This window comes from Veillonella sp. AF36-20BH, from assembly GCF_003602765.1.
Classification (GTDB): domain Bacteria; phylum Bacillota; class Negativicutes; order Veillonellales; family Veillonellaceae; genus Veillonella; species Veillonella hominis.
Map to the genome: position 1 here is coordinate 230687 of NZ_QTLR01000003.1, position 57671 is coordinate 288357.

Genomic DNA, 57671 nt, shown 5'->3' on the forward strand with positions numbered 1-57671 from the left:
TTTATCTTTTATGTAAAAAGGTGCCAATCACGAATGTAATCAGCACCCCCACTGTCATATACAGTCTGATACTGTATATATTCGACATTTATTTAATTTTATCCTCTATAACCTTGCCCTCTCTTAATGGACCACTCTGTTCTTTAAGACGCGCCAACATGACAGAGGATATAAACATAGCAATACCAGCTCCTACTGTTGCTATGGATAAGCTTTCACCAAAGATCAAGAACCCATAGAAGGAACTAATAAATACGCCAACGTATTGCAAGAATTGAGCCACTACAGCATTGGTCGTAACAAAGGCGCCAGTCAAGAAAAACTGAGCCACTACACTAATACCACCGATAGCGAAGATAATGAGCCAATCTGTACCTTGAGGCATAACGAGCTTATCAGTAGTGACGAGGCCCGCAATCATGCCAGTAATCATGAAATAGGCCATGATTTCAAAATTACTATGTTTTCCGCGTTTACTAATAGTTCGTATCGTCGTATAGGCCGCCGCAGCTAAAGCAGCACCTAAAATTGCTACCAATGCATACCAAGAAAATGATTCATAACTAAAAGGATTTACCATTACTAAGACAGCAATCAAAATGACTCCAAGCCATTTGCCAGCCCCTTTAGGTATCGATTCCTTCAGAAACAGAGCACTAAAGATAAAAACAAATATTCCTGTCGTCTGAAATAGAATTGTTGCATCAGATAATTTTATGTGTACCAATGCTATGAAATTACATACCATACCAAAACCGCCGTATAAGCCACGCATGACGAGGAGCCCCCGATCCTCTTTTGAAAAACGGATGCCCTTCACATACATAATAATGAGCACCGCAACAGTCCCAAAGAACCCACGGGCAAAAGCGATCTCCCCAGGTGGAATATTTGTCCCTAACAGTTTTACAAATACATTCATCGTACTAAATAAAAGTGCGGATAACAATGCATATATAAGGCCCTTTTTAGCCATAGCCCCTCCTATAATTATATTTCTCTATATAATTATAAACCCATATTTCTATAAATAATGAATACATCAATACATACTAACAAAATTCCATATCATATGATGAATGTTAATTTAATGAGAAAATGAATTTAATTGGTTAATCAATAAAAAATGATTACTCAATAAAAAACATATAGATATGCCGCCCTTCTAAGGAAAGGCGGCATTGTATTATTTAGAGAATGTATCTACAAAATCTAAGATTTCTTGTTTCATATTCTCTTTGTCGATTGCTTTTGTAAAGCGCAATGGTTTGGATTGTAAGGCTTCCAATTGTTTAGGGAAGGCAACACCCGTTACAGCAGAGATATTATCTAAGCTTTCATAAGGAGTCTCGCCCACCTTGATATCCAATGCCTCACAGATTGGTGTAGGAAATTTAAATGGATGTGCTGTAGATGCAATCACTGTATGACGAGCGCCATCTTCAGGATGCTTCTCCAACTCCTTCATATACGCCCCCATAGCAACTGCCGTATGAGGATCCATTACATAACCGTAAGAATTATATACTTGTTCAATGATTGCTTTTGTTTCTTCATCATCAACGTAGGCACCAGCAAAATCAGTCTTAACACGTTTGAACTCTTCTTCATTAACAGTTAATTTGCCTGTTGTTTTAAGATCTTTCATCCATCCTACTGTACGTTCGCTATCTTCACCAGAAATATAATATAAGAATCGTTCAAAGTTAGAGGATTCAAGAATATCCATAGATGGAGAAATCGTCGTATAGAATGGGCGGTTCATATCGTAGGTACCGTTTTCAAAGAAGTCAGTAAGTACGTTATTTTGATTAGATGCACAAATCAATTTGCCGATAGGAATCCCCATTTTTTTAGCATAGTAAGCAGCCAAGATATTACCGAAGTTACCTGTTGGAACTACAACGTTGAAAGCTTCATCTTCATGGATTGCACCTTGTGCAACCAGTTCAGCATAGGCATTTACATAGTAAACTACTTGTGGAGCTAAACGACCAATATTGATAGAGTTCGCACTGGAGAACATAATCCCTTTTTCAGCAACCTCTTCAGCAGTCGCTTTATCAACAAAGAGGCGTTTCAAGAATTGTTGAGCATCGTCAAAATTGCCATGAATAGCCGTAACATTAACATTCTCCCCTTCTTGTTTTTGCATTTGTTCCGCTTGCATAGGACTAACGCCATCAGTCGGGTAGAATACTTGAATATGAGTTCCCGGTACATCCTTGAAGCCCTCAAGAGCTGCTTTACCAGTATCACCAGAGGTAGCCGTTAAGATAAGAACCTCTTTTTTCTCACCTTCCGCCTCTTTAGCTGCCACTAACAAATATGGGAATAAGGACAAGGCCATATCTTTGAAAGCTTGTGTGCGGCCATGGAATAATTCCAATACGGAAACCTTTTCCAATAAAGAGTGTAATGGTGCAATATCACGGGTGCTGAAGTTAGCATCGCAATAAGCAGAATTAATCATTTCATTTAAATGAGCTTCGGAAAAGCATGGAAACAACTTTGCTAAAACAACGGCTGCTACTTCTTGGTAGTTTTTATCTTTCACATCATTGTAAGTTAAGCAGTTTGTAGGAAATAAAGATGGTACATATAGGCCACCATCCTCTGCTAAGCCGTGCAACAATGCATATGTTTCATTTACCGCAACGGTACCTCGGGTGCTAGTATAATTCATGGAATACCTCATTCATGACTACAATGGATTTTTACGAGTTTAATAGATTTATTATAGCATAAAAGCGCCCACTTGGGGCGCTTTCTATAGAATTATATAATAAATTTTTAATCTAATAGATAAAACCAAATATTACTAACTAATTAAGTGAATATACAGCTTTCCAATATTAATCAGAATTCGGTTATAGTTCACCTTCCGCAATAGCATCCAATGTATCAAGAGATGGGATGAAGAATAACATGCCAGTAATAGGTTTGGAGTAATCAAGCAATTTATCGTTTTGCGTAAACATATTGGTAAGCATTGTTTTAGTTACATCCCAGTAACGAGCATAACCGATGAAAAATGTACCACGTACGCCATGTCCTGGTTGAGCAAATGGAACATTCATACGAACGATTTTGTGTTCTTCGTCATCACGATTATCTTGAGCCACTACATTGTGAGCTGCCGGATCTTTTTCATCATCCTCTAATTCAATATCGCTAAATTTACGACGACCAATGAATTTTTCTTGCATTTCTGTAGGAAGTGCACGCCATGCATCAAGATCATGTTCATATTTCTGTGCAAATGCATAAGAGCCATTAGTAAATTCAGGATCTTCATCTCCAATAACGCCCCACTCTACAGTCTCTTGGCCAACAGGGTTTTCCGTACCATCAACGAAATCAATAATCGCACGACCTTGTTCGTAGTGGAAGCCATGGGTTTCATCTACAACAGATGTAATAGGGCGTAAGAACTCCATAATTTGATCTACTACAGTATACGTAACAGATTCATCATTAGAGCGGACATGCAAAAATAAGTCAGCTGCTACAGCTGGTACATCTTGTTTATCACCTTTTATGCCTTGAAAGTCTTCTAACTCTTTTGGTACCGGTGCATTAGGGAACAAATAATCCCATGCCTTACGGCTAAAGCCAAAGGCAATGCCCAAACCTTCCCCATTAGCGCGAATACTAACAGAACGTTTAATGGCTTGAATACGATCTGCCATATCTTGAATCACTTCAAGCTCTGCCTCATGATCTTTACGGTTTAATAACAAAGTGGTGAAGTTGACACTTTGGCCAGCATCTTTATACACATCTTGTGTTCTAGAAACATCTACTGCCATTTGGTACCTCCTAATGAGAAAAACTATTATAAAACCATCATAAGCTATTATAGTTTTACTGTCTATAAAATATATTATATTGTATCAATACTATATTCCATTAATGTTAAAGTTTATAAACTTAATTGAATCAATGACTACTTGTTTGAGAAAAATAGGATTAAACCACAACGTATTTTAACCATGTAAATAACTATATAAAGGCTAAAAAGATATCTAAAAAGCTAAAAGAAAAATATTTACACAAAAAAAGAACTCACACAAAATGTGAGTTCTTTACTCTGGTGGACCACCAGGGGTTCGAACCCTGGACACCCTGATTAAGAGTCAGGTGCTCTGCCAGCTGAGCTAGTGGTCCATGACATGAATAATTATATGCTTATTTTATAGGAATGTAAAGAAAATTTATTACACTCCTATAAAATATCAACATTCATATTATTAATATTGTAATACCCAATCCTTCATAATATTACAGGCCTCAGTAGGGAGTAAATCACTAGTCCCTACGCAGTTTTCACCACTATATAGTTGAAGCACACTATGAGTGCGGCTTACTTCTTTAACAATAATATTCGTTAAATTAGACTTAGGAACGCTAAACTGTAACCCATAACGACCAAAATAGGTAAAAACAGACTCTTGTGTATCGTATTCTATATGGACTTGAAGCATCTTGCCTCCAGGCCAGCATGATTCAATATTTTCCTTTGATCTAGGCTTTAAAAAATCAAAAAATCCCATACTACCCTCCGATTCGCCACATTGGTCGTTCTGGTTGCTCCATGCCTATACCATCATGTCGTTCTTGTTTTCGTTGCAAAGCACGTTCGATATGCTTGGCTAAAGCCTCTTCTGAGGCACCATTGCGCACGAGCGATACAAGATCAGCCTCATCATCTCGCAACAAGCACAATCGCATTTGACCATCAGATGTAAGGCGCACACGATTGCATGTATCACAATAACTATGAGACATAGAAAAAATAAAGCCTACAGCCTTACCACTAGGTAGTGCCAAATATGTAGCTGGACCAAAGCCATAAACAGAATGAACCTCTGTGAGAGATCCGCCACTAACGCGTTCTAATTGTTCCTTCCATTCATCAAAGGTAGGCCCATGAAAGGCATCACCTTGGAACGGCATGTATTCAATAAACCGCCAAACAACAGGCCATTTTTCAACATATTGTAATAAAGATTTAACTTCATCATCGGACCAATAACGAGATAAAACCGTATTAATCTTAACGGATTTAAAGTTAGCATTAATAGCACTACGTATACCGTCGAGAACAGACTCCAACTGTCCCGTTTTACCAACACAGGTAGCAAAAGCTTCAGTTTCAAGAGAGTCCAAACTAATATTCACACGATTCAAGCCAAATTTTTTTAACCGTTGCGCTCGTGAAGCTAATAAACTACCATTGGTAGTCATAGAGATATCTTCAAACCAACCTGATTCTTTAATGCGACCTAGTAGTTCTTCAATATGTGGATAGAGCAAAGGCTCACCACCTGTGAGGCGTACTGCCTTCACACCAATATGATGGAAAGCTCCTAAAATGGTCATCCATTCATCAACAGACAATAGTTGCGTTTGACTTTGAGGCGTAATTTCTGCAGGCCGGCAGTAGGGACAACAAAAATTACACGCATCTGTCAGCGACAGACGTACATATTCAATTGTACGGCCCCATGCGTCTTTCATAATACACCTCGTTTACCAACTCAAAATTATTTAATAATAGATACTTCATCACCTACGCGAATCGTACCGTTTTTAAGAACCTTACCAAAGATACCTTGTGTAGGCATAATGCAAGAACCAACTTGTTTCATGATTTCGCAACCTTGATGACATTCCTTGCCAATTTGAGTAATTTCAAGAATAACATCAGCCCCTACTTGTAAGTGAGTCCCTACAGCTAATTCATAAAGAACCATACCTTCTACTGTAATGTTTTCAGCAAAATCACCAGGTTTTACATCTGCCCCTTGTGCCCGCATATGTTCAATACTCGCAATGCCAAGCAAGCTGATTTGGCGGTGCCAATTGCCTGCATGTGCATCGCCTTCCATCCCATGATCTACAATGAGATTGGCGGATTCAATATTATGTTTTTTTTGCCCTTTTTTCTCACTAATGGAGATAGCAATAATCTTTCCGTCTGCCACGTGCCCCTTCCCTTCTTATGGGAACATTCCATATACATAACTTTTTATAAACACTTAATTGTAAATCCAGACTGTATTCCTATTTTATGAAAGTATCACAAAATAGTTCTACAATTATCTATATATTATAGCATAGTATTCATACATTTTCCCTGTGAATTTAATCACTAAAAAGAACTCTATTCTATAGGAATAGAGTTCTCGTATGTATTATTTAGCGACGACCCATTTCTTGAATTTCATCGCCATGATTAACACCATTGAGTAATAAGTTAAGCAAGATTGCCGTAGTACTACCAAAGGTAATGCCAGATTTTAATATAATTTGTGCCCAATCAGGGAAATTAGCATAAAAGTTCGGCGCCGCAATAGGGATCATAGCCACTCCAATACTAATCGCCACAAGCATCAAGTTATGATTACCATCAAAGCTAACCTTGCCAAGAGAGCGGATACCACTGGCAACAATCATGCCAAACATAGCAATGCCAGCACCACCGAGTACTGCATTTGGTATACTAGCAACAATAGCAGCTAATTTAGGGAATAAACCTAACAAAATTAAGATTACTCCAGATGCAGCTACTACAAAGCGACTTTTAACACCTGTAACCGCAATAAGTCCTACATTTTGAGCAAAGGCTGTATATGGGAAACTATTAAGAATTCCCCCTATTAAAGTAGAAATACCATCGGCACGAATAACAGAAGCCAATTCTTTTCGACCTATTGGCTTATCCACAATTTCACCAATAGCAATACTATCACCTGTCGTCTCTACCATGACAACGAGCATGACGATAATCATAGATAGTACAGAAGCCCAGTCAAAGGTTGGCAAACCAAAATAGAATGGTTCAATGAAAGCAACCCATTGAGATCGACCAACTTCATCAAAATTAGCAACACCCATTGCAAAGGCAATTGCTGTGCCTGCGATCAAGCCTATTAATACAGAAAGATTACTTAAGAAGCCTTTAGCAAACTTGTATACAAAAACAACAATTAAGAACGTAAGAAATCCAAGTCCTATGTTCGTATAACTTCCAAATTCTGGATTTCCTACACCGCCCCCCATCCAATTAATGGCAACTGGCATCAAATTAATCCCAATAAGAGTAATTATTGTTCCCGTTACAACAGGGGGAAACAGCCGAATTAGACGGCTAAAGAATGGAGCTACTATAAAAGTAAATAGACCTGCTACAATAATGGCACCGTAAATGGCAGTCATACCATGCTGTGCCCCAATCATAGTCATAGGTCCGACAGATGCAAAGGTAACACCTTGAATCATAGGGATACGCCCACCTATATTACCAAAGCCTAATGTTTGGATTAAGGTCGCAATGCCACAGGTAAACAAGTCGGCTGTAATAAGGCGAATCAAATCCTCTACCGGTAAATTCATCGCCTGTGCCACGATAATCGGTACCGCAACAGCTCCAGCATACATGGCAAGTACATGCTGTAAACCAAAGGCAAAGAGCTGTGGTATAGGCAACATACTATCGACTGTATTTATTGGGTTCTGATCTGTCATAATGTCTCCTACATAAAACCTCGAAATATTACCCGTTTATTTTACACTATCGTTCGGATTTTAACAATACAAAAAAAAGAGTCTATTATTTTATATGTATTAATAGGCTCTCTTTATATTATTTCCCGAACTTTTATAGTTTGCTCGGTTATATTATTCGATTTATATTATAATCTCTTATTATTCATATAACCCTATGATAGACGACTCTTTAACATCAAGATCTTTTTCAATGGCATACATCTTAGATGTTAGTTCTGCTACAAAACTTTCATCTTTAATACCAGATAAATTAATACGCACATTCAAAAAAGCCGATTTCACTGCAGCACGCGCATTAATAGCCGCAATAATACCATCTGTAATAAGGTTTTGATTCCCCTTACGAGAGGCTAATTCTGCTAAATCAAATATTTGATTCGCTAATTCTCCAATTTCAAAAGGTACCATAGCAGCATCTTTGTATGCTTGTTGAATAGCAGCTGTACGCGCAGCCTTTTCTTCATCTGTATTCTTTGGCAATCCTAAGGCGTTCATAAAGATATTAAATACATCTGCATCAGCTTGAGATAATTCGAGCATGCGCTTGCGAATCGCTTCTGCTTTAGCTTGAAGCTCCTCCATTTCGGTCTGAACCGCTTCATAACCTTTTTTACCAAATGTAAGGTTTGCTACCATTTCTGCTAAAGCCGCCCCCGTTGCGGCAGTCAATGCCGCAATAGCACCACCACCTGGCGTTGGCGCTTTAGAGGCAGTAGCAGCCACAAAATCTATTACTCGTTGTTCTACTAATTTCATAACATAGCCTCATGTAAAAACACTTTCTATTAGAACAAGCCTTTAATTGTGCCGTCTGCTTCGATATCCATATTAAGAGCAGCAGGACGTTTAGGAAGGCCCGGCATGACCATTACGTCACCTGTACGACACACGATAAAGCCTGCCCCATTAGCAACACGAATATCGGATACAGTAATTGTAAAGCCTGTTGGAGCTCCTAAGAGTGCTGGATTATCGGATAAGGAGTATTGCGTTTTCGCCATACATACAGGCAAACGATCAAGGCCCCAATCTGCTAATTGTTTAATTTGCTTTTTCGCTTTGTCCGTAAAGATAACACCATCGCCACCATAAATAGTTTTAACGATTTTATTAACTTTGTCCTCTAAACTATCTTCTAACTCATATACGAATTTAGGTGTTGGCTTAGGGCCTTCAAGTAACTCTACAACTTTTTTCGCCATATCAGTGCCGCCTTCGCCACCCTTTTCCCAACATTCATTAAGCTCTACAGGCACGCCAAACTCATCACATAGGCGAGTCAACTCAGCAATTTCTGCATCTGTATCGCTAGCAAATTTATTGATTGCCACTAATACAGGCACATTGAAATAACGCATGTTTTCAATTGCTTTTTGTAAGTTGCTGAAACCTTTAGTCACGGCTTCAACATTTTCTGTATTCAACTCTTGTTTTGGTACACCACCATGCATTTTAAGAGCTCGTAATGTAGCTACGATGACGATTGCATCAGGGAAAATATCGCCGTATCGGCATTTAATATCAAGGAACTTTTCAGCACCCAAGTCAGCGCCAAAGCCGGCTTCAGTAACTACGATATCACCAAGTTTAAGTCCTAGTTTTGTAGCTACAATGGAGTTACAACCATGAGCAATATTTGCAAATGGACCGCCGTGAACGATAGCCGGTGTATGTTCTAATGTTTGTACAAGATTTGGTTTAATAGCATCTTTCATAAGAAGTGCCATCGCACCTTGGCATCCAAGTTGATGAACATAAATAGGATCACCTGCTAAGTTACAACCGATAACGATGCGACCAAACCGTGCTTTCAAATCTTCTAAGTCCTTAGCTAAGCAAAGAATAGCCATGATTTCAGAAGCTACAGTAATCATGAAGTGATCTTCTCTAGGGAACCCACATACTTTACCACCGAGTGCAACTGTCACATTGCGAAGAGCACGGTCATTCATATCTAGAACACGAGTCCATGATAATTGACGCAAATCGATTTGCAATTCATTTCCTTGATGGATATGGTTATCGATCATAGCGGATAATAAATTGTTAGCCGCTGTAATAGCATGCATATCACCTGTAAAATGAAGATTGATGTCATCCATAGGTACAACTTGAGCATAACCGCCACCTGCTGCACCACCTTTAATCCCAAAAACAGGTCCTAAGGATGGCTCACGTAATGTAGCAATTGCATTTTTACCGATTTTTTGTAAGCCTTGTACGAGACCAATGCTCGTTGTAGACTTACCTTCCCCTGCTGGTGTTGGCGTAATCGCTGTGACTAGCACCAATTTGCCATCTGGTTTAGATTCTAAACGACGAATAGCATCAAAAGAAATTTTAGCTTTATAATGACCATATTGTTCAATGTCATCAGGTGTTAACCCACATTTATTGGCAATAACCTGAATCTTTTCCATTCTATTCTGTTGGGCAATCTCAATATCGCTTAACATAAAGCCTCCTCGGCACCATGGCCACATAAACCTATATAACAACTATTAGATAGACGTATACGTTTTGTAATATATGTCTACTGTGAATGTATATTTGTACACTTACATTACTCTATTATATGTGAAAGTTTCTCTAATGTCTAATACTTATGTCTAACAAATTTAGTAATCTATCTAATATATAACAAAACAAGCACAATATATGCAGGTAAGCAAGAAAAGGCCCTGACGTAAATATACATCAGGGCTTTCAATATATACCAAATACTTATCTTATTAGAATGGGAATAGGATTGGAAGTAAAATAAGTGCTACGATACTAGATACAACGATAAGTGGTAAACCAGCTTTCACATAATCCATGAAGCTATAGCCAGCTATGTTGTATACCATAGTGTTGGCAGGCATACCAATTGGTGTTGCATATGCCAAGGAGCTTGCAATTACGATAGCTGCAAGAACTGCTTTAGGATCGAAGCCAAGTTGAGAAGCTAGGCTAAGACCGATTGGAACTAGTAAAGCACAAGTAGCTGTATTAGACATAAAGTTTGTCATAAACACACCAAGCACAAAGATTACTACTAACACAACGATTGGAGATGGGCTTGCTCCAAGACTATTAACAATAATGTCAGCAATTACACTACCAGTACCAGTTTTTACCATTGCATCACCGAGAGCCATAGAACCAGCAAATAGCATAATTGTTTTCATGTCGATAGATTTAACAGCTGCCGTTTCGCTAATAACATTAGTAGCTACTAAAACAAGCGCACCTATCCAAGCACTTACATAAAGTTTTACACCTAATTGTTTTTCAAAAATCATAGCAACGACTGTCAGAATCAATATAATCGCAGCAGTCCATTTCTTCCAAGATGGCACATGACTATAATCATCATTACCTTCAAAAGCACCATCTGGTTGGTGGCTTGGAGCATCTGGTAAGAAACGTTTACCAATTGTAGCATAGAATATAGTACCTACGATAAGGATTGGTAAGCCTACTAAACCATAATCAAAGAAATTAAAAGAACCTAAGCCTGCTTGTTGTAATCCTGCTTGAGCAATCATGTTACCAGGAGCACCGATAAGTGAGATATTACCACCCATGGCTGCCGCAAATACGAGAGGCATCAATAACTTAGTTTGTTTAAAACCACTCTTTTTACAAATACCGATAATTACAGGAATCAGTACAGCAGCTGTACCAGTATTAGATAAGAAGCCAGATAAAACACCTGTAATCATCATAACTGCAACGAGCAAGGATGTTTCAGTTTTAGCAAACTTATGAACTACATTACCTACACCTACAGCGACACCTGTTGCAAAGAAAGCTTCACCAATTACAAACATGCCCATAAATAGTAAGACGTTTGGATCCACAAAACCTGCGAACGCTTCTTTAGCGGATAATACCCCACTTAAGTGTAGGCCTACTGCTACAACCATAGCGGTAATAGACAAAGGGATTTTCTCCCACGCAAACATGACGATGGCAAATACCAAGAAGCCAAGAGTTATCATTACACTCGTATCCATATATACCTCCCAATACGTGTAATATACCTAAAAAAGGGTACAAAAAAGGAGGATTGTACAAAATCCGTATAATCCCCCTATTAAGTTAAGCTCACAATGAGATTATTTAATGAAGCTTACGTGTTTATAAATCGCTTCTAACACTTCTTCTTTCTTCGCATTGTATTCTACTTTTTTATTTTCAAAGTAGTTATTACCGTCTGCATCAATAGATACGATGAGCGGACCAAATTCTTTAACCTTAAAAGTCCACAAAGTCTCACACATACCTAATTCACGCCAATTAGCAGATTCTACTTTTTCGACTTCTGTAGCTGCAAGTACGGCATTGCCTGCAGGGAATACACAGTGTAGTGCACCAAAATCTTTGCAGGCACGTGCTGTTTCAGGACCCATACCGCCTTTACCTACAATGAGACGTACCCCCGTCTTTTTAACAAATTCATATTCGAATTTTTCCATACGCATAGATGTAGTAGGACCTACAGATACAACTTCAAATTCATTATCGCTTATAGTGCGAATAATTGGTCCTGCATGAAGTATAGCCCCATCTTTAACATCAACTGGTAGCGTTTTACCTTCTTCTACCACACGACGATGGCCCATATCACGACTAGTTATAATATGCCCAGTCAAATAAATCACATCACCTGGCTTAATGCCTTCTAAATCAGATTTTTGAATTGGTGTAGTTAATATTTTCTTAGCCATTATAATGTCACTCCTTTATGAGATTTAACTGTGCAATTACCATCCTTGTCAAAGACGAGATCGCCGCGGCGATGATTCCAACAACCTACACTAACAGCACAAGAAATAACAGATGGATGACGTGTACCATGTTCAATATTCACACCTAATACAGTTTTATCCCCACCCATACCTTGAGGTCCAATACCAATTTTATTTATGCCATCCTCTAATAATTGTTCCATGTAAGCCGCTTTTTCATTAGGTGCTTTTGAAGATACAGGACGCATTAATGCCTTTTTAGATAATCCCGCAGCGGTATCAATAGTTGTAGCAATCCCTACACCTACCAATAGTGGAGGACACGCATTCAAGCCATAGCTTGTCATCAAATCAAGAACAAACTTAGCAACACCTTCATAGCCTTCGCCTGGCATCAATGTTTTACCGGATCCTGGCAAGGAACAACCGCCACCAGCCATATAAGGGAAGATTTCTACATCATCGCGACCAGGAATGATATCCCAGTGAATATAAGGTGCAGTGAGGCCAATATTTTTACCAGTATTAAACTCATCAAAAGTTTCTACACAGTTCAATCGTAATGGAGCCTCTTGTGTAGCCTTATAAGTTGCTTCTCTTAGAATATCTTCTAATTCTCCTAGTAAGGGATAATTAGATCCAACCTTTACCCAAAATTGTAATACACCAGTATCTTGACAAGAAGGACGATTAAGCTGAGCTGCTAAATCCATATTGTGTTGCATTGTTTCATAAATAGATTTGGCCATAGGATTTTTTTCATCCTGTGCCAATTCATGAATTTTTTCTTGTACATCATCAGGCAATACCTTTGCCATACAAGAAATGAAATTAGCTATCTTATTTGTCATTTCTTGTACTTGTTGTTCCTTCGTACTCATCGTAAACCTCCAAATGGACTTCATTATTTAAGACGTGATTATTTATGTTTCGAAACCTTAGCTCCTTTCGATGATTTCATTGTACTCTTTTTTTAGGATATAACTATCCAATTTACAAGTTCATTTTCAATGGTAAAAGTCTGTTAAACACATACAAAATTTCCTTAATTATTCTCTTTTAACCCATTAAAAAAATACAATTTCACCTATATGATTGTACAAAAAAAGAGCACTACCATCGGATCGTAGTGCTCTTTCACCATATATTTTAATAGGATTAACAAATATACAAAATCACCTAAACCTAATGATTGTATATCCGCTCAAATTTAATCTCAAAAATATGCAACTATAATCAGTTACAATGGTATATAACAATACCAGTTAATCTTGTAATTTTTTTACAACCATCTCAAGTTGTTCTCTAACGTCATTTAACTTTTGATTAGCCACTTCTAATCTAATCTTATTAGTAGAATCATCTTGATATGGTAAACAAGATTGTAGTATCTCTATAATATCCTGTTCTTGTGTTGATATAATTTCCTTCCAATCATGTAATTTTGTTTTACGTCCTATTTCGTTTGCTTGCTTACGATATTCAGATGGCGTGGTATGGAAATGTTTTTTAAAAGCTACATTAAAAGCTTTAATATCCGCAAAACCACAGCTACTTGCAATATGTGCAACTGCATCATTAGAATTAACTAAACGAACTGTAGCCTCCCTCAATCTTAATCGTAATACATATTCAAGGAAGGAGACACCTAATTGGCGTTTAAAAAATTGTGATGTATAGTTCACATTATAGCCACCTATCTTTGCAAGATTTTCTAATTCAATTTTTTGCTGATAATTCTCATCTATATAAGCAATCATTTTATCGAAGGTGGCTACTGTTATATCGACAGGCTTTGTATGTACATGAATAGATTTAACCTTATTAATTTCTTTATATATATCGCTAACTAAAGATAAATAATGATACTCCACATCTAATCGATTAGTAGGACTTTCACCATTCACCATCAATAACATCATCATAGCCGCATGATGACGCAATGTGGTAAAGAAAGAGTTGTACCGATTACTTTCATCAGAACGTAATACAAATTGATACATTCCAAAGTTAGGATCAAACTGCTGAAAGAAATCCTTTCCGACATGAATAACAAGAGCTGTCGTATCTTCTTCCAACGCCAACGTAGCATGACCTACTTGAGGTGAAATGATAATTGTATCAAGCGGTTCCATTGTGAAAACCTCACTATTACAACTCATATCGATTCTGCCTTTTAGCAAAATCAAGATTTCTACACCACTATGCCAGTTGTAATGATATGTACTAACCTTGTATATATCACTATTGAAATCTATATGATTGTGTTTATAGGTATAGTGAAAGTAATCCATGACAACGTAACACCCCTCATAAAATCAAACAAATACCTCTCAATTATTTACATAAAAAATGCACCCCTTATTAATCAAAGGGATGCATTCATTATGATATATATAATTAGCAACGGTCAACAGTAATCTTATTTTACATGTCAATAATTTATAGTTTTATGTTTCTATAGCATTATATATCTATTCTTAAAATTACATAACCGCTGTAATAGCTGCTGCTAAGCCAAAGAAGATACCTGGTGCATTGGCTAATGCTACTGGAATATCTCTATGTTCTTTAAACAAACCATACGCTACCCATAATGTACAGTTGATTGCAGCTACAAGTGGTTGAATCCAATCGCCAGTACCTGGATGAGCTAGGTTATGCATGATTTGTGGGAAGTAAGATACATACATAGCTACAGCAGTAACAGTTGCAACTTTACCTACGTTTTCCATAAATTTTACTTGATTCATATATCCTCCAAAATTATAATTTACTAATTTTTTACTCCTGATGAAATATATTCTACTCAGTTTAGTGAATATAACTATCCAAATTAAAAGGTAATTTTTATAGTAAAATCAACGGAAAAAATAGATTTCTCTCGATTTATTGTATTTTCAGGGTGAATTTATATATAAATCCACCTAGAAAGCACATATAAAAAAGCACTACTTATCAACAGTAGTGCTTTTTCAATAACTTTATAGGGTTTCTTGATATAGAAATTTACCCAATTCTAATCTTTCTATATGTGTCATAAATTCATCAAAATAATTTGCTTCCCAAACTCTTATCATAAGAATATAGTCACAATAAAAATATAGTTATCATAAAACCCAATTATAAATCCTTTACTACATCGGCTAACTTTTCTTTCAAAGATTCCAATTTTTTGCTCATAAATTCCAATTCGCTCTTAGCTCGGGAATCATCTTCATACGACAAGAATGAATTCAATACATCAAGAACATCTTGATTGTCTACAGAAATAATTTCTTTCCAATCTTGTAAGACGGTTTTACGCCCAATGCTTTTGACTTGCTTACGATATTCTGTGGGGGTCATATTAAAGTGTTTTTTAAAAGCCACATTAAAGGCTTTCACATCTGCAAATCCACAATCGCTTGCAATTCTTGCGACAGCCTCATCCGTACTAGCTAAGCGAACAGTAGCGTCACGGATTCTTAACCTCAAGACATACTCAACAAATGAAATCCCCATTTGCCGTTTAAAAAACTGCGATGTATAGGCAATATTATAGCCTCCAATTTTAGCAATATCTTCTAACTCTATTTTCTGCTCATAATGCTCATCAATATAGGCAATCATTTTATCAAAAGATGCCGGTTTTATATCGCCAGGTCTAGCATTTTCATAAACCTTTTTTATAGGATTAAATTCTCTAAATACATCACCGGCCAAAGCTAAGTAATGGTGTTCTATCCACATTCGATGTACTGGGCTTTCACCTTTAGTCATCAACAACATCGTCATAGCAGCATGATGGCGTAAGGTTGTAAAGAATTCGTTATGACGCGTACTATCATCTGAACGCAAAACAAATTGGTACGATCCAAAATCCGGATCATACTGTTGATAGAACTCGTTACCTACATGAATAACAAAGGCTATAGCATCCTCTTCGAGGGCTAATGTTGCATGCCCCACTTGAGGAGAGATAATCACGACATCAAGAGGTTTCAACGTAAAAACCTCACCATTGCAACTCATCTCAACACTACCTTTTAACAAGATAAAAATCTCTGTTTCTGCATGCCAGTTGTAATGATATGTACTAACCCTATATATGTTACTGCTAAACTCTATATATTTATGTTTATATGAATAGTCAAAATAGTCCATTACACTTTTGCTCCCTAAGGTAATTTCGCTCTTAACGCCAGTTCTTGTGCTTTACCTACATTTAACAAATCAGTTTCATCCTGTGTCCAAGTACCAAATAACACGTTCTCTACAATAGTGCCAACTGGTTCGGTACATTGTTTGGAATTATACACTTGTACTAAATTCCGTTTATAAACTTGAACACTTTCAAACAAGCCACTCTGTTCTAATTCATTAATATTAGATACCAAAGATTTCACAATTTCATCGTGATGCGCTTTAGGTGTAGCTCTGGCTTGTAAAGAATACATATAAAATGCACCCCTTATTGATCTAAGGGATGCATTTATTATGATATATTTATTTAACTACGGTCAACAGCATCTTAAAGCTTTCTCTTGCATCTAGGCTATGAGGTACTTCCGATGGCATAATCAAGGTTTCACCAGCCTTCACATTATGCTCCGTATCACCAACAACGATGTGCGCTTCTCCATCGAGGATTTGTACAATCGCATCGCCTACTGTTACATGCGTAGAGATTTCTTCCCCCTTAGGCAGCGCAAATAGTGTAATGCTGAGTCGCTCATTTTGAGCAATTGTAATACTAATCACTTGCCCCTCTTTATACTCTAGGTGTTCGCCTAGATGTAAAATTTCGTTTACCGGGATATTTTTTGTGAAAGTCTTACTCATAGAAATCACTCCTTATATAGCTATATAATAGTAAAAGTAAATAAAAAGTAGATTAAAACAATTTTATCAAAACCAATTGATATAACTAAAAAAATATCCTTCCCTTAATTTTATTATAATTTAATTGAGATTTAATTTCAGTATCTTTGGTAACAAAATTAAAATTATTTTTGGATAAACGAAATGTTTTGAATAAACGCAAAGACGAGGCCTCCTAAGAAACCTCGTCTTTTTACATTATAGTTAGCTATAAATATTATAGTTTTTTAACTAGTATATTTGTATCTAAAACTCTAAAACGCTATAACTCTAAAAAAATCTAACGCCTTAGAGTAAGAGTCTAAAAATCAAAAGGGTCTAAACTGCAGGCAGCAAGCCTAATAGATACACATTAAATGTATCACCAGGATGTACTTCATGAATTCCTCGTGGAATACACGCCAACGCATTAACAGTATATAGTCCTAACATACTACTACTATTAAAGTGACGGTTAGCCACAAAACGTGGCACCCCACCACCGAATACCACTTTTCCTTGTACATAGCGATCAAAGGCATTGCGCTTGAAGATTTCTGTATCCATTACACAAGCCACCACTGGAGTCGTCCAGTTAGCCAACCCTTTATAACGCTTCAAGGTAGGCGCTACAATTAAATGCCATCCATTAAAGGCAGCCCCTGGATTACCAGACAAACCAAAGATAATCTGACCTTTCGGTGTAATCGCACCATAGGATGCTGCGCCCGGTCGCATTTGAATACGGGCATAGATAGATTTTGCCCCCAATTTTTCATAAATAAGAGGCATCGTATCAAAAAGACCTACCGATACACCACCAGAACTGATTATAACATCTGCTTCTTCACTAAGTTTTAAAACATGATTGATTTCAGAGTCTAACGCCTCTGGAGCATCACTTACATGATAATGTGTTATCTTGTGAAAACCTAAGTCCTCTAAGAGTCCACAAATCATAGCTCGATTGGAGTTGTAAATTTTACCAGGCGTTAAGCTTTCACCAGGTTCAATAACCTCATGACCAGAAGTAAGAACTAATACACGAGGCATGGCATTAACAGATATCTCAATAATACCAAGTCCCGTCAAAATGGTTTGTACTGTAGATGTTACCTCTGTACCGTGCGGAATCACAATAGTACCGGCATTACACTCTTCACCTTGTGGAATAATATGATCACCACAACGATATTTACCTTGAATTGTAATCGATGTATGCGGTTCACCTGTGCCTACTACTTGTTCCTGCATGATAACGGTATCACATGTATCTGGTACTGGTGCACCAGTCATAATCCGTACTGCATGTCCAGGCTTTACAGGCTGTTTCCATACAACACCGGCTCCAATGATGCCGTCAACGATATATTCATTACGACCTTCTTCATAGGCGATAGCATACCCATCCATTGCAGATTTTGAAAAAGCAGGTACATCCGTTGGCGCAATAATATCCTCTGCTAGTACGTATCCCTTCGCAGCCTTAACTGCAATCGTTTCAACTTTATGAACTTGCGTTTGTAAGGCCTCATCCCATAATTGGAGAGCCTTCTCAACAGTAACGACGGCCATTTAAACTCCTCATCATTTCCTGTATGTGGCGTACCAATTCAGGTACGTCTTGATCCAATTTGCCAATTTCTATCGTCGCCACTCGGTCCATTGGGTCCGAGATCAGCTCTTCCGTATATCCCTCTTGAGTAACCTCTATAATTGGGGCAATCCCTTGGGATCTCGTTTCTAGTATAACTATATCTACAGGCATAAACTGTGATATTTCATACAAGTTGGATTGTTCTTTCGTACGTATACGAATCGCTGTTTCAGTAGGCCCTGCAATTGCAACCGCATCAGCTCCAGCTTTATAGGCAAGGTCTGTATCTGTTCCTTCATGATCCATCTGAAAGCCATGCTTATCGCTTTTTACTACACCAACCGATAAACCGATATTTTGTAACTCACACACAAGACGCATTACAACAGTTGTCTTACCTGTTTTACGTTTTGATGCGACCACACTAATTAAAGGTACACGGCGAAATTCATTTTCCGCCAAAGCTCGCGCCCATTGATAATCTTCAAAGCGATTAATATTACTTAATTCCCAGCTATAGTCAGTCGCATCAATGGACTCAATATGCCCAATGACGTCAAGAGCATGATGCAAGGATACATTTTCGCCAACAAGAATAGATTGAATTAAGGACGCAATATATGGCCTATAAATACCGGCCATCGGCTCAGATTTTCCACTTTCACTATATGGGACAATGGCATTCCAATCATTATGCTCTACTTGATAGAGCCAATCATAATACAAATCCATTTCCATGAATGGCATATCTACTGCCATTACCGCATAAGCAGAACTAGTACCAACCGCTAGAGTACTATACAGCCCTCCTAAAGGTCCGCATCGCCCAACAGAATCCCGAACAATAGAAACCTTATTTTTCTCATCGTTCGACAATGTATCTATAATATGAGTCTGGATAGCAAGTCCTAATTGCTCGTCATCACCGATGGAGATAAGAATATCTTGAACATCTGCATCTAATCCCTTACGAAGTGCATGAGATATAAGATTTTCACCATTAATCCAAGGCAACAAAGCTTTAGGTCGCCCCATTCTAGTACTGAGTCCTCCAGCCAAAATAATTAAACCTAATTTATCCACGACGTTGTAAACCTCGTTTGACACCTTGGTAGACGAATAGTAAAACTGCAATATTTAAAAGGCCATCTGGCACCATATAGGATGCATTATAAATCATAGAATAAACCCAAGGATTCTGCCCTTGCGGAGCATAGCTAGCAAAGACCACAGCACCGCTCGTAACAGATGCCCCCCAACGCAATACAATACCTACGATGGATCCAGTGATAAGTCCAGAAAGAGAATCTTTAAAGTAACCACAAACGCCAATAGCACCGTAAGCAACCAAGTAGTCTAATACAATACTTAAATAATGAACAGATGATTTAAAGCCTAAAATAAAGTGTAATATACCATATACAACACCTACGAAGATACCTCGTGTTCCGCCCCAACGATATGCGTAAATCATGAGTGGTACCAAAGCTGCCGCCTTAATAGAGCCCCCCTGTGGCATATGAAAAATCGTAATAAATGACAACACTTGAGCAATGGCAATTGCTACGCCAGCTTCAGCAAGCATACGGGTTTTAGACTGTTCCACATTAATCAACCTCCTTTTACCATATATCTATAAATGAATATATTATTTATACAATCTACTTGTATTGTACTACAGTTTATCCCTTACACCAAACAAAATATTCGGAATGTATTGAAAATTTTATGAGTCTCTTGTATAATGGTACAGGTTCAATATGTAATACTCGAAGGAGATATAGAAACTATGATTAATACAACTAACATCTTTGATTATGAAGACGTGCAATTGATTCCTAACAAATGTATTGTCTCCAGTCGTAGCGAATGTGATACACATGTAAAATTAGGTAAACGCACATTCCGCTTGCCAGTAGTACCTGCTAATATGCAAACTATTATCGACGAAGAGTTGGCTGAAAAATTAGCTCGTGAAGGGTATTTCTATATCATGCATCGTTTCCAACCAGAACGTCGTATGGACTTTGTAAAACGTATGCACGACCTTAACTTATATTCTTCTATTTCTATCGGCGTAAAAGCTGAAGAATTTGCTTTAGTTGATGAATTCAAGAAAGAAAACTTAACCCCAGAATATATCACTATTGATATTGCACATGGTCATTCCAATGCAGTCATCGAAATGATTCAATACATTAAAAAGAACTTGCCTGAGACTTTCATTATCGCTGGTAATGTTGGTACTCCAGAAGCAGTTCGTGAACTAGAAAACGCTGGTGCTGATGCGACTAAAGTAGGCATCGGTCCTGGTAAGGTATGTATCACTAAGTTAAAAACTGGCTTCGGTACTGGTGGCTGGCAATTAGCTGCTGTTCGCTGGTGCGCAAAAGCAGCTACTAAACCTATCATCGCTGACGGCGGTATTCGTGACCATGGCGACATCGCAAAATCCATTCGCTTTGGTGCTACCATGGTTATGATTGGCTCCCTATTTGCTGGTCATGAAGAATCTCCAGGGGAAGAAAAAATCGTTGACGGTAAAGCTGTAAAAGAATACTTTGGTTCTGCTTCTGAGTTCCAAAAAGGGGAACGCAAAAACGTAGAAGGCAAAAAGATTTTCATCGATTCCAAAGGTTCTATCTTCGATACATTAACTGAAATGGAACAAGATTTACAATCCGCTATTTCTTACGCTGGCGGAACGACTCTACAAGCTATCCGCAAAGTAGACTATGTACTTGTTAAAAACTCCATCTTCAATGGCGATCGCTAATCTAATCAATATATAATGATAGTTCTAAAAGCCACAGGTTCTAGACCTGTGGCTTTTTAATGCGTGAAATACATAAAATATAAAAATATGAAAAAGGAGCTACGATACGAAAATCGTAGCTCCTTAATTATAGGCTATTAAATTTGTTCTTCACTAAGACCACAGTCTTTACTCATTAAATGGTATGCGTATTTACCAATACCTGCACTTACAACAAGCAATGTAGTCAATACGATAAATGCTACTGTAAGACTTGTACCGTGCGCAATGAAACCAATTAAGGCAGGTCCCATCAAAATCCCCATATAACCGAGCATTGTGGATGTTGCGACCGCTTGTGTCATAGGAATGACATTTTGTTCCCCCATTGCAGAGAATAGGTTTGGTACTATCATAGCTAATGAAATACCCAATAATAAGTAAGTATACATGGATGCATGACCTGGCAAGAACACGATAAGCCCCATCGCAATAGAGCCAAGTAAGTAGCCACCAACAACAACTTGCTTTGATGTTAAGTGTTTACCTAATCTATTACCAAGCAAACGGCCTATACACATAGTACCATTAAAGAGCATTACACCCATGACAGCCTCTTCGATAACAATCCCTTTATCTTCAAATAAATATAATGCACTCCAATCCCCTACAGCACCTTCTACCAAGTAAGAAACAAAGGACAATAAACCAAAAATAAGAGCGATTGGATGAAAGGACAATGGGCTTTTAGATTTTTTAGTAACCTTTGCATTTGGATCACTACCAAAGGTCAACATAAATTGGCTAACTACAACCATCGCAATAAATAGTACGATGAGAAGCCCCCAAATACTTTCATTAACAGGCAGCGATAAGATTTTTAAAAGCACGAGCAAAACACCGGCACCAGCAAAACCACCTAAGCTCCAGCCACCGTGATAGGCGCCCATTAAATGTTTTTTGCTCACCTTTTCTGTTAGGATAGCTTGTAAATTAGCAGAAGCACCACTAAGGCCTACACCAATACCAAAAAAGAACAGGGCTACTGTTGTTGTAGCAATAGTAGGACACATAGTAACGATGGCAAGAGATACCATACCAATAAAGCTAGCTAACAAAACGACTCTCTTACACCCAAAGCTTTCTACAAGCTTACCTGCTATAGCCATGGATAAACAAGAACCTACACCGAGCAACAAAATCATGGAGCCTAATACATCTTCACCAATACTAAGCTTTGCTTTTAAATATGGTACGAAACCAGCCCATAAAGCTGTGTACATACCAGGGATAAAGAATGCCCCAAAAGCACCACGAATATTTGCTGTTGAAATAGAAACTTGATCGTTCATTACATCCTTTCTGGCTTCTAGAACCGTCCGGCGAAGAAAGGTCCTTTTTATCCGCAAAGCGCTAAAATATGCGCTATTACAGGAAACCATTTTAATTACATATGACTAATATTGGAATATAATAAACCCCTTTACGAAAAAAGTAAAGGGGTTTATGGGGTTAAAATTTATTTATTTTCTTTTAACCACTGAATGGCATATTCAGCATATACCGCAGATGCGGCAGATAATACAGTATCATCCATATTAAATCTATTATTATGATGATCGTATGTAGCTTCTACATCAGGGTTTTGAATACCAATAAAGGCAAAGCATCCCTGTTTATCTTGTAAATACCAGGCAAAATCTTCTCCAGGCATGACTTTACGCATCTTAGAAAGCTTGTCCTTACCTAATGTATCAATAACGACACGTTCTGCCAGTTCACTGGATTCAGGATCATTAATAGTAGGGGGCACTTTTTTTACATATTCTAATGTAGCAGTCGCTCCATAGGCCTCTGCAGTGTGTTCTACAATGCGGCGAATAGTATCGATAATATATTGTTCTTGGTTTGGATCAAAGAAACGAACTGTACCGCCTAGGGAAGCTTCCCCAGGGATGACATTCCATTCTGAGCCAGAATGAATATTGCCAATCGTAACAACGACGGAATCAAGGGCACTCACATTGCGAGAAACTACTGTTTGTAAGTTCATAACGATGGCACTAGCCACCACAATTGCATCAATCGCTTGATGAGGCTGTGCACCATGACCTTGTTTACCCTTTACATTAATAGTAATCTGGCTACTCGCAGCCATACGAGGGCCTTCCTCAACAGATATGAGACCTGCTGGCAAATCGATCCACACATGACCACCAAAGATAGCATCTACCTTATCATACCAATCACCAAACTTAATAAAATCCGGAGCCCCTGCTCCAGTTTCTTCCGCAGGTTGGAATGCTAAATACACATCGCCTTCAATACGGTCTTTCATAGACATTAGCATCTTAGCCGCACCTAATAAAATAGCCATATGTCCATCATGGCCGCAAGCGTGCATTTTGCCTTCTACTTCTGATTTATAGTCCACTGCATTATATTCATGAACAGGCAGTGCATCGATGTCGGCGCGCAACGCGATAGCCTTTCCCGGCTTAGAACCATGGATAATGCCGATTAAACCGATACCACGTTCTGTATCTACATGAACCTCTACGCCCATTGATTCTAGTTCTTTAGCGAGTGTCTTTGTCGTTTCAAACTCTTCATTACTGAGTTCTGGATGTTTATGAAAATATCTACGCCAATTTTGAACGTAGCCTTTATATTGCTCTATTAAATCGCGACTATGCATGGTATCGCCTCCTCTAATATCAATATATCAATTGCATCTCAATATGCATCGCTAATATATAACGATTAAACAGTCTCCGAATTTATAAATACACAACCTACATGCGCCAAGAAAAACCCCTTATTTAGGGGAATAACATGGTAAAAGTAAAAGAAAACGACAGGCAACGCCATGTCGTTTTCTTAGTTTCTTATCGGTTGCGCAATACCGCTTGTACCGCTAAGGATACAATAGCCGTTGCAACTGTCACAGCAGCAGTGATTTTTGCCGTTGTGATAAGTTCTTCTTTTGTAGGCTTTGCTTTTGCCGCAATGTCCAACGTTTTTGCTACCGCTGGAACCAATACTTCATTACGTAAGGATTCTGTATTCATATTTACTCCTCCAATATAGACTGTTTCTTTTAGGGTAACACGAATACGGAGTAAAGTCTATATAATCATCGGTTTATTTCCATAGTTCAATGTTACATAACTATAGTAAACAATATTTATGAAAGCTAGACGAATTCTTATTTTTCAGCTAATTCTTCAATCACTTCAGCTAAAATACGTACCGCCTTTTCTAATTGCTCTTGTGGAATATTAAGGGCTGGTAAAAGTCGTACCTTATTTTTAGCAGATAAGCATACTACGCCCTTTTCTAAACATTTTGCAATGACAGCTTTTGCATCTACTGTAGTCTCAATACCGAGCATGAGCCCCATACCACTAACACCAATGACACCAGGTTTACCAGTTAAGGTAGATTTTACGTACTCCCCTTTTACTTTTACAGAATCGAGAAATTCAGGAGTTAACCGGCTAATAATAGTGTTCCCTGCAGCCGCGCAGATTGGATTTCCCCCAAAGGTAGTAGCGTGGGCACCAGCATTTAAAACATACTGCATCTTTTCATTGAACAAAGTAGCCCCCATTGGTAGACCTCCCGCCAAGCCTTTTGCAGTAGATACCACATCTGGTTCAATGCCAAATTGTTGGTATGCATATAGACTACCAGTCCGACCATTACCAGTTTGTACCTCATCGATGAGTACCAGTTGATCGTGTTCATGCGCATATTTTGTTACCGCTTGGACAAACTCTTTATCTAAGGGCATAACCCCACCTTCACCTTGGATAGGTTCCATCATGATGGCACAAACTGCTGGATTATCAAGAGCTTTTAAGGCCGCGTCAATATCATTGGCTGGTGTATGAATAAAACCTTCTGTAAATGGGAAGAAATGTTGATGGAATACATCTTGTCCTGTAGCAGACAAGGTGGTAATAGTACGACCGTGGAAACTATTGACCAAGGTAACAACTACATGACGACCTTCGCCGTATTTATCATGGCTATATTTACGAGCTGCCTTAATAGCACATTCGTTAGACTCCGCACCAGAGTTAGAGAAAAACACCTTTTTCATCCCCGTTTTCGCGCAGAGCTGTTTCGCTAGTTCAATCTGTGGCAAGGAATAGTATAAATTAGAAATATGATTCAACGCATGAGACTGCTTAGTAACAGCGTCAGTCCACTCATCATCGTCAACGCCAAAAGCGGTTACTCCAATACCAGATCCGAGGTCGATATACTCTTTACCCTCTACATCCCACAAGAGAGAACCCTTCCCTTTTTCAAAGCATACGTTAAACCGACCATACGTATTGGCTATATATTCTTTATCTTGTTGTTCAAAATCGATTGCATTACTCATTATATCCTCCAAATGTACGGTCATGCCGTCGTCTATCTATGTAAAAGATACCCAATAGATGATTACCAGTATTATGTTTACTATATTAAGCAACAAACATGGTGCCAAGGCCTTCATCGGTTAATAACTCGATAAGAATGGCATGTGGAATTTCACCATTGATGATAAATACCTTTTGTGCCCCAGCTTCTATGGCTTCTAAGCAGCAATCTACCTTTGGAATCATACCGCCTACAATGACACCATCCGCTTTTAACTGAGCGGCCTCGGCCATCGTAATTTTAGAAATTAAAGAATCTGGATCATGCACATCTCGCAGTACACCATCAATATTGGTCATAGCCACCATGGTTTCCGCCTTGAGGGCACCTGCAATTTTCGCGGCTACCGTATCCGCATTAATATTATATGTCTTGCCATCGGCTCCCATGCCGATAGAAGAAATAACTGGAATATAGCCACGGCTAATTACGTCATGGATAATACTCGTATCAATGGTATCAATATAACCTACGTAACCAAGTTCTTCGTTTTGTTTATGAACTTGAATCATGTTGCCATCTACGCCACAAAGGCCAACAGCTTTGCCACCAAGATCCGTTAAATCCGCCACGAGCCCTTTATTCACCTTGCCGGCTAGCACCATTTGTACAACATCCATTGTTGCTTCATCGGTAACTCGTAGACCATTAGCAAAATGTGATTTAATTTGCATCGCCTCTAAAGTACTATTAATAGCTGGGCCACCGCCATGAACAAGGACTACTTTGACCCCCACTAATTGAAGTAATAGTAAATCCTTCATAACAGATTTCTTTAACTCTTCATCCACCATGGCATTGCCACCGTATTTAACGACAACGTACTGATCTGTGTATTGTTTTATATATGGAACGGCCGCCGTTAAGATATGCGCCCGCATTGCATTTGTTACATTCTTCATAGATTCCTCTCTAACCTAATACTAAACCAGTATCCTCTGGTAAACCCAATGCAATATTCATACATTGAACGGCGGTACCCGATGCACCTTTACCTAAATTATCGAAAATGGCGTGAACCATGATGCGTTCATCGTTACCAGTGACATAGATTTTCATACTGTCCGTATTGCTCAATTGATTAGCGTTTAACATACCGCTATTACTATTTTCAGTAAATGGTGCAACCGTAACGATTGTACTATCTTTGTAAAAGTATTCTAACGTTTGTTGTACCTTATCAATACAAACAGGTTTATGACATAAACGACTATGAATACCTACGGTAACCTCCATTCCAGAGTAGTAATCATCAACAATTGGCATAAAAATTGGAGCTTCACTAAGGCCGCATACATGTTGTACTTCGGGTAAATGTTTATGTTCTTGACCAAGCCCATATTGACGAGGCGCATAAAGGAAATAGTCCTTAGGACTGCTTTCATATTGACCAATCATCTTCTTACCACCACCGCTATAGCCTGTTAAGGATGTAATGGTGAAAGGATAATCCGCTGGCACGAGCCCTGCTTTTACAAGAGGCGCTATACAAGCAATCATACCGCTCGCATGACAGCCAGGATTTGCAATATGTTTTTTAGTTGCAATATCTGTTTTGTAGCTTTCACCAAGTTCTGGGAACCCATATGCCCAACCAGCTGTAGTTCTAAACGCTGTAGAAGTATCAATAACCTTACATGGAAAATCACCAATAGCGGCCATAATTTCCTTAGATGCCACATCAGGTAAGCAAAGAAATACAAGATCCGCTTTTTTTGCAACCACTTTAATGGCCTCTACATTTTTGCGATCCTCATCAGCAGTCGCTAAGAGTTCTATATCTTTTCGATCGGATAATCGTTCATGAATTCTAAGACCAGTTGTGCCTTCATGACCAACAATAAATACTCTATGGGGTGTCATAATAAACCTCACTTCTCACCTATTAGTGACTCACACCTATTTATATAGCCCTTTATCCAATATAAATAGAAAACAAACGATACCATACATCACCATTTAGGAAGATGAACTTATTTCAATGGATAATTTCCAAAGGTAGAAACCATAACTGCCTTAATCGTGTGGAGACGATTTTCTGCTTCTTGGAACGCCAATGAGTTTGGACCTTCGAATACCTCTTCGGTTACCTCAATGCCATCCATGCCAAACCGTTCGTAAATATCTTTACCTACTTGTGTTTCTGTGTTGTGGAACGCAGGTAAACAATGGCAGAACTTAGTATTTGGATTGCCAGTTAATGCCATCATTTCTGCATTTACTTGGAATGGTTTAAAGGTATTGATACGTTCCTCCCACATATCATATGTATCGCCCATCGTTACCCACACACCAGTGTAAATAACATCTAAGCCTTTAACGCCTTCAGCTACATCATCTGTGCAAGTAATAGTAGCACCCGTTTCTTTGGCCACTTTTAAGCACTCTTCGTAGAACGGACCAGCTGGCCAGTATTGTTTAGGACCAATGAGTCTGAAATCCATGCCCATTTTAACGGCACCACTCATCAAAGCATTGCACATATTTGATTGACCATGTCCAACATAGGCAAAGGAAATTTCATTCAACGGTTTGTCGATATTTTCTTGAAGTGTTAAGAAATTAGCTAATGTTTGTGTCGGATGATCCATATCGGTAAGTCCATTCCAAACTGGTACACCAGAGTATTCCGCCAATGTATCTACATCCTCTTGGTCAAAGCCTCTAAACTCGATGGCATCGTACATGGAGCCAAGAACACGAGCCGTATCCTTTAAGGATTCTTTCTTATTCATTTGAGAACCTGTAGGACCAAGATATGTTGTAAAAGCCCCTTGATCAGCAGCCCCGACTTCAAAGGCACAACGTGTCCGTGTGGAATCCTTTTCAAAAATTAATGCAAAGTTTTTACCCACCAATGTTTTGATTTCTTTACCCACTTTTTTATCGGCTTTTAATTTTTTTGCTAACTCCAAGAAGTATTTAATTTCCTCTGGTGTATATTGAAGCATTGTTTTAAATGATGTATGTTGTAAACTTTTCATGATAACCTCTTATTTCAAACTATGTGTTTAACTACTTTTCTTGTAAATATTCGGCGGCAATAGCTGCCATCATTGTTATACCAGGTTCGAGGATGCTTTCATCGATGGTGAAAGCTGCATTATGCAAAGCCGGATTGCCTTCAAAGCCAGTGCCTAACCAAAGGAACGCGCCTTTGATTTTATGAAGATAGGCAGAGAAGTCCTCTGCCGCCATAGATGGGAATTCAGGATGTACCACTGCGTCTTTACCAAGATATTTCTCTACAATAGATGTGGCATAATCGACGGCCTCTGGATTATTGATAGTTGCACCATGACCACGTTTATAATCCAAAGTACTTTCCGTTTTAAACATCACATCGAGGGCCTGTAAGCTTTCACCTAATCGTCGTTCAATGTAATCTCGTTTCTCTGGTTCATAGGTACGGCAAGTACCCTCTAGGTATACATCACCGCAGCCTACGTTATATCGGTCACCACCATTGATAACACCGATAGTACACACGAGATTTTCCATTGGATTCGTTTCACGAGCTACCATGGACTCCACATTTACAATCCAGTTCGCTGCGGCCACAATAGCATCAACCCCATTGTGAGGCTCCGCACCATGGGTTGATTTGCCCTTAATATGTACAAGGAAGTGGTCAGATGCAGCCATCAAATTACCTTTTTTTAGACCTACAGTGCCAACGGGTAATTGTGGCCATACATGAAGTCCATATATTTCATCTACGTCATCAAGGATACCGCTATCTACAATACCTTGTGCTCCTGGGAATAAAGCTTCTTCTTCGGAAGGTTGGAATATCAGTTTCACGGTCCCATGTAATTGATCTTTAATGGATTGTAGAATCGCCGCTGCACCAAGTAAAATTGCCATGTGGCTATCGTGACCACAGGCATGCATAACGCCTTCATTTTGTGAAGCAAAGGGCAAGCCTGTTATTTCATGTATGGGTAATGCATCCATGTCGGCACGCAATGCAATAACAGGGCCTGTATGAGCACCTTCTATCTTACCGATAACAGCATAATCGGAAACATCGTTTACAAAGGGAATTCCTAGTTCACCAAGAACCTTTTGAATAAATATAGATGTATTTTTTTCTTCACCTGACAATTCTGGATGACTATGAATATGTCGACGCCATTCCAAAACTTGTTCTTTATATTGGGAGGCATATTTCTTAATTAAATCTTGTAATGTGTTCATTACTCTATCTCCTTTATACACTGTATGTATGTTTTATACATACTTTGTGTATTTTTATAATCTATACACGTATTATAATACTACACACCACAATTAGCAAGTATTTATACAAATCCATTGTATTTTTATTTGTTATATTGTAAATCAATTTTACTCATAGATTTTTGCAACCTTTGATTAGAGAAAAATAGACAAAAAAAGACACCTTCCAAAAAAGGCGTCTTTTTCTTATTTTTCAATGACTGATTCGTCAAGCTGAGTACCATCAGGTAAAAATGATTTTACAATCAGCTTATTGGGTGTTACGGTCATAGACATATAATTATTCGTTTCAGGCTGAGGTGCTACATATACATCTAAGGGATGTTGCTTCCACTTAGGACGTCGTGCATCACCAGCTATCCCTGTAAGGATATATAGTGGACCAGTTGGATTTCGATCAAAGTTTCGTACATGACCGCGGTTGCGATATGTATGTAAATGAGCAGATAATACTAAGTCCACGTTAAACTCATCGAAGATAGGCATAAATAGTACTCCCTCATCATCGAAGCCTACATCTCGACTAGCACCTGGTCTGTCAAAAGCATATTGGAATGGATCACGATGCATGAGGACTACAGTCCACTTTTTAGTATGAGCTGCTAAATCTTGACGTAGCCACTGAACCTCTACATCGTACAAATCAGGATGATGAGTATCATGATTATCCTCATGATTACTTTCATACAACATCGTATCTAATACAACGTAATGCACATCGCCAAAATCATAGGAATAATAACGGCGATTAAATATTTCATTCCCATTAGGCGGTACTGCGAAGTAATTCAAATACGCATAAGGCTCGCGCATTTTCCAATCTAATGTATACATCTCATGATTGCCTAAGGTCGTTGCTAACGGCACATTAGCACTCAATGGTCTTATGGAATTCAACCAAGTGCGCCATTGATAGTCTTGTTCCCCATTATCTACAAGGTCCCCCATGCTAATATACAGGGCTGTCCTTGGATTGCGATGTGCGGAATCCTTAACAATCTGCTCCCACGCAGAATAATCACCAGATTGAGAATCTGGATAGATAAGAACATCATACACACTGGAGCCAGCAGTTTCCAACAAATACCAATCACTTCGACGATCATTACTATAACCAACGCGATATTCATATTTTGTATTAGGTGTTAGACCTGTCAATGTAGCCTCATGGATATAGGTAGTGCTACCGTCATCGGTAAAAGCTTTATCCGTTGCCCTTATCGTTTGAGTATTTTCAGAACCTGCTAGGCGATACTCTATTACCGCATCAGCTTCGCTGCTATCTGATTGCCACATAATAGTACGACTCGTGCTGTTATCTTGAGCTACAATTTGCCGAATATAACGACTTTCAGAATCGAGTAGTGGTTTTATCTCTTGGCCACTCACCACAGCCGCTGTTCTAGCTATACAACTCTGTATAGCATCCTTATGGACATATCCACCTATAGTAACACAGACCAAGGAAATAATGGCTAGCACGGATATAATTAATCTTTTTTTGTTCATATAATTCTAATTCTTTTCGTAATATTGTTTCATTTGTGTATAGCCATTAACGATGACTTCGATTTCACCCGTTCTAGGATGGAAGATAAGACCGTGAATAGGCACATCTTTAGGAATCAAAGGATTCATACGCAATTCGTCTACTGTATCCTCTACATTTTCAGCAGGATGTGTAAAGCCATCAGCCCAGCGTTCCATTTCTTTACGGATCATATGAATCGCTTCTGGTGCAATACCACGAGCCAACATTTTTTCTGTTAGATCTTTTGCCGTAGTTTTTGCCATACCACATTCGTGATGACCAATGATAAAGATTTCGTTAACGCCTAGCTCATAAATACAAACAAGTAAACTACGTACAACGCCATCAAAGGGACCTGTAATACAGTTACCTGCAGTCTTTACGATTTTCGCTTCACCGCGCCCAATATCCATGGAATCTTCTAAGAAGTTAACAAGACGTGTATCCATACATGTAACAATTGCCATTTCACGACTAGGCATTTTACTACACTTTGTATCTGTATCTACATAACCTGTATTTTGATCTTCTACATATTCTCGATTATGGGCTAAAATATCATCTAATAAGCTCATAGTACCTCCTATATAAAATGACTTTGGCATACAACCAAGGTCTCTATATCAATAATGCTCGATATACATATTATATCATATTAAGTTGTACACGCTTTAAGCCACAAAAAATAGGTCTATTCAAATACATGTATTATATATTTGAATAGACCTAAATCGCTTTTAAAGTGCTAGAGTACACACCTTATCTATCAGGTGTAGATAATGCTTCGATAGCTACGCTACCACCGCGTACAACTTCAATACGATTGACAAACATATCTTTAAATAAGGCAATCATGTCATTATTTTTAGATACGGTCTTTACACATTGTACTAGTACAGATTTACGATTATAATCCACAACTAATAGATCAAAGGTTTGGGCAATGCGGAAGATTTCTTGTTTATCCGCTTCTTTACAGCTATTGACCTTGATAAATAGTAATTCTTTTTTCGTAATTCGCATGTCCGTAAAGTCGATAACCTTAATCACCTCTACACTGCGATTAAGCTGTTTAATGATTTGTTCATATGTCAAATCGTCACATGTGAGCTCAATTGTCATACGAGACATGGTAGGATCTTCAGTTTCCCCTACAGTCAATGTATCAAGATTATAATTTTTTCCTGCGAAGAGGCCTGAAATCTTAGCTAGTACACCGATTTGGTTTTCTACATACGCTGAAATACAGCGTTTTTTCATTTGTACTTCCATAGCCCCTCCTATTTTTTATCCTTCAACAACATATCACTTAAAGACTTACCTGCTGGTACCATTGGCAACACATTGAGCTCCGTTGGAATGATGAACTCGAGTAGAGTCGGACCATTTTTAAAAGCATCAGCCAATTGGAACCCTTTTTCGATGTCCTCAACCTTAGTGATTCGCATAGCTTTAGCACCATAAGCTTCTGCCAATTGTACAAAGTTTGGAACATATTCAAACTCATTATTATCAATAATATCACGCGTTACAATAGAGCTTTCATCCATCAATAAATTTGTACAAGCATATCGTTTATCGTAGAATAATTGTTGCCATTGGCGTACATTTCCGAGGAAACCATTATTTAAAATAATTAGCGTCACAGGCAAACGGTAGTGCATAGCAGTGGCAAACTCTTGGATATTCATTTGCACGCCACCATCACCACAGATAGCAAATACACGCTTATCTGGATTTCCCATTTGCGCACCTAATGCAGCAGGAAAACCATAACCCATAGTCCCTAAGCCACCGGACGTCAACATTTGATATTGACCTTTCACATCAAGGAACTGGATAGTCCACAATTGATTTTGACCCACATCGGTTGTGACGATAGGATGTTCATAGTGATGATTAATGTACTCGATAACAGTTTGAGGTGTTAAACCCTCTTCACCAGCTTGTGTAACAGGGCGCGCAGCCTTAAGTTGTTGTAATTGCGCAGGCCAGTCACCAAGATCGTGAGGTTCAATATATTCTAAGATTTTTTCGATAGCCAATTTAGCATCTGCTACGATTGGAATATCAACCTTAATATTTTTAGAAATAGACGCCGCATCCACATCAATATGGATAATCTTACAATTTTGTGCAAAGGTACTTAACTTGCCTGTAATGCGGTCGTTAAAACGGGTACCAATAGAAATCATCACATCACAATCAGTTATGGCTACATTAGGCGCATAACCACCGTGAATCCCTACATTACCAAGATACAATGGATGACGACTATCAATAGCACCTTTTCCCATCAATGTTGTTACTACAGGAATCCCTGTTTTTTTAACCAACTCCATCATAAGGTCGTTAGCACCACTAATGCTTACCCCACCGCCTAATAGGAATAGAGGCCTTTTAGCTTTACTAATAATAGAACAGGCCTTTTTAACTTGACCTACGTGAACAGTGGTATTTGGTTTGTAACCGCGAATATTAACCTCAGTAGGATACTCATCAGAGCCCATAGCCTTTTGAATATTTTTAGGAATATCCACAACCACAGGACCTGGTCGACCTGTGCGAGCAATATAAAAGGCTTCTTTCAAAATACGGCCAAGCTCTTTACGATCACGAACGGTAACAGCATATTTACAGATATTGCGTACAATGCCAACAGTATCTACTTCTTGGAACGCATCATTGCCCATCAGACCCAAGTCAACTTGGCCTGTAATACAAACGAGAGGAACACTATCAGAATAAGCAGTAGCAATACCAGTCACAAGATTTGTAGCACCAGGTCCAGAGGTTACCATACAAACCCCTACTTTACCGGTACTACGAGCATATCCATCTGCCGCATGGGCCAATGCTTGCTCATGACGCGGCAAAATCACTTTTACCTTATCTTGCTTATATAATTCATCCATGATATCAATAGTAGCCGCCCCAGGATAGTTAAATAAAAACTCTACCTGCTCCTCTTGAAGGGCTTTTACCAGATACTGTGCGCCTGAAATCATAGGTATCTCCTTATTTATATAATGCATGCATATCGAATTCTCAATATTCACATCAGATATATCTAAAAAATTGAATATCTTATATAGATATGTTATACTCAGTAGTGTACCATATGTTGTGGTACATGAATATGTATAAAATCTCAAATTATAGAAATATATGTAGATTCTATTTTGAAAGGACTGAATATCATGAAAGAAATATTAGGTTTCCATTTAAACGGTTGCCCTTATTGCGCTAATGCATTCCGTGCTATCGATGAACTCGTTGCAGAAAATCCTGCATACGCAGATATTCATATCAACTGGGTTGAAGATCAAGATGCACATGAGCTCTTCAAAACTCACCCATATGAATACTATCCGAACTTATGGTTCGACCTCGACAAACAATACGAGGCGCAACCTGGTGAAAGCTATGCCCAAACAAAATCTTTAATCAAAACTGTATTGGACAAAGCACTCGCGTAAAACGCTATATTTACAAATAATAATGCACCCCTAACATATAATCTAATGTTAGGGGTGCATTTTAGTATACTGTAAGATTATGGCTTTTTTTGTACCATAAACTTACTGACTGCCTTATACACAATTAAAATCAATGCAATTTCTAAAGGGAAACAAATGATATTTTTAATAAGACGTCCAATAAATATAGCAGATACTGCTTTGTTATAAAATATTGTGAGCCATATTGTATTTAATATCAGATGTATACATACAGTAACAATCGTCTCCGGTAAAAGCAATTGTTTAAATGTAACATTACGTCCGTGTAAAAAATACCCATACACATAGCCTACAAGAAATTCAGATATGATAAAGCCGGGAAAGAATACTCCTTGTCCAAATAAAGACATACCTATAAAACAGGCAATAGCAGCCATTATACCTGCTGCCATAGGCCCATAAAAAATACCAAATATAGCGGTTGATAAAAATCCAAAGGTAATATGTATAAATGTAGTATGAATAGCAAATATATAAGATAGTAAAACCGTCAATGCTACAAACATTCCTGTCTTTACAATCATATCAGTTTTCATAAGAAGTACGACTCCTTTTTCTATCCTTCCACTCTAAATACATATGGCGAATAACTTGAATTGGTGATATAAATAACATTCTAGGTCCACCATAGCGCATGATTTCACGTATTTTTTCACGATACGTAGGCGCATAGCAATGCGTTTTACATACGCTGCAGAAGGTCTTGCTTTCCATATGAGGACATACATCTATACGATGTTCAGCATATTGCCAAACTTTTTGACACTCCTCACAGAGTTGTCCTTTAGGAGTGTGGTGCTTATTATGACAATAGATGCCAATAATCTGGTACATAGTTTTTAGTTCTAACTTACGTTTCTCATCAACTGTCATGTTTCTCTCCTATTTCACAGACCATGAAACCCAAGCCACCTTATCAACAGTCTTATTATGGATTTCTCCATCAATAGCTAGTGGCTCAATGAGATTTCTAATCTCTTCTTTCATGTCTTCCATGTCTCCCCATCCATTATTATGAAGTCGCATGGTAAAATAATTAACTGCCTTTTCAAGAGACATAACCTCTGTTTCAGGAACCGTTTTATAAATTACTTTTACATTATGCCCCATCTCATGGATAGCATCTAAACACTCTTTCATCTTACCATCCCATGGAAAAGAATCACGTCCAAAGAAATGTTCAGATAACATATCTACCATTTCGTCGCTCCGTTCGCTAAATGCAATCCATAAACATTTATCATTACTTGCATCGTGCATGGCGCGAATATTTTCTACATCAAACATAATCGGGCAGAAGATACTATATGCCAAGTCAAAGCTTTTATCCCAACCTAGTTCTCGACGAGTTTCATCAGACCAAGGTCCGATATATAAGCTAAGATCTAAACCTTCTGACTCTGCCAATTGTTTAGCACCGCGAATCATACCATCAGATAAATCGATACCTGTCGCCTTATACCCTTCACGAGCTAAACCCAATGCATAATCACAAACACCACAGCCTACATCAAGTGTACGACCATTCGATGAAGGTAATAAATTTTCATCCTTTAAGAAGGCTAAAAAATCAGTGACCTGTGCCTTGCGATCCTCGCGATTGTGCATTTCTACAAAGTACTCGGAACGATGGTTCCATGCGTCTTGCTCATCGCGCCAAGTTTCGTTGACCGTGAGCTCCTGTATTTTATTTGTCATATTATCCCCTCTAAATAGCTACATCCTCAAACGGATGAGTTATAGATACATATATAAGTAATTTTCACTTAGTTAAATTCACTATGTAATTTAACGCTCCCCTATATGTCCTAGTGTTCCGGCTAGGATGTTCAGATTTCCATATAGCTATTCTTATTGTACATCATTCTCAAAACAAAATGTGTTACCCAAATCACATTTATTATATTATTTCGATATTATTAAATATAAAACTCTATATCGAAATCTTATCAGCAACTCAACTCATGTAGTTATATATCTCTATGTAAAAAGCCTCCACTCATTTGAATGGAGGGTTTCTAGATTATTTTGCACATTGGCTTGCACTTCTTATTCTCGTTTCTCAAAGGATTCTCTAATTTTATTTGTTGTATCCTTCAATTTATCTGTACCTTTTATAGCAAGATCTTTAATCGCTTCAGGGTCAGCACCACTAAATTCAGCCAAAGCCGCTTCATTATTTGAATCAAAGAATGGAGCCTGTTTAAAGCCCAATAAAGATGCCACAAATACCATCGGAATTTGGGCAATCGCACTATTATATTCTTTCACTTGAAAGTTATACGTTTCACGCTTATTAGAGATAAATACTTCATTTTCACTAATAGCTTCTAAGAATTTACCATATTGAGTATTAGCTTTCAAATCGGGAAACTGATTAGCTAATGCCGTAATGTTTTGTACCGCTTTAGATGTTTCTCGAGCCATATCAATAAAGTTATCAGACACATTCAACTGGATTAGCTTCTCATAATCACCATACTCGTTTACAAGGCCTGTAAACTGATTTACAATAGCCACCTTTTTCTCGTAAGCAACAATAACATTGGCACGTGCAGCTTTAATCTCTACGGTCAACTTTTGCAGTAAATTGTATTGCTTAATAAAGAAGTAAAACAAGAATACAATTAATAAACATATAAGCGTTGAAAGCATAAATCCTTCTCCATTTTTATTACAGATAACCTTGCAGTTTTGAGAATATTATACATACGAAAGATATAACCAATATGAAATTTCATTCATGAAATAATATAAATCTGTCAATCACCAATCATTACTCGATATACTGGCATTCTATCTACTGTTTCTACATATTCTAATCCTTCAAAAGAATCTAGCCCGTCTACTATTTTATTGGCAATTTGATTATGAATTTTTCTTAATAGTTCTACATTAGTAAAATATCTTCTATTCTCTGCGCTTAACTCGACTTCAATATCAGTTTGAAATACACCATCAATTCGATTCTCTTCGTCTAAATCAGTTATATCAACAATATGCTCATTACTTCGTAGCTGTTCAGTACCTGTAATGAAAGCTTCATAAACGATACATACCTTACGATTATTAACAGCAATGCCTTTAGGATTCCAATTATCTTTATTATCCTCTATATAATACATGATATCCTTGTTGAGAGCATCATCGCCCACATATTCTTGATTAGAAAAAGCCCAATACACCGATGTCAGTACATCATCTGTACTAGAAGTAGCTGCTAATTTCTTTTCTACAAATTTTCTTGTTTCCCTTTTGAGTAAAGGCTTTTTGATAATGTAAAACACCCCTATTGTAGGTATCAACATAACTGCTAATACGGATATCATATGGGATAAACTGGCCATAGTACCACCTGCCCGTCCTGCTTGAGAATGCGTAGTACTTAGATTTTGATTTACTGTGTTCGCCGTATTTGTCATATAATCTAAAAGCCATGGATATTCAAACATACCAACTATAATTGCAATCAGTATTAAAGTACCTATCGTAACACAGATAACGAATAATTGCTTGGCTACCTTGTTACAAACTGTTTCCTTCTCAGCTAAGGATAATACATCCATCTCAGATATGCCTTTGCTCCATTTAGTAGTTCGTTCATGTATGTCCATTTATATCTCTCCCCTTAATACAAACAAATAGCGCTTCAAAGTTGATTATACAAATTATTTCATCCGATACCTATTTTTATTATAATAGAAATAAGAAGGGGTTGAAAATATGGGAATCTATATAATAATCCTAATGTTTGTATTAGTCGGCATTGCTGTAGCTTTTGCTACTTATAACCTATCTATAATTAAATCCATGCCTCCTGAAGAGCGTTATAAACTTCTTTACTTTAAGAATGATCAAGTCTCTATAGGCATTGGCTTAGTAAGAAGAACATTTAAATTAAGCGATATTCGTGAGGTACGTTTTTCTAAAGGAAAACAATTCCGTAGCATGGACAGCTGGGCCGGCAGAATGCAAATTTGCAAACTAAATGGCAAGACAAGTCGTTGGATAGAGTTTGATAGTACTGTCTATTACAAAAAGATGGTATATATAACTAATGAAGAAATCATTGATAAATCAATAGACTTACTGATAAATGAATTTCAATCACGAGGAATTCGTTGTACTAAATATAGATGCTAACATATAATTTTCTGAACTATACATCAACCTAAAGAATAAAGACATCAAGCTAAAGAATAAAGACACATAAAAAGGCTCCTCGAAATTTCGAGAAGCCTTTTATTTGGTGCGCCTAGCAGGAATCGAACCTGCGCACCCGGTTCCGGAGACCGGCGCTCTATCCCCTGAGCTATAGGCGCATGAATACCTAAAAATTATACCATATTACGCTATGGTTCGATAGTATAAAGTATATAGAACAACTAGGATTATACAGAAAGCCCCCTATAGTTAAGCATCTTGTTAGATAACTATAAGGGCTATCTCTATTATATTCTTGCCTTAATCAATTCTAGTAAAGCATCACAGCTACGGCTCACATCGTCATATGTTTCATCAAAGTTTCCCGTATACCAAGGATCCTTTACATCGCGGCTTTCACCAACAAAAGACATTGCCTTGTAAACCTTAGCATCTACGTCATCCCCAATAATACGCTTTAAATTACGCGCATTATTTTCATCCATAATGATGAGATAATCAAAGTTGTAATAATCCTCCATCGTCACTTGGCGTGCCTTGCGACGAGTATAGGGAATACCCATTTCATCTAATTTCTCTTTAGTCCCATAATGAGTGTCGTTCCCTATCTCCTCACGAGATGTAGCTGCAGACTCAATATAAATAGAATCACTTAGGCCTGCCTGCTGAACGATATGCTTCATATAAAACTCTGCCATTGTAGAGCGACAAATATTGCCATGACAGATGAATAAAATATTAACCATTATAACTCCTAATGAATAAAAGCTTAATCATAAAAAAACTCCTTATATACTAATGGTCCTTACAGCATACGCTATAAGGACCATTAATGCAATATTCAATTAAAAATTATGTCGTATCCCAGCATCAATGCGCCATGTATTTTCTACGATAGCACCAAAGTTTTTAGTGAATGTACCATATAGATATGTACTAGGACGAACACTCCAAGATCCACCAATTTCAGCATCAAGCCATGTATCCTTCAAATCTACTGTTGTTTGTACTGTTGGATTACCTGGTGCGGAATATATTGTATTTGCCTTACCAGAGAATTCATGCGCTAATGCTAATTTAGCGAAGATATTGGATTTTTCTGTTTCTTTCCCAATGCCAATACCAAGTCTGCCTACAGCAGAGTTCACAGCATCAGCTTTCACATGCATAGAACCACCACCGACAACAGAAGCATCATAGGATACACCATTCAAACGGCCTACAATAAATTCTACACTAGGATCGATGTAGAAGCCATTTTCCTTCTTAATACGTTTACCATATTCAGTGCTTAAGGATGTGCCATATGTATGGTAATCACCGTTCACACGTTGTCCACCTACGGAGTAGAGCTTATAATCATTGGATAATCTATTACCACGTGCAATAATATCTAAATAACGACCATCATCATGTTGTTTTGTGCCATACAAGGCGATGCCGCCAAGTTTGCCATCACCACTACCGTTGGCATATGAATTACTAGATGTACTGTAATCAATAGCGCCGCCAAAAATCCAACCATTAGAAGTCTTATGATCGTAGCCGACTTGTACACCATTATACGTCATATGTGCATCAGCACCGTCTGTAATTTTAGATTTACCGCCTATATATTTCGCCCATACACCTTTGTTTGTATTAGCTAAACGAAGATCTCCTAAACGGCGTTGTAAATCATTGGTATTACTCTTCCATGCCATAGCGGTCGATGTAAGAGCAGATTTTGTGCCACTTACCAAGGATGATTCACTAGCACGATTAATCTTTGTCGTATCTCCCACAACAAGGCGCCCCTGTGAGTCAAAATGATTTGCACCAAGCTCTGCAACAGCACCTGGACGAGTAATACCTTCATTGATTTGAACAGTTGTACTCAGTTTCTTATCATTGCCAGTATATTGTAATTTATCGGCTAAGGCTTGTATTTCCTTACGGTAGCTATCATCATTAGTCAAATTAGCTCCATCGCCTTGCAACGTAATATGGCTATTATCTGCAGCATGTTCAACAACGATATTCCCCTTTCCATTTTCACTAGCTGGAACACCGGTCTTGTAAACAGCATTCACATAGCCACTATAATTTTGAATTGTAATAGGTCGTGCATCAATAGGATGAAGTATACCGGCTGCCGATGGACTTGATCCACCTACGAGATTGCGAACCTTACTGCCCTTGTATAGATATGCTGCATTATCCCCAGATGGACGTTCTCTTTTAGGGGTAGGACGCTCCATACCAATCCATTCATTATTCCAAGTTCCTCCATTTTGTAAGTAAATGTCAGCACCAGAATTATGCGGGTTCTTATTGCTTTCAGCATATTCATTTAGTACGGCACCCGTAAGTTTAGAATTAGGTGTTGTAAAAGCTAATGCTATATTCGTTGGCGTTTCGTTATGATTTGGATCACGTCCATAATCCTTATTAATTAACCCTATATTCCCAACAGCGACCAATTCTTTAGAACCTGGATGTTTTCCGTCAGAGCCTGTATTAACGTATATATTACCCTCTTCTGCCACCACAGAGTAAGTATCAGAAGTTTCTAAAGGATGAGTGATGATACGTCCACCACCCTCAACAATGATATGACCACGTTGATTAGCTTGTAAACCGACACCGATAGCATCGATATCTACATTGCCTTTGACGTGAATATTAGTATCTCCATAATCTCTATCAGGATTGTCCTTGCTGAGTCTTGGCACTTTACCGCCGTAACCAGCATACACAGCGCTCATATAGTAATGACCGAGTTCCCTTTTTGAGGCTGGTGCATCATTCTTAAGACGTACAATCAAATCTTTATCCACCGTCAATTGTGATCCAAATCCATTATAAATACCTGATACATTTTTAGTTTTACCTGTATCTGTTAAGCTTTTACCATGCACATTAACCGTCAAGGTATCCTCTATATGCTTGACTTCCGGTTGTGTTTGTACCGGTGCCCCCATTGTTAAGCCAAGCAATTCCTCCGCTTTATCACTTGTGGCATTAATTTCTGTAGCAAATGCAGAGCAGGTCATTCCAGTTAATACCAACGCAGCCATCACAGCCGATACATTTCGTTGTAATTTCATAAAAATCTCTCTTTCTTACCCCGCCTAATACGAGGCTCTCACAGAACGCATTTATACGTACACCCTAAAAATATAAAAAGACCCCCTAAGTCCAACTTAGGAGGTCTTGTTTATTTCACACACTTAGTAAATAGTATATCCTATATTATTCAGGATTGATGATGAAGGACAATGCACTGAAGTATTTATTTTGCTCACCTTTAGTTTGAGTTGGGAAGCCCACTTCAACGCCTACTACGTTAAGGCCATTAGCACTTACAGTAACAGTTGCTTTACCATTAGCATCTGCTTGGCTTTCATTAGTAAGATCATTAATTACGTCTTTAATAAGAGGTGCATTTGCATATGGTTTACCGTCTTTCAAGACTTGGATTTCAAATGTATCACCTTTTCTAAGAGTTAATGGGTTAACAGATGGAATGATTTGAATGAAAGCATCTTTATTATTGAAAGGTTTTGCTTCTGCATTCCAGTAGTGAACGTCATATTTAATGGCATGTGTACTTTTTTGAGCACCTGGTACTTCAGAGATTGGTTTATGAACAGTTTTACCATCTTTGTCTTTTGTCCAATAACCATAGTCAAAGTCAGTTACTGTAATACCCAATTTATCATTTGGTACAACCACTACATTTTTTTCATGTTTAATAACTTGTACAGGAATTACCATGCCATTGTTATCTAAGCCAATGATGCTTTTTACCATTTCTGGGCTATACGCATCATCAACAGGGCCTTCGCCAAGTACTAGCGCTTTTTCATCTAAGCGGTTAGCAAAGAATACGCCATGCGCATCAACGGAAGAGCACACACAACCTGCAGCTAAACCTACTGCAAATAAAGAAGCTAAGATTTTCTTATTCATAAGAACCTCCATAATCAATAACTTTTTCAATAAACTTGTTATTATTATACAGCGTTACAAATATTTCGTATATACCAATACCCCTATCAGCAAGTTATTATGCGTATTTAGTATATTAACTTATTTTTATACCCAATAATCATAAATGATAAAATTATCACCTATTTTCATGAATATATGACTTGTAAGAATATGTTAGATAAATACTTATAGATTAGATAAAAAAGGCGCTCCTTAAGGAGCGCCATTATATCCGCATGAGATATTATTTTTTATTCTTCGCTGCTTTCGCACGTGCGTTACGATCAAGAATTGTTTTACGCATACGAATGCTTTCAGGTGTTACTTCAACAAGTTCATCATCGTTGATCCACTCAAGAGCTTGTTCCAAAGAGAAGATACGAGGTGGAGTCAAGCGTACCGCTTCATCAGAGGAACTGGAACGCATGTTGGTAACATGTTTTTTCTTACATGGGTTAACATCCATATCAAGTTCACGTGTATTTTCACCGATAACTTGGCCTGCATACACGTCTTGGTTAGGGCCAACGAACAATGTACCACGATCTTGAACGGAGTTCAAACCATATGGAGTAGTTTCGCCATTTTCGAATGCTACCAAAGCACCGCGTGTACGGGAAGGAATTTCACCTTTATATGGTGCATAACCATGGAATACATGGTTCATGATACCATTACCTTTTGTAGCTGTTAAGAATTGTGCACGGAAACCGATCAAGCCACGAGCCGGAACTACGAATTCCATACGAAGATAACCGGCCAATTCAACCATATTAGTCAACTCAGCTTTACGTTGACCGAGATTTTCCATTACGGTACCCATAAATTCCTGAGGTACGTCAATGGTCAACGCTTCGAGCGGTTCACACAATTGGTCGTTAATAGTTTTGAAAATTACACGAGGTTTACCTACTTGTAATTCGTAGCCTTCACGACGCATAGTTTCAATCAATACTGCCAAATGCAATTCACCACGACCAGATACCTTGAACGCATCTGCAGAATCAGTTTCTTCTACTTTCATAGAAACGTTAGTTTCTACTTCACGGAATAAACGATCACGCAAGTGACGGGATGTAACGAATTCACCTTCGCGGCCTGCGAATGGAGAGTTATTTACGGAAAACACCATAGACAATGTTGGTTCGTCGATGGAGATGGATGGTAATGCTTCAGGATTTTCAGCATCCGCTACTGTTTCGCCGATGTTAATATCGTCGATACCTGCAAAGGCAATGATATCACCCATTTCAGCTTCGTCAGTTTCAACGCGATTCAAACCATTGTATGTGTACACACGACCGATTTTCGCTTTACGAGTGCTTTCACCGTTCATGATTGCCACTTGTTGGTTAGTTTTCATTTTACCGCGAACGATACGACCTACGGCGATTTTACCGATGAAGTTATCGTAATCAAGTGTAGTTACCATGAATTGAAGAGGGCCTTCCATATCACCTTGTGGTGCCGGAATCTCATCAATCAATGTTTTGAACAACGGTTCCATGTTTACAGCTTCATCATCCCAGTTGGTTTTGGACACACCGGAACGAGCAGATGCGTAAACTACAGGGAAGTCGAGTTGATCATCATCAGCTTCAAGCTCCATAAACAATTCAAGGACTTCATCCTCAACCTCTTTAACACGTTGGTCAGGACGGTCGATTTTATTGATAACTACGATTGGTTTCAATTTTTGCTCTAATGCTTTACGCAAAACGTATTTAGTTTGAGGCATTGGACCTTCGTAAGCATCTACGAGAAGCAATACGCCATCAACCATGTTAAGTACGCGTTCCACTTCGCCGCCGAAATCAGCATGGCCTGGAGTATCAACGATGTTGATTTTGATGCCATCATGCATAACAGCAGTGTTTTTAGACAAAATAGTAATACCGCGTTCACGTTCCAAGTCGTTGGAGTCCATTACGCGTTCTGCTACCTTTTCATTCTCACGGAACACATGGCTTTGTTTTAATAACGCGTCCACCAAAGTAGTTTTACCATGGTCAACGTGGGCGATAATCGCTACATTACGAAGATTTTCGCGAATCATAAGATCCTCCCTTTAATTCTTTCAGTATATTCTATATCACATAGCCTCGATAAAATGGGCTATGCAGGTATATTCCCCAAAATTGGCAACAGTTAATTATAACGCAGTCTATAGAAAAAAGTCAAAACAGTACACCTATTCTAATCATGGCAATTTCAACATTCGATTATACTTTTGATTCATCTTAAGACACAACCTATTTATGCTCTATCGCCCGCTTACCAGATTTACGCAACAACGGAATTTGTTTATCTGTTAAATGGAAACAGAATTTAGGAATCAACTTTTCTATAATCTCCTTATCAGAGGCTTTCAAAATATATTCTGGCTGTAGTATAAGTTCTAATGCATTAAGCCCAGGATAATCTTTACCTATACTCCAATCATGATTTTTATTAAACGGACAGCAGTCTTGGCAATTATCACAACCTAATATCCACTCTTCCAACATATCCTCTGTCACACCTTCTGGCAATTTACCATCACCAAAGGTATTGATATAAGATACACATGTTAACGGATTCATAGTAAACGGTGCAGATAAGGATTTTGTCCTACACCCTTGCTGACATAAATTACAAGAATCCGGACATGGTGGTATCTCTAACTGTTGAATATACTCACAGGACGCATCAATTAAATAGCCTACCAGTTCATAGCTAGAACCTTTAGGTCCATAAAAAAAATTATTTTTTCGATAAATGCCTAAATCAGCTGCTACCGAAGCGGGCCGTAAAGGAATAATTCCGGCAGGTTTCGCCGTTTCACCGCCAATATATCGTATTCTATTTTCACCAAGCTAGGCTTCAAAAGATTGCCGTCGTTTAAACTCATCACTGTGAGGAATATTTGACAAAGATAACAACAACCCTTTTGCATATCGGTTTCGAAGAGATACAGGAAACTTATAATCACCAAAATATTCAGTACAAACCACTATGGATTGTGCCCAAGGATACTTTTCTTTTAATGCTAAAAAATCTTTACTATGCGCATATACCTCTTTACTTTCAGGTACATCTTCTAAACGCTTTATCAACCGTTCTTTATAAAAATCAAGTGCATCAAGAGGCACTATACCACAACTGTCATACCCACACGCTAGCGCTTTATCATAAATCTCCTGGGCCAACAAAGTATTCATATCATCGCCTCCAAAATATGAACTAACTGTAAACCTATCATACTCTTTTAAAAACTATAAAAAAAGATTTCTTATGAATCCGTCATCCTTAAAAGAGTAACATTACATAAGAAATCTTATATTAGTATTTAATTTGTATTAATCTTCACCAATCATGCGTACTTCTGGTTCGAGATGTACACCATGTTGATCATACACACGACGTTGTACCTCACTAATCAGGTCAAGTACATCCTTCGCACTTGCACTACCTGTATTGATGACAAAGCCTGCATGTTTGTGGGATACTTGCGCATCACCTACAGACAAACCTTTTAGGCCTGTTTGTTCAATCAATGTACCTGCAAAGTACCCTGGTGGGCGCTTAAAGGTTGAACCTGCACTGGCATATTCCAAAGGTTGCTTTGATTCACGTTTTTCTGTTAACTCATCCATACGTGCCTTGATGGCATCCTTGTCGCCTGGTTTGAGTGTCATAATGACTTCCCCAATAACTTCATGATTATCGTGGAATACACTATGACGATAAGCAAAGTCCAAGTGAGATCCATCATACTCTTTAATATTTCCTTGGAAATCTACGGCTCTCACTGCAGTAACTACATGGCTCATTTCCCCATCATAAGCACCTGCATTCATAAATACGGAACCACCAAGTGTGCCTGGAATACCAATAGCAAATTCAAGACCAGATAAACTATTCTCCCAAGCAAATTCAGAAGCATCCTTTAACATATACCCGGAACCGATGCACAATGTGTTTTCGTTACAATCCATGATTTGGGTCATATGTCGAACTGATACGACAGCGCCACGGATACCTCCGTCTTTCACTAAAATATTAGATCCACAACCAATAATAGTTACAGGCACATCTAATTCGTGAATGGTACGAAGTGTAAAACTAAGTTCTGCCATCGTAGTAGGTTCAATAAATAAGTCCGCAGGTCCTCCAATTTTGAATGTCGTATGATGACAAAGAAGCTCCTGCTCTCGTACACGTGTACTTGGTAATTTTTCTAATAAAGCTGTTTGTAATACCTTAATGTTTTGGTTGTTGTTCGCCATGATCTAACACTTTCATCCCCTCAGTGATTGGTTCGCTAATGATTTTATAAATATCATTAGAAATCTGGCTCCAACGCATTTGCGCTTGCAAATAAGCAGCCGCTGCAGCATTTTCTTGAATTTGAGGCATCAATTCCTCTTGTTTCTTCTGCAACTCATCCGCTTCTGGAGCACCAGACAACTTAGCATATTCCCATTGCATTTGTTGAGCCATAAATGTGCGAACCAAACCCGTTGCTACTGCATCTGCTTTCACTGCTTCCTGAGCAGCCATTAACTCTTTGTACTCTTCAGATTCACGCATTGCGTGAGCTAAATCATGAGCTTTATCGTAGTTCATAATATCCTCCTCCAAACAACACCGTTAAAATCGCTACCGGTCATATAGATTTGGTAGATCTTCTAACACATACGTATAATATATTTCTCAATTATGAAAGTCTATTTATTTAGATTGAATCCAATTGCCTTCAGCCTTAAGATCTGGATAATCAAGTTGACGCATACCTTCATAAGCTATAATCGCCACCGCATTAGATAAGTTCAGAGAACGTGCTTCATCTACCATGGGTATACGAATGCATGTATCCTCTTTCCCCTCTAATAAACTTTCAGGCAACCCTCTTGTTTCAGGCCCAAAAACGAGCATATCACCGATTTCATATTTCACCTCGGAATGAGTATGCTTTGCTTTGGTAGTGGCATAAAAATATCTACGATCAGGATATTTCTCATATAATTCTTGAATATTTTCATGTACCTGTACATCTACCAAGTGCCAGTAATCAAGGCCAGCTCGTTTTACGTGCTTGTCATCAATAGAAAAGCCAAGGGGTTTGATCAGATGTAAGGTCATATGATTGGCGGCGCATAAACGCGCTATATTTCCTGTATTGCCTGGAATTTCAGGCTCATAAAGTACTATTTCCATTTTCAATCCCCTATTCTTTATATCTATATTATTCTACAAAGGAACGGACAAAATGTCCACTTTTCCCGCCTTCTTTTTCTACAAGATATGTAGGGCCTATAATCATCCCCTTATCAATAGCTTTACACATATCGTAGACTGTTAAAAGTCCTACTTGAACCGCCGTAAGTGCCTCCATTTCAACACCTGTCTTTCCTGTCGTTTTTACGGTAGCATGAACTTTAACAGCTCTATTATGTGTAGAATCCGTACAGGCTGGACTTTCACCATCAACAAGAGTACAATGCACCTCAACCTTAGTTAATGCTAACGGATGACAAAGGGGAATGAGATTACTCGTCTGTTTCGCCCCCATAATAGCTGCCAATTGAGCCACACTAAGAACATCCCCTTTTTTTATTGTTCCCGCTGCAATGCGTTCATAAATTGCATCATTAATAGTAATAAAGCCTTCTGCCACAGCGGTACGAGTTGTAATATCCTTATCTGATACATCTACCATCCAAGCATTTCCATCTTGATCAAAATGTGTTAAATCCATAATATATCCTTACTAATTATGTATAAATTATCACCAATAGTTTTATTTTCATTTATTATATTATACAATAGAATTAAGAATTATATGTACAAGGAAGGAAGTGTTCCTATGAAAACAAAACTAACTTATTTTGGTCACGCTTGCTTTATGCTCACACGTGGCGATGTATCCATGATTTTCGACCCATTCTTGACCGGTAATACATGGGATATCGCTAAAAAAGAAGATATCAAATGCCAATATATCTTTGTCAGTCATGGCCATGATGATCACTATGGAGACACAGATTTTATTGCCAAAGCAAATGACGCCCTCGTTATCTCTACGGCTGAGGTAGCGGGTAAAGCAGCAGCTGCCGGTTGTCGTACACACGCCATGCATTTAGGTGGCAAGTTCGATTTTGAATTCGGTTCTGTTCGAATGGTTCCTGCCTTCCACGGCGCTGGCATCCCTGGCGGTCACGCTGCAGGTTGTATTGTAGATTTCTACGGAGATATCCTATACTTCGCTGGTGATACAGCACTCTTTAGCGATATGAAATTATTAAATCGCTTTGGTGAAATCGATTACGCCCTTCTTCCTATCGGTGATAATTACACAATGGGGGTTGAAGATGCAGCCCTTGCTGCCTCTTATGTAAAAGCGCGTATTTCCATTCCAATTCACTACAAAACATGGCCTGTTATCGACCGTGAACCAGGTGTATTTACAAGCCTTGTAGAAGGCAAGTATAACCAAACAGCACTCATTATCGATCCAGGCTCCTCTATTGAACTTAACAGCTAATAATAAATCCACAGAACAAAAAAGACGCAATCCAGAGGATTGCGTCTTTTTTGTATACCATTTTAGTTCAAGATTAAACCTATAAAAAAACATGCAACCTAATATACTAAATCTCTTGATTAGCCATAGAAAAGCCACCGCGGTTGGCCATACGTACAAACTCATCAATATCCTGAGTTTCATCAATCCCCACATAACCGAGTTCACGAACCATACCGTACGGATTATACAAAGATAATTGTGGATTCTCACCGGTCAATACCCACAGCACCTTATAGCCTCTTGGCGCCTCTCGTAGTCGCTCTTCCCCTTTGCCATCTGTAAAGTATACAAGTAAATCTACACGGTTTTGATTAGCCAGAGAGAATACAGGGGTAAAGGCTGTAGCGCCACGTACATCGAGGCGCGGCTTCACATCCTTCACGGATTCCATCGTATAGGTGCGGCGTACTTCATTATCACATTCTACAACAGTAATACGATGGTTATAAGCATGCACGATTTGTAGCACTTGCTCTAAAGCATTTGTAAACTCCACATCAGTTATACTACCACTCATGTCAAGAGCTACCCATACATTTGCCTTATGTTGACGTAATGTGCCAGACAACTCCAAACGCTCAGGTTGACGACGATTACGACGCATCGTCGTTTTTTTGTATCCACTCGCTACCTTGCCCATTAGCTTTTTGAGATAAAAATACCACGGCAAAGCACGACGTGTCTTTTGGAATGTATCGATAAGGCTTTTCACATAGCCTTCCATATCCCCCTTTGAGGCTTCGTTGATATAGCGCTCCGTGATTTGGTCCATCGTATCTGTATCAATAGAATCGGATTCATCCCAAATATCATGGCTGGTTTGAGGGTCAAACTCCATAGCAACCGCCGTATCTGCGTTATCGATGGGCACAAAGAGGTCTGGTTTTTCTTTCATGACCTTATCAATAGCCTTCGCATAGTATTCAATGGTACGGAAACGCTTTAATAACAAACCAAAGCGCGCATTTACATTGGCTACCGTTACCGCATCACGGTCTACATGTTCAAGGTAATCGTTTACGACCATATCCATAGCCATATGGACTGCTGTTTTGTGAAAGCCTTGGCTCAGTGCTTTTACCCGCATCAAATGAGCAGAAATGATATGAAGAACTTCACGCTTAATACCATCCTTCATCACATCAGGCGGTTGACGTAACAAGATAAAGGGATTTATATATAACACATAGCCGCCCTGTTTAAGATTAATACCAAAAGCACTGGTCATATCAAAGCGAATGCGATGAGTCATTTGTAAGTAAAAGTAACCAAAGAATTGGTCCTCTTCAAGAAGCAAGCTGTTTACATCATGCAATATATTCCACAACCGTTGCTCATAGGCAGGCGTCATTACGGCTTGCTGCATAACGGCAAGGTCCGTACCTTCTACGTGTACATCTTCAAGCGCACGACCGATGGTACCTATATGGCTATCCGACATATTATGGTTCATAAGATCGGCCGCTATGCGTTCAGGCGCCATACTATGATGTTGTTCTTCATAGCTATCTACATAGGCCTCATAGGATGCGTATATTTGCGTATACAAAGCCTCTGCTTCGCAATGTATGCGCTCTCGTTTCGCATGCCATCGATCAAGAGCCTCGATAGCCTTCGCATCATAAGAACCCGTTTTTTCCCAGCCATCTATATGAGTCAGTAAATCCGACGCATCACGTATATCGTCCTTATCTAAGTTTCGTTGCATATTTACACCTCCTTTTCTTTAGAAAACAAATTTAATATATGTCATATGCCATATATCAATTAGCATAATAATTAATAATTTACTAAAGTCGATTATCTATATATAGCTTTGATTTGGTTAACTACACACATAGAATTATTTTTGCGCTTCAAAGAAAGTATCTACAAAAAGGTCATCTTCAATAGCATAAGCGTAAACGCGCTCATACGTGTTACGAAGATCTTTCATAACCGCTACGCGCAAATCCCCTGGATACAAGGTTAAAAACTCCACAAAGTGATGTACTTCCTGCGCATTGCTATTGCGATTTAAACGATGCAACATATTTTTTGCTGCTACATAAAGGCGAGTTGGGCTTTCACCTTTAACCTGCTCAGCCATAGACATAATAGCACCTGGTTTTTGAACCGCTGTTAATACATCATCAAAGGTAATAAGAGGTTCTTGATTGGACTCGATAAAGTTTACAAAAGCCTCCGCAATGAGTTTACCTACGTTACCGCGGATAACATTCATAAATACATCCCGACTATAGCTTGTGCCCTCTTGATTCTTATAAATTCTATATAGACCGGACACGCGTTCAAAGGAACGAGGTGTGGCATCGATATCGTCTTCGTGACGTTGATTTAAATATTCTGGATAGGAAGAAATAAATTCAATAACCTTTTCTTCAATACCAGCACCAATAGCCCAGTCAATCCATTGCATATAATCAGCATTCATATAAAGCCATACGAATCGGTTTTGTTGTGCCGGATCCATATCGATGGTTTGGTAATCAAAGGAATCTTCAGGGTTCATAGCGGCTATGATGCGCACTTGATCACTTAAAGAAAAGCCATTAATTTCACGGTTTAGAATAAGGTTCATCAACTCTTGTTGAACTGCATGTTCTGCGCGGTTAATTTCGTCGATAAACAGCAATACTTGGCGCCCTTTATCTACGGCTTGTGCCACATGTTCCAATGTATGATGCACAGCGTATACTGTAGTTTTCACATCCCGTCTATTGCCATGACCATCCGTATGAGTCACCGTTTCTACTGTAGGCAAGCCACCGATTTCACCTTCTTTTAAGAGGTTTCCGTCAATAGTTACTAATTCCCAATTATGTACCTCTGCAACGCGCGCTGCGAGAGAGGTTTTACCAATGCCCGTCTCACCAACAAGCAAGGGCACCTGATTAGCGGCAAGCACTAACTCAACGCTTGCCATTGTATCTATAAAGTTCATTGTATCTCCATTCTAATATTTCAAATATTCGCCTACTGCAATTTTCTTAACTATTTTGGTGCCATAAGCATCTATAAGTGACAACAAATCGATGGGCCATTTAGATTGACGTCCACCGATAGCTTTATTGTTGATTAACTCACGTATATAGTCTTCATCAACTGTATCGCCGGAAATAGCATCTACAATTATAGCTTTGATTTCATCTACCGTAACGCCCAATGTATTAGGTATATACCCGACGATAGTCGCACTTACCTTAAATAGATGCAAAGCCAAGTCCTTAGTGAGATTTGTAATCTGACGCATTGCCTGTGGATCTTGCTTTACTGCTGCTTCTAGAACAGTTACGCTCGGCTTATCAATGTAACGCAAGGCCAAGTAACTTTCTTGCACGGCTTGTAACTGCACAACCTCGCTTGGAGCATTGATATATTGTAAGGCATCATAATTCGCCTTCACCGCTTCTAATTGCAATTCTTCAGATGGGTTCGCAATATAGCGAATAGCCCAGCCTGATTGAGCTAATGCACTTTGAATTAATGTATCAGACGGATTGTCGATATATTCTAAAACTGCCCAATCTTTTTCCACTAAAGCCTTTAGCAATTCTTCTGTAGGATTTTCAACAAATTGTATAGCGCGTGGTGCTTGTGAAAGCGCCGTTTCAATAACCTTTTGAGTAGGTTCTTTAATATATTGTAACAACATACCGTTTTGCCCCACACATGTAAGTTGCATAGCTTCTGTAGGATTTGGAATATTTCGAATCCCATGTGGGTTATTCATCAGCGCCGTTATATATTGTTCCTCTGTCATAATAACCTTCATTTCTATATTAAAAGGCCATACGAATACGTATGGCCTATACTGAATTCTATCTTATTATATCATATTTTTTCGATATATTTATATCTCTTTCGTATACTTACTACACTGTTAATGCATCTAAATCAGAATTATTTCCTATGATTAATAGTTTATCCTCTGCCGAAAGAATCGTAAACGGATTAGGAGGGACTTCTAAATCCTCCCCACGCCTGATGCCTACAGCATTAAGATTATATTTCTCACGCAGATTAGAATCTTTTAAGCAGGTGCCTACCAAAAATTTAGGCATATCTACTTCAATAAGGCTAATGCTTTTAGATAGCTGTAAGTAATCCATTACATGTTCTCGTGTCAACGATTGAGCTAACCGTTGTGCCACATCATATTCTGGATAGATGACCATATCTACCCCCATCTTCTTGAGCATCTTACCTTGGAGTGCATTTTCAGCTTTCGAAACCACATGAGGCATATTCATTTCTTTCAACAACATCGAAGTCATGAGATTAGCCTGGATATTATCACCAATGGCAACAATAACTATATCAAATTGGCTCAAAGCTAAGGCTTTAATAGCCTCTTCATCAGTAGTATCTGCTACAATAGCATGTGTTACATAAGGGGAAACCTTTTGTACAATTTCTGGATTAATATCTACACCTAAAACCTCATGATTCATAGAGGCTAACATCTTGGCTATAGTCGTACCAAATTGACCAAGACCAATGACGGCAATTGTTTTATATTTCATGCTATATCTCCTGATAGACTAACTATTCTACTCAATTACATCAATACATTCTCTTCTGCATACCCAATTGGCTTCGTTGGTGAAGTCCTAAGAGCCCATGTACCAATAACGGTCATAACACCGACACGACCTGTAAACATAACAAGCATCAGCACCCATTTACTGCTTTCAGATAAATCAGACGTAATTCCCGTCGTAAGGCCTACAGTCCCAAAGGCGGACGTAACCTCAAATAACAATCGAATAAAATCATAAGGCTCATCCCAGGCTAGATAACAGGTGGCTATTAAAATAAGAAGAAGCGATAAAAATATAATCCCGTTGGCTTTAAGCACTGTTACTAATGAAATACGACGTTCAAAAATCTCTGTATCTGGACGGTTATTAAACAAGGTACGCGATGCAAGTATGGTTACTGCTACGGTACTAATTTTAACGCCTCCACCGGTAGAGTTCGGACCCGCACCAATAAACATGAGAATAATGGTAACAAACAAGGTAATTGGATGTAATGCATTATAATCAACCGTTGCAATCCCAGCTGTACGCGGCGTAATCGCTTGAAATAAAGAGGCCATTATTTTATTCCAAATCGGTAATGACCCAAAGGTTTTTGGATTTGACCATTCCACACCTAAAAAAATGATAGTTCCTAATAGGATAAGAATCGCTGTGCCTACTAACATAATCTTAGTGTGAAGTTTTAAGTCAACAAATCGTCGCACCTTACGGTGTGACCATATGTCAAAGGCCGCTAAATAGCCAAAACCACCGATAACAATTAGTACTGCTGTATTGATATTAAATAATATGTCCCCTACCATGGCATAAGGTAGATCATTATCAAAAAATACAAATCCAGCGTTACAAAAGGTGGAAATAGCTTGCATGATACCGCTATACAATGCAGCCTGTCCAATATAGGGATATAGCTGAATCGTATAGATTATGCCTCCCACAATTTCAATAGCAAAGGTATAAAGCGTTAACTTTTTCGTAATATGTAATAAACCAGTCATACCCTCCTGTCCAACGTCCTCGGACAAAAGCACACGATTTTTAAGGCCTACTCGTTTACCTAGAAGCAAAGCAATTATGGTCGTGAAAGATACAATTCCTAACCCACCTAACTGAATAAGGATAACCATTACAAGCTTACCAAATAAAGACCAATGATAATAAGTATCTACAGTGGTCAGCCCTGTTACCGAAACACAAGATACGGCGGTAAAAGCGGCATCTACAAGAGCCGTCGTTTGCCCCTGAGCACTCGCCATCGGTAACATAAGCAATATTGTACCTATAATCATGACGCCTAGAAAGCTAAACGCTAATAATCGATAGGGATTTTGTTGCATGTACCGTTGTACATGAGAATGGGAAATATCGTGCCACATACTGATTTACTCCAATCCCATTAACTTATGTACAACTTGTAAACTTGGTAAAGCGCTACGACCACCAATCCCTTGCGTATTTAAAGCTGCTACAGCGGACGCAAAAATAGCAGCTTTTTCTAAATCAGAATGTCCACAATGTTGTAATAAATCTATAGCATATGTAGAGGTCTTTAACCCTTCTACTGGGGCTAACTCTCTCAATAATGTAACAAGCTTTGAAAGAAATGCACCATGAAAACTATCTCCGGCCCCCGTTGTATCAACTACATATTCTTGAGGGAATGCCTGACAACGATAGAAAGTTCCATCAGGCCATACGAAATAACTACCATTAGCGCCATCCGTAACCCCCGCAATAATAGCACCACGGTCATGAATGATACGACAAGCTTCTTCTAAATTAGTAGTGCCCGTATATTTTTCAGCATAATCACGAGCAACAATAGCAATATGACTTGACTCTGTAATAGATTTCATCTCTTCATCGTAGCGCTGTGCACCTCCATCGAGAGAGATAATAGTACCTGCCTCTTGTGCTAACGCCATGGCAGAACACATGAATTGTCGATGCCGTCCGTTAACATGTAAAATGAAAGCTTCTTTAATTAATTGCTTATGAGTATCTAAAAATACTGGCTCTGGCGCAGTAGAGCGTTCAAAAAATACGGCACGCTCGCCAGTGCTATGCTTTACTAGGATTGTAGCAACGCCACTCTTTTCCCCCTTTTCAATGTGGATAGCATCAGTATTAACATTATATTTTTTGAAATCATCTAAAATATGACGCCCCACCATATTGTCACCGATACTGTCAATCATGGCCGTACGTGCACCATATTTACCTGCAACGGCTAATGCTGTAGCTACAGGTCCTCCACCATCGGTGGTAGAAGATACAACTTGTTGTACCTCACGTCCCGTTGGGTAATGATCCACAACGATGAAGCGGTCTAATGTGCTAGCCCCAATACCTAATATATCTATTTCTTTTTGAGGACATGTACTCATACTAACCTCCTAAGCCTTTTATCAGCTATACAAGCAATATCACTTCACATCTTATAGATTTACTATCTCACTTATTGTTTTATGATTTTAACAGCAATTAGATTTTTATTGTCCTTATAGACTTATACATCTATTCCTATACATCTATTGCTATACTTTTTAAAGTCATTTAAGTCTTATACCTACAGAATACCTTTCGCTCTATAAAAAGTAAACCCCAGACTACAGTCTGGGGCTACTTTGTACTACAGAGAGCACGTATATGTCACGTAATATGTCTTGTATATTATATGTTGGTTATTGGAAGAGGTTGTTAGAATTAAGGTGTAACATAACAGTTTAAGACATCATACGTTCCATCATATATTCAATCTCATCAGCACTTAAATTGTACATAGCTTGTACCATTCGTTCTGCTGCTTCGCCAGAAGCACCGCTCTTAGCAATTTCAGCTTTAGCCTTAGCAATGAGCGCATCTTTACGTTGTGCTTCGGAATCTTCGTCAGTTGGTACAGAAATATTGGCTTTACCTTGACCAATGCCACGTACCTCTTGGTTAGGATTTTCTTTAGAAGTTGTTTTTGTATCTTGTGCTGCTACTGCTTCTATAGCGAAGGAATTCTTACCAGTCATGATATATTCAACAGCTTCTAATGTACTTTGCGTAAGATTTACAGTCCAGAATTCGCCTGCATCAGTCAATTTATAAAGCAAACCATTATAGGCAACAAGACCTCGTTTTTCCCATAATTTATAGAGCCAGTTCAATTCATCTAATCTGGAATCCATTTTTA

General features: G+C 38.5%; 56 protein-coding genes, 2 tRNA genes and 1 pseudogene (1 of these 59 cut by a window edge). 4 read left to right on the top strand and 55 right to left on the bottom strand.

The features are described 5' to 3' along the window. Positions 1-88 precede the first annotated feature (88 nt). The 21 genes from DW000_RS05335 to thiT form a co-directional block, all read right to left on the bottom strand. Positions 89-976, bottom strand: coding sequence for a DMT family transporter (locus DW000_RS05335; protein ID WP_008601469.1), 888 nt, complete (start codon positions 974-976; stop codon positions 89-91). A gap of 210 nt (positions 977-1186) precedes the next feature. Beyond that, positions 1187-2686 carry a threonine synthase gene (gene thrC / locus DW000_RS05340; RefSeq protein ID WP_008601471.1) on the bottom strand — a complete coding sequence of 500 codons (1500 nt, stop codon included), beginning with the start codon at positions 2684-2686 and terminating at the stop codon, positions 1187-1189. 184 nt (positions 2687-2870) lie between these two features. Then, the gene (locus tag DW000_RS05345) at positions 2871-3812 is read right to left on the bottom strand and encodes a Dyp-type peroxidase (RefSeq protein WP_120055449.1); all 942 of its coding nucleotides are present in this window, start codon (positions 3810-3812) and stop codon (positions 2871-2873) included. 282 nt (positions 3813-4094) lie between these two features. Further along, a tRNA-Lys gene (locus tag DW000_RS05350) sits at positions 4095-4170 on the bottom strand. 83 nt (positions 4171-4253) lie between these two features. Beyond that, positions 4254-4556: a hypothetical protein gene (locus DW000_RS05355; protein WP_008601476.1), complete on the bottom strand. Its 303-nt coding sequence runs from the start codon at positions 4554-4556 to the stop codon at positions 4254-4256. A gap of 1 nt (position 4557) precedes the next feature. Next, positions 4558-5523, bottom strand: coding sequence for a GTP 3',8-cyclase MoaA (gene moaA, locus DW000_RS05360; RefSeq protein WP_120055451.1), 966 nt, complete (start codon positions 5521-5523; stop codon positions 4558-4560). A gap of 26 nt (positions 5524-5549) precedes the next feature. Then, positions 5550-5990 (bottom strand): MOSC domain-containing protein, encoded by a 441-nt coding sequence (locus tag DW000_RS05365; protein WP_120055453.1) that lies wholly within the window; start codon positions 5988-5990, stop codon positions 5550-5552. Between the two features lie 214 nt (positions 5991-6204). Continuing rightward, the gene (locus DW000_RS05370) at positions 6205-7533 is read right to left on the bottom strand and encodes a nucleobase:cation symporter-2 family protein (RefSeq protein WP_120055455.1); all 1329 of its coding nucleotides are present in this window, start codon (positions 7531-7533) and stop codon (positions 6205-6207) included. Between the two features lie 180 nt (positions 7534-7713). Continuing rightward, positions 7714-8331 carry a cyclodeaminase/cyclohydrolase family protein gene (locus tag DW000_RS05375; protein ID WP_120055458.1) on the bottom strand — a complete coding sequence of 206 codons (618 nt, stop codon included), beginning with the start codon at positions 8329-8331 and terminating at the stop codon, positions 7714-7716. A 29-nt stretch (positions 8332-8360) separates the two neighbouring features. Continuing rightward, complete coding sequence (locus DW000_RS05380; RefSeq protein ID WP_101928830.1) at positions 8361-10031, bottom strand: formate--tetrahydrofolate ligase; 1671 nt, start codon at positions 10029-10031, stop codon at positions 8361-8363. Between the two features lie 276 nt (positions 10032-10307). After that, a complete protein-coding gene (locus DW000_RS05385) occupies positions 10308-11576 on the bottom strand; it encodes an SLC13 family permease (RefSeq protein ID WP_008601488.1) in 1269 nt (422 codons plus the stop codon). 102 nt (positions 11577-11678) lie between these two features. Next, the gene (gene ttdB, locus DW000_RS05390; protein ID WP_120055460.1) at positions 11679-12290 is read right to left on the bottom strand and encodes a L(+)-tartrate dehydratase subunit beta; all 612 of its coding nucleotides are present in this window, start codon (positions 12288-12290) and stop codon (positions 11679-11681) included. Next, positions 12290-13192, bottom strand: a complete 903-nt coding sequence (gene ttdA, locus DW000_RS05395; RefSeq protein WP_120055462.1) for a L(+)-tartrate dehydratase subunit alpha — start codon at positions 13190-13192, stop codon at positions 12290-12292. Before ttdA ends, ttdB begins: the two co-directional genes overlap by 1 nt. 384 nt (positions 13193-13576) lie before the next feature. Next, positions 13577-14605, bottom strand: a complete 1029-nt coding sequence (locus DW000_RS05400) for an AraC family transcriptional regulator (protein WP_119562703.1) — start codon at positions 14603-14605, stop codon at positions 13577-13579. 192 nt (positions 14606-14797) lie between these two features. Next, complete coding sequence (locus tag DW000_RS05405; RefSeq protein ID WP_004698672.1) at positions 14798-15064, bottom strand: SemiSWEET family transporter; 267 nt, start codon at positions 15062-15064, stop codon at positions 14798-14800. Positions 15065-15434: 370 nt separating this feature from the next. Further along, positions 15435-16457: an AraC family transcriptional regulator gene (locus DW000_RS05410; protein WP_120055464.1), complete on the bottom strand. Its 1023-nt coding sequence runs from the start codon at positions 16455-16457 to the stop codon at positions 15435-15437. A 14-nt stretch (positions 16458-16471) separates the two neighbouring features. Next, complete coding sequence (locus DW000_RS05415; protein WP_120055466.1) at positions 16472-16750, bottom strand: zeta toxin family protein; 279 nt, start codon at positions 16748-16750, stop codon at positions 16472-16474. A 49-nt stretch (positions 16751-16799) separates the two neighbouring features. Beyond that, positions 16800-17135, bottom strand: coding sequence for a cupin domain-containing protein (locus DW000_RS05420; protein WP_021148395.1), 336 nt, complete (start codon positions 17133-17135; stop codon positions 16800-16802). 357 nt (positions 17136-17492) lie between these two features. Beyond that, complete coding sequence (locus tag DW000_RS05425) at positions 17493-18728, bottom strand: molybdopterin molybdotransferase MoeA (protein ID WP_120055468.1); 1236 nt, start codon at positions 18726-18728, stop codon at positions 17493-17495. Continuing rightward, positions 18709-19833 carry a molybdopterin-guanine dinucleotide biosynthesis protein MobB gene (locus tag DW000_RS05430; protein WP_120055470.1) on the bottom strand — a complete coding sequence of 375 codons (1125 nt, stop codon included), beginning with the start codon at positions 19831-19833 and terminating at the stop codon, positions 18709-18711. The genes DW000_RS05425 and DW000_RS05430 overlap by 20 nt, the downstream gene beginning before the upstream one ends. Then, positions 19826-20356 carry an energy-coupled thiamine transporter ThiT gene (gene thiT, locus DW000_RS05435; protein WP_004698518.1) on the bottom strand — a complete coding sequence of 177 codons (531 nt, stop codon included), beginning with the start codon at positions 20354-20356 and terminating at the stop codon, positions 19826-19828. Before thiT ends, DW000_RS05430 begins: the two co-directional genes overlap by 8 nt. A 183-nt stretch (positions 20357-20539) precedes the next feature. Here thiT and DW000_RS05440 point away from each other — a divergent pair, with 183 nt between their 5' ends. After that, on the top strand, positions 20540-21526 hold the full coding sequence (locus tag DW000_RS05440; RefSeq protein ID WP_021148399.1) for a GMP reductase: 987 nt from the start codon (positions 20540-20542) through the stop codon (positions 21524-21526). Positions 21527-21663: 137 nt separating this feature from the next. Here the strand turns inward: DW000_RS05440 and DW000_RS05445 are convergent, their stop codons facing one another. The 12 genes from DW000_RS05445 to ilvB all read right to left on the bottom strand — a co-directional run bounded on the left by DW000_RS05445 (position 21664) and on the right by ilvB (position 34723). Then, on the bottom strand, positions 21664-22857 hold the full coding sequence (locus tag DW000_RS05445) for an MFS transporter (RefSeq protein WP_120055472.1): 1194 nt from the start codon (positions 22855-22857) through the stop codon (positions 21664-21666). Positions 22858-23024: 167 nt separating this feature from the next. Next, complete coding sequence (locus DW000_RS05450) at positions 23025-24203, bottom strand: amidohydrolase (protein WP_120055474.1); 1179 nt, start codon at positions 24201-24203, stop codon at positions 23025-23027. 190 nt (positions 24204-24393) lie between these two features. Further along, positions 24394-24576, bottom strand: a complete 183-nt coding sequence (locus DW000_RS05455) for a hypothetical protein (protein WP_042977898.1) — start codon at positions 24574-24576, stop codon at positions 24394-24396. A gap of 137 nt (positions 24577-24713) precedes the next feature. After that, positions 24714-25901, bottom strand: coding sequence for an aspartate aminotransferase family protein (locus DW000_RS05460; protein WP_120055476.1), 1188 nt, complete (start codon positions 25899-25901; stop codon positions 24714-24716). An 85-nt stretch (positions 25902-25986) separates the two neighbouring features. Continuing rightward, positions 25987-26844 (bottom strand): acetylglutamate kinase, encoded by an 858-nt coding sequence (argB, locus tag DW000_RS05465; RefSeq protein WP_004698655.1) that lies wholly within the window; start codon positions 26842-26844, stop codon positions 25987-25989. Positions 26845-26854: 10 nt separating this feature from the next. Next, the gene (argC, locus tag DW000_RS05470) at positions 26855-27805 is read right to left on the bottom strand and encodes an N-acetyl-gamma-glutamyl-phosphate reductase (protein WP_120055478.1); all 951 of its coding nucleotides are present in this window, start codon (positions 27803-27805) and stop codon (positions 26855-26857) included. Positions 27806-27915: 110 nt separating this feature from the next. Further along, positions 27916-28926, bottom strand: a complete 1011-nt coding sequence (gene argF, locus DW000_RS05475; RefSeq protein WP_101928820.1) for an ornithine carbamoyltransferase — start codon at positions 28924-28926, stop codon at positions 27916-27918. A 31-nt stretch (positions 28927-28957) separates the two neighbouring features. After that, positions 28958-30142: a M20 family metallopeptidase gene (locus DW000_RS05480; protein WP_120055480.1), complete on the bottom strand. Its 1185-nt coding sequence runs from the start codon at positions 30140-30142 to the stop codon at positions 28958-28960. Positions 30143-30370: 228 nt separating this feature from the next. Further along, positions 30371-31693 carry a fibronectin type III domain-containing protein gene (locus DW000_RS05485; RefSeq protein WP_101928818.1) on the bottom strand — a complete coding sequence of 441 codons (1323 nt, stop codon included), beginning with the start codon at positions 31691-31693 and terminating at the stop codon, positions 30371-30373. A 6-nt stretch (positions 31694-31699) separates the two neighbouring features. After that, entirely contained in the window at positions 31700-32290 is a 591-nt protein-coding gene (locus tag DW000_RS05490) for a carbonic anhydrase (RefSeq protein WP_120055482.1), read from the bottom strand. 184 nt (positions 32291-32474) lie between these two features. Beyond that, positions 32475-32987: an acetolactate synthase small subunit gene (gene ilvN / locus DW000_RS05495; protein ID WP_120055484.1), complete on the bottom strand. Its 513-nt coding sequence runs from the start codon at positions 32985-32987 to the stop codon at positions 32475-32477. 8 nt (positions 32988-32995) lie between these two features. Continuing rightward, positions 32996-34723, bottom strand: coding sequence for a biosynthetic-type acetolactate synthase large subunit (gene ilvB / locus DW000_RS05500; protein WP_120055486.1), 1728 nt, complete (start codon positions 34721-34723; stop codon positions 32996-32998). Between the two features lie 192 nt (positions 34724-34915). On the opposite strand from ilvB, the gene DW000_RS05505 reads away from it, so the two are divergent. Further along, a complete protein-coding gene (locus DW000_RS05505; RefSeq protein WP_004696628.1) occupies positions 34916-35194 on the top strand; it encodes a hypothetical protein in 279 nt (92 codons plus the stop codon). 77 nt (positions 35195-35271) lie between these two features. On the opposite strand, the gene DW000_RS05510 is transcribed toward DW000_RS05505, so the two are convergent. From DW000_RS05510 to DW000_RS05530, 5 genes are all read right to left on the bottom strand, one after another. After that, entirely contained in the window at positions 35272-35772 is a 501-nt protein-coding gene (locus DW000_RS05510) for a folate family ECF transporter S component (RefSeq protein WP_120055488.1), read from the bottom strand. Beyond that, positions 35762-36109, bottom strand: a complete 348-nt coding sequence (locus tag DW000_RS05515) for a nitrous oxide-stimulated promoter family protein (protein ID WP_004696632.1) — start codon at positions 36107-36109, stop codon at positions 35762-35764. Before DW000_RS05515 ends, DW000_RS05510 begins: the two co-directional genes overlap by 11 nt. A gap of 9 nt (positions 36110-36118) precedes the next feature. Further along, positions 36119-36934, bottom strand: a complete 816-nt coding sequence (locus DW000_RS05520) for a class I SAM-dependent methyltransferase (protein ID WP_024061734.1) — start codon at positions 36932-36934, stop codon at positions 36119-36121. A gap of 351 nt (positions 36935-37285) precedes the next feature. Further along, positions 37286-37891, bottom strand: a complete 606-nt coding sequence (locus DW000_RS05525) for a LemA family protein (protein ID WP_120055490.1) — start codon at positions 37889-37891, stop codon at positions 37286-37288. A 107-nt stretch (positions 37892-37998) separates the two neighbouring features. Further along, entirely contained in the window at positions 37999-38850 is an 852-nt protein-coding gene (locus tag DW000_RS05530) for a hypothetical protein (protein WP_120055492.1), read from the bottom strand. Between the two features lie 109 nt (positions 38851-38959). Between DW000_RS05530 and DW000_RS05535 the strand changes: the two genes are divergently transcribed. Beyond that, positions 38960-39379, top strand: coding sequence for a hypothetical protein (locus DW000_RS05535; protein WP_120055494.1), 420 nt, complete (start codon positions 38960-38962; stop codon positions 39377-39379). A 104-nt stretch (positions 39380-39483) separates the two neighbouring features. Here DW000_RS05535 and DW000_RS05540 read toward each other — a convergent pair. The 10 genes and pseudogenes from DW000_RS05540 to moaC form a co-directional block, all read right to left on the bottom strand. Further along, positions 39484-39558 (bottom strand) — tRNA-Arg (locus DW000_RS05540). 129 nt (positions 39559-39687) lie between these two features. Continuing rightward, positions 39688-40146, bottom strand: coding sequence for a low molecular weight protein-tyrosine-phosphatase (locus DW000_RS05545; RefSeq protein ID WP_120055496.1), 459 nt, complete (start codon positions 40144-40146; stop codon positions 39688-39690). 99 nt (positions 40147-40245) lie between these two features. Further along, positions 40246-42489 carry an autotransporter outer membrane beta-barrel domain-containing protein gene (locus DW000_RS05550; RefSeq protein ID WP_120055498.1) on the bottom strand — a complete coding sequence of 748 codons (2244 nt, stop codon included), beginning with the start codon at positions 42487-42489 and terminating at the stop codon, positions 40246-40248. A 145-nt stretch (positions 42490-42634) separates the two neighbouring features. After that, on the bottom strand, positions 42635-43354 hold the full coding sequence (locus tag DW000_RS05555) for a DUF4198 domain-containing protein (protein WP_120055500.1): 720 nt from the start codon (positions 43352-43354) through the stop codon (positions 42635-42637). A 265-nt stretch (positions 43355-43619) separates the two neighbouring features. Further along, positions 43620-45431 carry a translational GTPase TypA gene (gene typA, locus DW000_RS05560; protein WP_004696644.1) on the bottom strand — a complete coding sequence of 604 codons (1812 nt, stop codon included), beginning with the start codon at positions 45429-45431 and terminating at the stop codon, positions 43620-43622. Between the two features lie 196 nt (positions 45432-45627). Next, a pseudogene (locus tag DW000_RS09975) lies at positions 45628-46575 on the bottom strand (4Fe-4S double cluster binding domain-containing protein). 138 nt (positions 46576-46713) lie between these two features. Continuing rightward, positions 46714-47643 carry a UDP-N-acetylmuramate dehydrogenase gene (murB, locus tag DW000_RS05570; protein ID WP_120055502.1) on the bottom strand — a complete coding sequence of 310 codons (930 nt, stop codon included), beginning with the start codon at positions 47641-47643 and terminating at the stop codon, positions 46714-46716. After that, positions 47618-47983, bottom strand: a complete 366-nt coding sequence (locus tag DW000_RS05575; protein WP_008714407.1) for a YlbF family regulator — start codon at positions 47981-47983, stop codon at positions 47618-47620. The genes murB and DW000_RS05575 overlap by 26 nt, the downstream gene beginning before the upstream one ends. 105 nt (positions 47984-48088) lie before the next feature. After that, positions 48089-48574, bottom strand: coding sequence for a tRNA (uridine(34)/cytosine(34)/5-carboxymethylaminomethyluridine(34)-2'-O)-methyltransferase TrmL (gene trmL / locus DW000_RS05580; RefSeq protein WP_077708617.1), 486 nt, complete (start codon positions 48572-48574; stop codon positions 48089-48091). Positions 48575-48602: 28 nt separating this feature from the next. Then, positions 48603-49115, bottom strand: a complete 513-nt coding sequence (gene moaC, locus DW000_RS05585; protein ID WP_012864663.1) for a cyclic pyranopterin monophosphate synthase MoaC — start codon at positions 49113-49115, stop codon at positions 48603-48605. Between the two features lie 108 nt (positions 49116-49223). Between moaC and DW000_RS05590 the strand changes: the two genes are divergently transcribed. Then, positions 49224-49901, top strand: a complete 678-nt coding sequence (locus DW000_RS05590) for a metal-dependent hydrolase (protein ID WP_120055504.1) — start codon at positions 49224-49226, stop codon at positions 49899-49901. A 106-nt stretch (positions 49902-50007) separates the two neighbouring features. Here the strand turns inward: DW000_RS05590 and DW000_RS05595 are convergent, their stop codons facing one another. The 7 genes from DW000_RS05595 to hutW form a co-directional block, all read right to left on the bottom strand. Continuing rightward, complete coding sequence (locus tag DW000_RS05595) at positions 50008-51651, bottom strand: VWA-like domain-containing protein (RefSeq protein ID WP_120055506.1); 1644 nt, start codon at positions 51649-51651, stop codon at positions 50008-50010. 135 nt (positions 51652-51786) lie between these two features. Then, entirely contained in the window at positions 51787-52887 is a 1101-nt protein-coding gene (locus tag DW000_RS05600; protein WP_120055508.1) for an AAA family ATPase, read from the bottom strand. Between the two features lie 12 nt (positions 52888-52899). Beyond that, the gene (locus DW000_RS05605; RefSeq protein WP_120055510.1) at positions 52900-53706 is read right to left on the bottom strand and encodes a hypothetical protein; all 807 of its coding nucleotides are present in this window, start codon (positions 53704-53706) and stop codon (positions 52900-52902) included. Positions 53707-53818: 112 nt separating this feature from the next. Next, positions 53819-54469, bottom strand: a complete 651-nt coding sequence (locus DW000_RS05610) for a TrkA family potassium uptake protein (RefSeq protein WP_004698681.1) — start codon at positions 54467-54469, stop codon at positions 53819-53821. 35 nt (positions 54470-54504) lie between these two features. Beyond that, positions 54505-55866 carry a potassium transporter TrkG gene (locus DW000_RS05615; RefSeq protein ID WP_120055512.1) on the bottom strand — a complete coding sequence of 454 codons (1362 nt, stop codon included), beginning with the start codon at positions 55864-55866 and terminating at the stop codon, positions 54505-54507. Between the two features lie 6 nt (positions 55867-55872). Next, positions 55873-56877 carry a PfkB family carbohydrate kinase gene (locus DW000_RS05620; protein ID WP_120055514.1) on the bottom strand — a complete coding sequence of 335 codons (1005 nt, stop codon included), beginning with the start codon at positions 56875-56877 and terminating at the stop codon, positions 55873-55875. Positions 56878-57216: 339 nt separating this feature from the next. Further along, on the bottom strand, positions 57217-57671 hold the final stretch of the coding sequence (hutW, locus tag DW000_RS05625) for a heme anaerobic degradation radical SAM methyltransferase ChuW/HutW (protein WP_120055516.1). The gene runs 1186 nt beyond the window's last position; 455 of the gene's 1641 nt are visible here — the last part of the coding sequence; its start codon lies beyond the right edge, outside the window; it ends in the stop codon at positions 57217-57219.

Excerpts from the sequence above, each read along its gene's own strand:
- DW000_RS05425 (WP_120055468.1), bottom strand. The coding sequence starts at position 18,728 with ATGGCCGTCGTTACTGTTGAGAAGGCTCTCCAATTATGGGATGAGGCC.
- DW000_RS05610 (WP_004698681.1), bottom strand. The coding sequence starts at position 54,469 with ATGAAATATAAAACAATTGCCGTCATTGGTCTTGGTCAATTTGGTACG.
- DW000_RS05530 (WP_120055492.1), bottom strand. The coding sequence starts at position 38,850 with ATGGACATACATGAACGAACTACTAAATGGAGCAAAGGCATATCTGAG.
- DW000_RS05400 (WP_119562703.1), bottom strand. The coding sequence starts at position 14,605 with ATGGATTACTTTCACTATACCTATAAACACAATCATATAGATTTCAAT.
- argB (WP_004698655.1), bottom strand. The coding sequence starts at position 26,844 with ATGAAGAATGTAACAAATGCAATGCGGGCGCATATCTTAACGGCGGCC.
- ilvB (WP_120055486.1), bottom strand. The coding sequence starts at position 34,723 with ATGATTTCAGGCGCACAGTATCTGGTAAAAGCCCTTCAAGAGGAGCAG.
- DW000_RS05335 (WP_008601469.1), bottom strand. The coding sequence starts at position 976 with ATGGCTAAAAAGGGCCTTATATATGCATTGTTATCCGCACTTTTATTT.
- DW000_RS05575 (WP_008714407.1), bottom strand. The coding sequence starts at position 47,983 with ATGAACTACGATAAAGCTCATGATTTAGCTCACGCAATGCGTGAATCT.
- DW000_RS05535 (WP_120055494.1), top strand. The coding sequence starts at position 38,960 with ATGGGAATCTATATAATAATCCTAATGTTTGTATTAGTCGGCATTGCT.
- DW000_RS05490 (WP_120055482.1), bottom strand. The coding sequence starts at position 32,290 with ATGAGCTTATTAGATGATATTTTAGCCCATAATCGAGAATATGTAGAA.
- DW000_RS05600 (WP_120055508.1), bottom strand. The coding sequence starts at position 52,887 with ATGAACTTTATAGATACAATGGCAAGCGTTGAGTTAGTGCTTGCCGCT.
- DW000_RS05405 (WP_004698672.1), bottom strand. The coding sequence starts at position 15,064 with ATGAATCAAGTAAAATTTATGGAAAACGTAGGTAAAGTTGCAACTGTT.
- DW000_RS05545 (WP_120055496.1), bottom strand. The coding sequence starts at position 40,146 with ATGGTTAATATTTTATTCATCTGTCATGGCAATATTTGTCGCTCTACA.
- argF (WP_101928820.1), bottom strand. The coding sequence starts at position 28,926 with ATGAAAAGTTTACAACATACATCATTTAAAACAATGCTTCAATATACA.
- murB (WP_120055502.1), bottom strand. The coding sequence starts at position 47,643 with ATGGCGAACAACAACCAAAACATTAAGGTATTACAAACAGCTTTATTA.
- DW000_RS05510 (WP_120055488.1), bottom strand. The coding sequence starts at position 35,772 with ATGAAAACTGATATGATTGTAAAGACAGGAATGTTTGTAGCATTGACG.
- ttdA (WP_120055462.1), bottom strand. The coding sequence starts at position 13,192 with ATGAGTACGAAGGAACAACAAGTACAAGAAATGACAAATAAGATAGCT.
- trmL (WP_077708617.1), bottom strand. The coding sequence starts at position 48,574 with ATGGAAATAGTACTTTATGAGCCTGAAATTCCAGGCAATACAGGAAAT.
- DW000_RS05550 (WP_120055498.1), bottom strand. The coding sequence starts at position 42,489 with ATGAAATTACAACGAAATGTATCGGCTGTGATGGCTGCGTTGGTATTA.
- DW000_RS05375 (WP_120055458.1), bottom strand. The coding sequence starts at position 8,331 with ATGAAATTAGTAGAACAACGAGTAATAGATTTTGTGGCTGCTACTGCC.
- DW000_RS05450 (WP_120055474.1), bottom strand. The coding sequence starts at position 24,203 with ATGCATAGTCGCGATTTAATAGAGCAATATAAAGGCTACGTTCAAAAT.
- moaC (WP_012864663.1), bottom strand. The coding sequence starts at position 49,115 with ATGGATTTAACACATTTTGATCAAGATGGAAATGCTTGGATGGTAGAT.
- argC (WP_120055478.1), bottom strand. The coding sequence starts at position 27,805 with ATGACACCCCATAGAGTATTTATTGTTGGTCATGAAGGCACAACTGGT.
- DW000_RS05590 (WP_120055504.1), top strand. The coding sequence starts at position 49,224 with ATGAAAACAAAACTAACTTATTTTGGTCACGCTTGCTTTATGCTCACA.
- DW000_RS05420 (WP_021148395.1), bottom strand. The coding sequence starts at position 17,135 with ATGAGTAAGACTTTCACAAAAAATATCCCGGTAAACGAAATTTTACAT.
- DW000_RS05345 (WP_120055449.1), bottom strand. The coding sequence starts at position 3,812 with ATGGCAGTAGATGTTTCTAGAACACAAGATGTGTATAAAGATGCTGGC.
- DW000_RS05380 (WP_101928830.1), bottom strand. The coding sequence starts at position 10,031 with ATGTTAAGCGATATTGAGATTGCCCAACAGAATAGAATGGAAAAGATT.
- DW000_RS05595 (WP_120055506.1), bottom strand. The coding sequence starts at position 51,651 with ATGCAACGAAACTTAGATAAGGACGATATACGTGATGCGTCGGATTTA.
- DW000_RS05505 (WP_004696628.1), top strand. The coding sequence starts at position 34,916 with ATGAAAGAAATATTAGGTTTCCATTTAAACGGTTGCCCTTATTGCGCT.
- DW000_RS05385 (WP_008601488.1), bottom strand. The coding sequence starts at position 11,576 with ATGGATACGAGTGTAATGATAACTCTTGGCTTCTTGGTATTTGCCATC.
- typA (WP_004696644.1), bottom strand. The coding sequence starts at position 45,431 with ATGATTCGCGAAAATCTTCGTAATGTAGCGATTATCGCCCACGTTGAC.
- DW000_RS05455 (WP_042977898.1), bottom strand. The coding sequence starts at position 24,576 with ATGAATACAGAATCCTTACGTAATGAAGTATTGGTTCCAGCGGTAGCA.
- DW000_RS05615 (WP_120055512.1), bottom strand. The coding sequence starts at position 55,866 with ATGTGGCACGATATTTCCCATTCTCATGTACAACGGTACATGCAACAA.
- DW000_RS05410 (WP_120055464.1), bottom strand. The coding sequence starts at position 16,457 with ATGGACTATTTTGACTATTCATATAAACATAAATATATAGAGTTTAGC.
- DW000_RS05445 (WP_120055472.1), bottom strand. The coding sequence starts at position 22,857 with ATGAACGATCAAGTTTCTATTTCAACAGCAAATATTCGTGGTGCTTTT.
- ttdB (WP_120055460.1), bottom strand. The coding sequence starts at position 12,290 with ATGGCTAAGAAAATATTAACTACACCAATTCAAAAATCTGATTTAGAA.
- ilvN (WP_120055484.1), bottom strand. The coding sequence starts at position 32,987 with ATGGAAGTACAAATGAAAAAACGCTGTATTTCAGCGTATGTAGAAAAC.
- DW000_RS05415 (WP_120055466.1), bottom strand. The coding sequence starts at position 16,750 with ATGTATTCTTTACAAGCCAGAGCTACACCTAAAGCGCATCACGATGAA.
- DW000_RS05525 (WP_120055490.1), bottom strand. The coding sequence starts at position 37,891 with ATGCTTTCAACGCTTATATGTTTATTAATTGTATTCTTGTTTTACTTC.
- DW000_RS05605 (WP_120055510.1), bottom strand. The coding sequence starts at position 53,706 with ATGACAGAGGAACAATATATAACGGCGCTGATGAATAACCCACATGGG.
- DW000_RS05515 (WP_004696632.1), bottom strand. The coding sequence starts at position 36,109 with ATGACAGTTGATGAGAAACGTAAGTTAGAACTAAAAACTATGTACCAG.
- DW000_RS05355 (WP_008601476.1), bottom strand. The coding sequence starts at position 4,556 with ATGGGATTTTTTGATTTTTTAAAGCCTAGATCAAAGGAAAATATTGAA.
- DW000_RS05520 (WP_024061734.1), bottom strand. The coding sequence starts at position 36,934 with ATGACAAATAAAATACAGGAGCTCACGGTCAACGAAACTTGGCGCGAT.
- thrC (WP_008601471.1), bottom strand. The coding sequence starts at position 2,686 with ATGAATTATACTAGCACCCGAGGTACCGTTGCGGTAAATGAAACATAT.
- DW000_RS05620 (WP_120055514.1), bottom strand. The coding sequence starts at position 56,877 with ATGAGTACATGTCCTCAAAAAGAAATAGATATATTAGGTATTGGGGCT.
- DW000_RS05370 (WP_120055455.1), bottom strand. The coding sequence starts at position 7,533 with ATGACAGATCAGAACCCAATAAATACAGTCGATAGTATGTTGCCTATA.
- DW000_RS05485 (WP_101928818.1), bottom strand. The coding sequence starts at position 31,693 with ATGAACAAAAAAAGATTAATTATATCCGTGCTAGCCATTATTTCCTTG.
- moaA (WP_120055451.1), bottom strand. The coding sequence starts at position 5,523 with ATGAAAGACGCATGGGGCCGTACAATTGAATATGTACGTCTGTCGCTG.
- DW000_RS05460 (WP_120055476.1), bottom strand. The coding sequence starts at position 25,901 with ATGAGTAATGCAATCGATTTTGAACAACAAGATAAAGAATATATAGCC.
- DW000_RS05555 (WP_120055500.1), bottom strand. The coding sequence starts at position 43,354 with ATGAATAAGAAAATCTTAGCTTCTTTATTTGCAGTAGGTTTAGCTGCA.
- DW000_RS05440 (WP_021148399.1), top strand. The coding sequence starts at position 20,540 with ATGATTAATACAACTAACATCTTTGATTATGAAGACGTGCAATTGATT.
- DW000_RS05480 (WP_120055480.1), bottom strand. The coding sequence starts at position 30,142 with ATGAACACATTACAAGATTTAATTAAGAAATATGCCTCCCAATATAAA.